Annotated in this window: 57 protein-coding genes (2 of these 57 only partly in view); 12 read left to right on the forward strand and 45 right to left on the reverse strand. The window is 56.6% G+C overall.

What is annotated here, in order from left to right:
- The 9 genes in view from BJN45_RS04140 to BJN45_RS04180 are tightly spaced (at most 54 nt apart) and all read left to right on the forward strand, a layout consistent with a single transcriptional unit that may run on beyond the window.
- Positions 1-411 carry the 3' end of a flagellar hook protein FlgE gene (locus BJN45_RS04140; protein ID WP_076092299.1) on the forward strand. 1,086 nt of this gene lie to the left of the window's left edge, so only the last 411 of its 1,497 coding nucleotides appear in the window; its start codon lies off the left edge, out of view; it ends in the stop codon at positions 409-411.
- An 18-nt stretch (positions 412-429) separates the two neighbouring features.
- Positions 430-1,173 (forward strand): flagellar basal-body rod protein FlgF, encoded by a 744-nt coding sequence (gene flgF, locus BJN45_RS04145; protein WP_076092301.1) that lies wholly within the window; start codon positions 430-432, stop codon positions 1,171-1,173.
- A 12-nt stretch (positions 1,174-1,185) separates the two neighbouring features.
- The gene (flgG, locus tag BJN45_RS04150; RefSeq protein WP_076092303.1) at positions 1,186-1,968 is read left to right on the forward strand and encodes a flagellar basal-body rod protein FlgG; all 783 of its coding nucleotides are present in this window, start codon (positions 1,186-1,188) and stop codon (positions 1,966-1,968) included.
- A gap of 9 nt (positions 1,969-1,977) precedes the next feature.
- Positions 1,978-2,634: a flagellar basal body L-ring protein FlgH gene (locus tag BJN45_RS04155; RefSeq protein WP_076092305.1), complete on the forward strand. Its 657-nt coding sequence runs from the start codon at positions 1,978-1,980 to the stop codon at positions 2,632-2,634.
- A gap of 54 nt (positions 2,635-2,688) precedes the next feature.
- Complete coding sequence (locus tag BJN45_RS04160; RefSeq protein WP_076092560.1) at positions 2,689-3,753, forward strand: flagellar basal body P-ring protein FlgI; 1,065 nt, start codon at positions 2,689-2,691, stop codon at positions 3,751-3,753.
- Between the two features lie 10 nt (positions 3,754-3,763).
- Positions 3,764-4,729 (forward strand): flagellar assembly peptidoglycan hydrolase FlgJ, encoded by a 966-nt coding sequence (gene flgJ, locus BJN45_RS04165; protein WP_076092307.1) that lies wholly within the window; start codon positions 3,764-3,766, stop codon positions 4,727-4,729.
- Positions 4,730-4,781: 52 nt separating this feature from the next.
- The gene (gene flgK, locus BJN45_RS04170; protein ID WP_076092309.1) at positions 4,782-6,818 is read left to right on the forward strand and encodes a flagellar hook-associated protein FlgK; all 2,037 of its coding nucleotides are present in this window, start codon (positions 4,782-4,784) and stop codon (positions 6,816-6,818) included.
- Between the two features lie 10 nt (positions 6,819-6,828).
- Complete coding sequence (flgL, locus tag BJN45_RS04175; protein WP_083650782.1) at positions 6,829-7,809, forward strand: flagellar hook-associated protein FlgL; 981 nt, start codon at positions 6,829-6,831, stop codon at positions 7,807-7,809.
- Entirely contained in the window at positions 7,806-8,243 is a 438-nt protein-coding gene (locus tag BJN45_RS04180) for a hypothetical protein (RefSeq protein ID WP_083650784.1), read from the forward strand. Before flgL ends, BJN45_RS04180 begins: the two co-directional genes overlap by 4 nt.
- Before the next feature lie 2 nt (positions 8,244-8,245).
- Here BJN45_RS04180 and fliR read toward each other — a convergent pair whose 3' ends face one another.
- The 13 genes from fliR to fliF all read right to left on the reverse strand — a co-directional run bounded on the left by fliR (position 8,246) and on the right by fliF (position 18,993).
- The gene (fliR, locus tag BJN45_RS04185) at positions 8,246-9,031 is read right to left on the reverse strand and encodes a flagellar biosynthetic protein FliR (RefSeq protein ID WP_076092313.1); all 786 of its coding nucleotides are present in this window, start codon (positions 9,029-9,031) and stop codon (positions 8,246-8,248) included.
- 1 nt (position 9,032) lies between these two features.
- The gene (fliQ, locus tag BJN45_RS04190) at positions 9,033-9,302 is read right to left on the reverse strand and encodes a flagellar biosynthesis protein FliQ (protein ID WP_076092315.1); all 270 of its coding nucleotides are present in this window, start codon (positions 9,300-9,302) and stop codon (positions 9,033-9,035) included.
- Positions 9,299-10,045 (reverse strand): flagellar type III secretion system pore protein FliP, encoded by a 747-nt coding sequence (gene fliP, locus BJN45_RS04195; RefSeq protein ID WP_076092317.1) that lies wholly within the window; start codon positions 10,043-10,045, stop codon positions 9,299-9,301. The genes fliQ and fliP overlap by 4 nt, the downstream gene beginning before the upstream one ends.
- The gene (gene fliO / locus BJN45_RS04200; RefSeq protein WP_076092319.1) at positions 10,035-10,454 is read right to left on the reverse strand and encodes a flagellar biosynthetic protein FliO; all 420 of its coding nucleotides are present in this window, start codon (positions 10,452-10,454) and stop codon (positions 10,035-10,037) included. The genes fliP and fliO overlap by 11 nt, the downstream gene beginning before the upstream one ends.
- A 98-nt stretch (positions 10,455-10,552) precedes the next feature.
- Entirely contained in the window at positions 10,553-10,990 is a 438-nt protein-coding gene (fliN, locus tag BJN45_RS04205) for a flagellar motor switch protein FliN (RefSeq protein ID WP_170873017.1), read from the reverse strand.
- A complete protein-coding gene (gene fliM, locus BJN45_RS04210) occupies positions 10,983-11,999 on the reverse strand; it encodes a flagellar motor switch protein FliM (protein ID WP_076092321.1) in 1,017 nt (338 codons plus the stop codon). Before fliM ends, fliN begins: the two co-directional genes overlap by 8 nt.
- A 6-nt stretch (positions 12,000-12,005) precedes the next feature.
- The gene (locus tag BJN45_RS04215) at positions 12,006-12,569 is read right to left on the reverse strand and encodes a flagellar basal body-associated FliL family protein (RefSeq protein ID WP_076092323.1); all 564 of its coding nucleotides are present in this window, start codon (positions 12,567-12,569) and stop codon (positions 12,006-12,008) included.
- 24 nt (positions 12,570-12,593) lie between these two features.
- Positions 12,594-13,619: a flagellar hook-length control protein FliK gene (locus BJN45_RS04220; protein WP_076092325.1), complete on the reverse strand. Its 1,026-nt coding sequence runs from the start codon at positions 13,617-13,619 to the stop codon at positions 12,594-12,596.
- Between the two features lie 59 nt (positions 13,620-13,678).
- A complete protein-coding gene (gene fliJ, locus BJN45_RS04225; protein WP_076092327.1) occupies positions 13,679-14,134 on the reverse strand; it encodes a flagellar export protein FliJ in 456 nt (151 codons plus the stop codon).
- A gap of 7 nt (positions 14,135-14,141) precedes the next feature.
- Entirely contained in the window at positions 14,142-15,560 is a 1,419-nt protein-coding gene (fliI, locus tag BJN45_RS04230; RefSeq protein ID WP_076092329.1) for a flagellar protein export ATPase FliI, read from the reverse strand.
- Entirely contained in the window at positions 15,545-16,249 is a 705-nt protein-coding gene (locus BJN45_RS04235) for a flagellar assembly protein FliH (protein WP_076092331.1), read from the reverse strand. Before BJN45_RS04235 ends, fliI begins: the two co-directional genes overlap by 16 nt.
- A gap of 4 nt (positions 16,250-16,253) precedes the next feature.
- Positions 16,254-17,252, reverse strand: coding sequence for a flagellar motor switch protein FliG (gene fliG, locus BJN45_RS04240; RefSeq protein WP_076092333.1), 999 nt, complete (start codon positions 17,250-17,252; stop codon positions 16,254-16,256).
- Positions 17,242-18,993 (reverse strand): flagellar basal-body MS-ring/collar protein FliF, encoded by a 1,752-nt coding sequence (gene fliF / locus BJN45_RS04245; RefSeq protein WP_076092335.1) that lies wholly within the window; start codon positions 18,991-18,993, stop codon positions 17,242-17,244. The genes fliG and fliF overlap by 11 nt, the downstream gene beginning before the upstream one ends.
- A 182-nt stretch (positions 18,994-19,175) precedes the next feature.
- Between fliF and BJN45_RS04250 the strand changes: the two genes are divergently transcribed.
- Genes BJN45_RS04250 through fliE form a run of 3 tightly spaced genes read left to right on the forward strand, consistent with a single transcriptional unit; the run spans position 19,176 to position 22,007 of the window.
- A complete protein-coding gene (locus BJN45_RS04250) occupies positions 19,176-20,273 on the forward strand; it encodes a sensor histidine kinase (protein ID WP_240494486.1) in 1,098 nt (365 codons plus the stop codon).
- Positions 20,274-20,289: 16 nt separating this feature from the next.
- Positions 20,290-21,636, forward strand: a complete 1,347-nt coding sequence (locus tag BJN45_RS04255; RefSeq protein WP_076092339.1) for a sigma-54-dependent transcriptional regulator — start codon at positions 20,290-20,292, stop codon at positions 21,634-21,636.
- 47 nt (positions 21,637-21,683) lie between these two features.
- Entirely contained in the window at positions 21,684-22,007 is a 324-nt protein-coding gene (fliE, locus tag BJN45_RS04260) for a flagellar hook-basal body complex protein FliE (protein ID WP_076092341.1), read from the forward strand.
- Between the two features lie 20 nt (positions 22,008-22,027).
- Here fliE and BJN45_RS04265 read toward each other — a convergent pair whose 3' ends face one another.
- The 32 genes from BJN45_RS04265 to fliB all read right to left on the reverse strand — a co-directional run.
- Positions 22,028-22,324 (reverse strand): hypothetical protein, encoded by a 297-nt coding sequence (locus BJN45_RS04265; protein WP_076092343.1) that lies wholly within the window; start codon positions 22,322-22,324, stop codon positions 22,028-22,030.
- Positions 22,325-22,424: 100 nt separating this feature from the next.
- Complete coding sequence (locus tag BJN45_RS04270; protein ID WP_076092345.1) at positions 22,425-23,216, reverse strand: flagellar brake protein; 792 nt, start codon at positions 23,214-23,216, stop codon at positions 22,425-22,427.
- Between the two features lie 28 nt (positions 23,217-23,244).
- Positions 23,245-23,541, reverse strand: coding sequence for an EscU/YscU/HrcU family type III secretion system export apparatus switch protein (locus BJN45_RS04275; protein ID WP_076092347.1), 297 nt, complete (start codon positions 23,539-23,541; stop codon positions 23,245-23,247).
- Positions 23,519-24,460 (reverse strand): flagellar hook-length control protein FliK, encoded by a 942-nt coding sequence (locus tag BJN45_RS04280; RefSeq protein ID WP_076092349.1) that lies wholly within the window; start codon positions 24,458-24,460, stop codon positions 23,519-23,521. The genes BJN45_RS04275 and BJN45_RS04280 overlap by 23 nt, the downstream gene beginning before the upstream one ends.
- A 155-nt stretch (positions 24,461-24,615) precedes the next feature.
- Positions 24,616-24,918: a hypothetical protein gene (locus tag BJN45_RS04285; protein ID WP_139326282.1), complete on the reverse strand. Its 303-nt coding sequence runs from the start codon at positions 24,916-24,918 to the stop codon at positions 24,616-24,618.
- A 32-nt stretch (positions 24,919-24,950) separates the two neighbouring features.
- Positions 24,951-25,349, reverse strand: a complete 399-nt coding sequence (gene fliS, locus BJN45_RS04290; protein ID WP_076092353.1) for a flagellar export chaperone FliS — start codon at positions 25,347-25,349, stop codon at positions 24,951-24,953.
- Between the two features lie 25 nt (positions 25,350-25,374).
- Entirely contained in the window at positions 25,375-26,733 is a 1,359-nt protein-coding gene (fliD, locus tag BJN45_RS04295; RefSeq protein WP_076092355.1) for a flagellar filament capping protein FliD, read from the reverse strand.
- Positions 26,734-26,758: 25 nt separating this feature from the next.
- Positions 26,759-27,142 carry a flagellar protein FlaG gene (locus tag BJN45_RS04300; protein WP_205750533.1) on the reverse strand — a complete coding sequence of 128 codons (384 nt, stop codon included), beginning with the start codon at positions 27,140-27,142 and terminating at the stop codon, positions 26,759-26,761.
- A gap of 73 nt (positions 27,143-27,215) precedes the next feature.
- A complete protein-coding gene (locus tag BJN45_RS04305) occupies positions 27,216-27,911 on the reverse strand; it encodes a flagellin (protein WP_076092357.1) in 696 nt (231 codons plus the stop codon).
- Between the two features lie 165 nt (positions 27,912-28,076).
- Positions 28,077-32,486 (reverse strand): glycosyltransferase, encoded by a 4,410-nt coding sequence (locus BJN45_RS04310; RefSeq protein WP_139326283.1) that lies wholly within the window; start codon positions 32,484-32,486, stop codon positions 28,077-28,079.
- 17 nt (positions 32,487-32,503) lie between these two features.
- Positions 32,504-33,232 carry a phosphocholine cytidylyltransferase family protein gene (locus BJN45_RS04320; RefSeq protein ID WP_076092568.1) on the reverse strand — a complete coding sequence of 243 codons (729 nt, stop codon included), beginning with the start codon at positions 33,230-33,232 and terminating at the stop codon, positions 32,504-32,506.
- A gap of 161 nt (positions 33,233-33,393) precedes the next feature.
- Positions 33,394-33,993 (reverse strand): gamma-glutamyl-gamma-aminobutyrate hydrolase family protein, encoded by a 600-nt coding sequence (locus BJN45_RS04325; protein ID WP_076092363.1) that lies wholly within the window; start codon positions 33,991-33,993, stop codon positions 33,394-33,396.
- Entirely contained in the window at positions 33,990-36,305 is a 2,316-nt protein-coding gene (locus BJN45_RS04330) for a PEP-utilizing enzyme (protein ID WP_076092366.1), read from the reverse strand. Before BJN45_RS04330 ends, BJN45_RS04325 begins: the two co-directional genes overlap by 4 nt.
- Positions 36,306-36,311: 6 nt before the next feature.
- Positions 36,312-37,094 carry a class I SAM-dependent methyltransferase gene (locus BJN45_RS17850; RefSeq protein WP_076092368.1) on the reverse strand — a complete coding sequence of 261 codons (783 nt, stop codon included), beginning with the start codon at positions 37,092-37,094 and terminating at the stop codon, positions 36,312-36,314.
- Position 37,095: 1 nt separating this feature from the next.
- Positions 37,096-37,662 carry an adenylyl-sulfate kinase gene (locus BJN45_RS04340; protein ID WP_076092370.1) on the reverse strand — a complete coding sequence of 189 codons (567 nt, stop codon included), beginning with the start codon at positions 37,660-37,662 and terminating at the stop codon, positions 37,096-37,098.
- Between the two features lie 6 nt (positions 37,663-37,668).
- Positions 37,669-39,126 (reverse strand): CDP-glycerol glycerophosphotransferase family protein, encoded by a 1,458-nt coding sequence (locus BJN45_RS17585; protein ID WP_139326284.1) that lies wholly within the window; start codon positions 39,124-39,126, stop codon positions 37,669-37,671.
- A 60-nt stretch (positions 39,127-39,186) separates the two neighbouring features.
- On the reverse strand, positions 39,187-40,119 hold the full coding sequence (locus BJN45_RS04350; RefSeq protein WP_076092374.1) for a hypothetical protein: 933 nt from the start codon (positions 40,117-40,119) through the stop codon (positions 39,187-39,189).
- Positions 40,120-40,122: 3 nt separating this feature from the next.
- Complete coding sequence (locus BJN45_RS04355) at positions 40,123-41,061, reverse strand: NAD-dependent epimerase/dehydratase family protein (protein WP_076092376.1); 939 nt, start codon at positions 41,059-41,061, stop codon at positions 40,123-40,125.
- A gap of 18 nt (positions 41,062-41,079) precedes the next feature.
- The gene (locus BJN45_RS04360) at positions 41,080-41,808 is read right to left on the reverse strand and encodes a sugar phosphate nucleotidyltransferase (protein WP_076092378.1); all 729 of its coding nucleotides are present in this window, start codon (positions 41,806-41,808) and stop codon (positions 41,080-41,082) included.
- The gene (locus BJN45_RS04365) at positions 41,808-42,962 is read right to left on the reverse strand and encodes a DegT/DnrJ/EryC1/StrS family aminotransferase (protein WP_076092570.1); all 1,155 of its coding nucleotides are present in this window, start codon (positions 42,960-42,962) and stop codon (positions 41,808-41,810) included. The genes BJN45_RS04360 and BJN45_RS04365 overlap by 1 nt, the downstream gene beginning before the upstream one ends.
- Before the next feature lie 38 nt (positions 42,963-43,000).
- The gene (locus BJN45_RS04370) at positions 43,001-44,524 is read right to left on the reverse strand and encodes a B12-binding domain-containing radical SAM protein (RefSeq protein ID WP_076092380.1); all 1,524 of its coding nucleotides are present in this window, start codon (positions 44,522-44,524) and stop codon (positions 43,001-43,003) included.
- Positions 44,524-45,516, reverse strand: coding sequence for a transketolase family protein (locus tag BJN45_RS04375; protein WP_076092382.1), 993 nt, complete (start codon positions 45,514-45,516; stop codon positions 44,524-44,526). The genes BJN45_RS04370 and BJN45_RS04375 overlap by 1 nt, the downstream gene beginning before the upstream one ends.
- Complete coding sequence (locus BJN45_RS04380) at positions 45,513-46,331, reverse strand: transketolase (protein WP_076092384.1); 819 nt, start codon at positions 46,329-46,331, stop codon at positions 45,513-45,515. The genes BJN45_RS04375 and BJN45_RS04380 overlap by 4 nt, the downstream gene beginning before the upstream one ends.
- Positions 46,328-47,287, reverse strand: coding sequence for a GDP-L-fucose synthase family protein (locus tag BJN45_RS04385; protein WP_205750534.1), 960 nt, complete (start codon positions 47,285-47,287; stop codon positions 46,328-46,330). Before BJN45_RS04385 ends, BJN45_RS04380 begins: the two co-directional genes overlap by 4 nt.
- A 6-nt stretch (positions 47,288-47,293) precedes the next feature.
- Positions 47,294-48,289 (reverse strand): kinase, encoded by a 996-nt coding sequence (locus BJN45_RS04390; RefSeq protein ID WP_076092386.1) that lies wholly within the window; start codon positions 48,287-48,289, stop codon positions 47,294-47,296.
- Positions 48,286-49,458, reverse strand: a complete 1,173-nt coding sequence (locus BJN45_RS04395) for a glycosyltransferase (RefSeq protein ID WP_076092388.1) — start codon at positions 49,456-49,458, stop codon at positions 48,286-48,288. Before BJN45_RS04395 ends, BJN45_RS04390 begins: the two co-directional genes overlap by 4 nt.
- 25 nt (positions 49,459-49,483) lie before the next feature.
- The gene (locus BJN45_RS04400; protein ID WP_076092390.1) at positions 49,484-50,575 is read right to left on the reverse strand and encodes an NAD-dependent epimerase/dehydratase family protein; all 1,092 of its coding nucleotides are present in this window, start codon (positions 50,573-50,575) and stop codon (positions 49,484-49,486) included.
- A complete protein-coding gene (locus tag BJN45_RS04405) occupies positions 50,572-51,642 on the reverse strand; it encodes a class I SAM-dependent methyltransferase (protein WP_170873018.1) in 1,071 nt (356 codons plus the stop codon). The genes BJN45_RS04400 and BJN45_RS04405 overlap by 4 nt, the downstream gene beginning before the upstream one ends.
- 103 nt (positions 51,643-51,745) lie before the next feature.
- Positions 51,746-52,714, reverse strand: coding sequence for a class I SAM-dependent methyltransferase (locus tag BJN45_RS04410; RefSeq protein ID WP_170873019.1), 969 nt, complete (start codon positions 52,712-52,714; stop codon positions 51,746-51,748).
- A gap of 44 nt (positions 52,715-52,758) precedes the next feature.
- The gene (locus tag BJN45_RS17855; protein ID WP_076092394.1) at positions 52,759-54,567 is read right to left on the reverse strand and encodes a thiamine pyrophosphate-binding protein; all 1,809 of its coding nucleotides are present in this window, start codon (positions 54,565-54,567) and stop codon (positions 52,759-52,761) included.
- 3 nt (positions 54,568-54,570) lie between these two features.
- Positions 54,571-56,058, reverse strand: a complete 1,488-nt coding sequence (locus tag BJN45_RS17860; protein WP_076092396.1) for an N-acetylneuraminate synthase family protein — start codon at positions 56,056-56,058, stop codon at positions 54,571-54,573.
- A gap of 65 nt (positions 56,059-56,123) precedes the next feature.
- A protein-coding gene (fliB, locus tag BJN45_RS04425) for a flagellin lysine-N-methylase (RefSeq protein ID WP_139326286.1) crosses the window boundary here: on the reverse strand, positions 56,124-56,994 show its 3' portion. 380 nt of this gene lie beyond the right edge of the window; the window shows 871 of its 1,251 coding nt (coding positions 381-1,251); its start codon lies beyond the right edge, outside the window; its stop codon occupies positions 56,124-56,126.

Genomic DNA, 56,994 nt, shown 5'->3' on the forward strand with positions numbered 1-56,994 from the left:
ACGCAGTTCGGTCGTCCATCCGGTACCAACCGCCTGGAACAGGATGGCTATACGGCAGGCAATCTGATTGGTCTTGCTGTTGGTAACGACGGTGTGATCCTCGGTCGCTACAGTAACGGACAAAGCTTCGCCCAGGGACAGGTTGTACTGGCCAACTTCACGAATCCAAATGGCCTGCAGTCCCTAGGTAATAATCAGTGGGCCGAAACTTCGACTTCGGGGCCGGCACTGGTTGGTGCTCCGAATACTTCAAGTCTCGGTGTACTTTCATCGTCCACGGTTGAAGAGTCGAATGTCGATCTGACATCGGAACTGGTGAATCTGATTACCAATCAGCGTAACTACCAGGCCAATGCACAGTCGATCAAGACCCAGGACCAAGTGCTTCAGACGCTGGTCAACCTGCGTTAAGTGTGACGGGATACTGACATGGACCGCCTGATCTATACCGCGATGACCGGTGCCAAGCATGTATTCATGCAGCAGGCTGGTACCGCGAACAATCTGGCAAATGCCAGCACGATCGGGTTCAAGGCACAGGAACACCGGTTCCGGGCGGTAGAGGTGCAGGGAGAGGGAATGCCGACGCGGGCATTCGTGGTTGATGCCTCAGTCGCCGATGTATTCGAGGAGGGCCCGCTGATGTTTACCGGGCGCAATCTCGATGTGGCCGTCCAGGGGCGTGGCTGGCTGGCAGTACAACTGCCGGATGGAAGTGAAGCATATACGCGTGCTGGCAGCCTGGATGTCAATGTCAATGGTGAGTTGCAAACCAAGGGCGGTCAGACGGTTCTGGGGGATGGTGGGCCGATTGCCATTCCGCCCGATAACAATGTGGAAATCGCGCCCGATGGAACGGTGTCGATCATTCCTACCTTCGGAACACCGAACAACGTCAACCCGGTTGGCCGCCTCAAGCTGGTGAATCCGCCGGAAGGTGATCTCGTCCGCGGGGCTGATGGGCTATTTCGCTTGCGTAGTGGCCAGCCGGCACCGGTTGATGAGAATGTACGCGTGGCCTCCGGGGCGCTGGAGGGCAGCAATGTCAATGTGACGGACGCCATGGTCAATCTGATCAGTCTTTCCCGTCAGTTCGAGTTGCAGATCAAGATGATGCAGACCGCAGATCAGAACGCCCAGCGCGCCGATCAGTTGCTGTCGCTTAATGGTTGATAGGAAAGAAAAATGATACGTTCCCTGTGGATTGCCCGTACCGGTCTTGATGCCCAACAGACGCAGCTGGATGTTATTTCAAACAATCTGGCAAACGTCAGTACCAATGGCTTCAAGCGTGCCCGCGCAGTGTTCGAGGATCTGCTCTATCAGAACATGCGCCAACCAGGGGCACAGACATCGCAACAGACTCAGGTGCCTACTGGCTTGCAATTGGGTACAGGGGCACGGCCGGTGGCGACGGCGCGGATATTTACCCAGGGCAATCTGCAAAAAACCGATAACCCGCTGGATGTCGCCATCAACGGCAATGGTTTTTTCCAGGTGTTGCTGCCTGATGGGACCACCGGCTATACGCGCGATGGCTCCTTCCACAAGGATAATCAAGGGCAGATCGTTACTTCCGAGGGCTACCCTTTGCAGCCCAACATCACGATTCCGGCCGACGCGCTTACGGTGTCGATCGGCAATGATGGCACGGTGACAGTAACGCAGCCGGGAAGTGCTGCGGCAACTGAAATTGGCGCCTTCCAGCTGGCCAGTTTTGTCAACAATGGTGGCCTGCTGAGTATCGGCCAGAATTTGTATCTGGAAACGGCGGCCAGTGGTGCTCCGACGCCGAATGCGCCGGGAGCCAACGGTGCCGGCATTGTCAATCAGGGCTATGTTGAGACATCGAATGTCAATGTGGCCGAGGAACTGGTAACGATGATCCAGACCCAGCGTGCCTACGAGCTGAATTCGAAGGTGATTTCGACTTCCGATGCAATGCTTGGCCGCCTGACTCAGATGTGAGGTGAAGTCATGAAAGTCTTTTGCCTGCTCGCCTGTTTTCTGCTCGCGGCGTGTACGAGTGTACCGCCAACCAATGTTCATCAGCCGATGACTGCCCGTCCCGAAGTGAGGCAAGTCGCACCGCTGGCCAACGGCGCAATTTTTCAGGCGGCAAACAGTCGCCCCTTGTTCGAAGATCGTCGGGCGCGCTTCGTCGGCGATACCATTACCATCAAGATTACCGAAAATACCTCTGCCTCCAAAAAGGCCAGCAACAAACTTGATCGTTCCGGTAGCCAGTCTGCATCGATCAGTGCCCTTACTGGTTTGCCGGTTAGCGGCCTGAGTGGTTTGCAAATGGCAGGCGAGAGTACTACCAACTTCAGCGGCAAAGGTGAGGCGGCAAACAATGCCGTTTTCAGCGGCAATTTGACGGTGACGGTGATCGACGTCTTGCCGAACGGCAATTTGCTGGTTTCCGGCGAGAAGCAGATCGCGATTGGCGAAGAGCAGGAATTCATCCGCATCTCCGGCGTCGTCAACCCGGCCTTTGTCGATTTCTCCAATACGGTTGATTCAGCGAAGATTGCCGATGCCCGCATCGAATACAAGTCTTCAGGTCAGGTGGCTGAAGGGCAGGTCATGGGCTGGCTGGCACGTTTCTTTCTTAGTGTCTTGCCATTCTAGTCACTGTTTCAGGATGGTCCAGTCATGAACGCCTTCTCTGCCACCAAGAAAATGATGTACGTGGCGCTGCTGGTCGGCTGCCTCGGGCCCCTCTTTGCTACCCCGGTCCACGCTGAGCGCATCAAGGATCTGGCCTCTCTCCAAGGGGTGCGTAACAATCAGTTGATCGGTTACGGGATTGTGGTCGGTCTCGATGGTACGGGTGACCAAACTACCCAGACGCCGTTCACGACCCAGGCAATGGGGAATATGTTGTCCCAGATGGGAATCAACCTGACGGCCGACCAGGCGACCAAGTTGCAGTTGAAGAATGTGGCGGCAGTCATGGTCACCGCAAATCTCGCACCGTTTGCCAAACCGGGTCAGGCTATTGATGTGACGGTTTCGTCCATCGGCAATGCCAAGAGCCTGCGTGGTGGAACCTTGCTGCTGACCCAGTTGAAGGGGGCGGATGGACAGGTTTACGGCATGGCGCAAGGTAACGTGATGGTTGGCGGCGCAGGTGGTGGTGCGGGCGGAGCCAGTGTTACGGTCAACCATCTTTCTGCCGGCAGAATTCCTGGTGGTGCGACAGTTGAACGCAGTGTCGCAACCGCATTGGGCCAAGGCGGGTTTGTCTATTACGAGTTGTCCGAGTCGGATTTCGGAACAGCGATGAATATGGTCGAGGCGATCAACAAGACGATGGGCGAAGGTACGGCTCAGGCCATAGATGGTCGTCGCATTGCCTTGCGGGCTCCGGACTCAGCTGATGCGCGGGTCAGTTTCCTTGGCCGGGTCGAGAATATCCAGGTGCGTGCAGCTGCTTCGCAGGCAAGGGTTGTTGTCAATCCGCGCACAGGTTCGGTGGTGATGAATCAGCGTGTTTCGTTGCAGCCATGTGCTGTGGCTCACGGCAATTTGTCGGTGGTGGTCGATGCTGGTCAGGCAGGTGGCATGGGGCCGGATGTTCAGGTCAACCAGGATAATGGGAGTCTGGTCAGTGTAAAGGCCGGGGCCAGTCTGGCCGATGTGGTCAAGGCGCTGAATTCCCTGGGGGCCAATCCAATGGATCTTCTGGCCATCCTGCAGGCCATGAAGGCGGCAGGGGCGCTGCGCGCCGAACTCGAAGTGATCTGAGGTTTTGGCGATGTCGGTCAAAATTCAGAACTCGCCTAATCGTGCGGCCTTTGATGTCCAGGCATCGCAGGATTTGCGCAGCCAGTTTCAGAAAGATCCACAGGCTGGTTTGAAGGCTGCTGCGCAGCAATTCGAGACACTCTTTCTGCAGATGGTCCTCAAGAGCATGCGTGACACGGTGCCGGCCGACGGCTTGCTCCAAAGCGACCAGACCCGTTTCTACAACAGCCTGCTTGATCAGCAGATGGCTCAGAACATGGCAAGTTCCGGTAACGGCATCGGCTTCGCCAGACTGATTGAACAACAGTTGGGGCAGCATCTTGCTGGAGAGGCTTCCGGGGAGACTGGTGGCGACATTTCGGCAATCCTTGCCGGCAAGGGCTTGCCGCTGGATCTGCCGGTAGCCAGGAATCTGCAGTATCGCGAGGTGCTGAGCAGTCTGCCGACCTCTGCTGCGTATGCTGCACAGACAGTAACCGGTCCGCAAGGAAGTACTGAGGCGCCGGCTTCGGCGCGTGATTTCGTGAATCAGGTCTGGCCGCATGCCGTCGAAGCCTCTCGGTCCACTGGTATTCCACCGCAGTTCCTGGTCGCACACTCAGCGTTGGAGAGCGGTTGGGGCAAGAGCGAAATTCGCAATCCGGACGGCTCCAGTGCCCACAATCTCTTTGGTATCAAGGCAGGCAAGAGCTGGACGGGGGCAACGGTAGATACAGTGACCACCGAGTACGTGGATGGTAAGCCTCAGCAGGTCGTCGAAAAATTTCGGGCTTATGGTTCCTACGCTGAGGCGTTCCGCGATTACGCCGGGCTTTTGCGCAATAGTCCGCGCTACAGCGGAGTCATCGGGTCGCAGGATGGCACGGAGTTTGCACGTCGACTGCAACAGGCAGGGTATGCCACCGATCCGATGTATGCCGACAAGTTGGCACGCATTATCAACGGGCCAACGCTGCGTCAGGCACTGATCGGTTGATTCGGGCCTAAACATTTCGGCTTTTCTGCCGTAAACCTCAATGAGGTGAATCATGAGTTCTGGATTAATAGGCATCGGTATTAGCGGTATCAAGGCTGCGCAGTTGGGGCTGCTTGCGACCGAGCACAATATCGTCAATGCGCACACGCCCGGCTATTCCCGCCAGAGTACGGTGCAGGCGACAAATATCTCCGTCAACACCGGTTCCGGGGCGATTGGTCAAGGCGTCAATGTCGTGACCATCAAGCGCCAATACGACAGCTATCTGACCGGACAGGTCAATACCGCACAAACCCAGGTGAGCAGTCTGTCGGCGCAGTACGCGCAGTTATCCCAGATCGACATCATGCTTGCCGACCCGGATGCAGGGCTGTCGCCTGCATTGCAGGATTTCTTCGCCGGCGTGCAGCAGGTTTCGGCAAACCCGTCTTCGCTGCCCGCCCGCCAATCGATGCTGACGGCTGCGCAGACACTGGTGACTCGTTTCGAGAACCTGGATATGCGTTTGAGCGAAATCGGCTCGCAACTTAATGGGCGAATTGTCAGCGCGGTTTCGGATATCAATGCCTATGCGAGTCAGATTGCCGATCTGAATCAGCGGATCGTGGTGGCTCAGTCCGGTTATTCCCAGCCGCCCAACGATCTGCTTGATCAGCGGGATCAGTTGGTCAACGAACTGAACAAGCTGATCAAGGTAGAGACCAGCACCAATAGCGATGGCAGTTTCAATGTCTTCATCGGAACCGGACAGCAACTGGTTGTTGGTGGAAGAACCATGGAAATTACGGCCCAGGCTTCCAATGCTGATCAGACCCGGATTGCGATCGGCATGCAGACTGCCGGTGGAAACCAGGAATTGCCTGAGTCACTGATTGTCGGTGGTGAATTGGGGGGCTTGGTCAGTTTCAGGAGCAACTCCCTTGATCCTTCGATTAATGAACTTGGTCGGGTTGCCGCTTCGCTGGCAATGACGTTCAATGCCCAATACGGGCTTGGCATGGATTTGGGTGGTCGGGTGGCCGGTGACACTGGTTTTGTCGGTGAACTGTTTTCGGTGCCTGATCCGAAAGTCTTGCCTGGTGCGATGAATGCCGGAACGGGTAGCCTTACAGCCTCCTTTCTTCCACCGACAGCGCCATCAGCACCGAAATACGAAGGTAATTTCTATACCGACTTGACCACCAGCGATTATCTGGTCACTTTTGGCGCGGCAGGGGCCTATACGGTTACACGCTTGAGCGACAAGCAGATTGTCGGGGGCGGGAGTGGTCCTAGTGCGGTAAATATTGACGGTATCTCGATCAATATTACCGCGGTTGGGGTAAGTGGTGACAGTTTCACCATCAAGCCGGTTTCCGAGGCCGCAAGAAATATTGAACTTGATACGCGTATCGTTTCCGATCCTCGTCTTGTCAACGCTGGGGCTCCGGTGCGGACAATGCCAAATATCGCCAATGGCGGTTCGATGGTGTTGTCCCAAGGGGTGGTCGGGGTTGGCTACTCGATCGCTAATATGCCGCAGACACTGACAGCCACGGCAACTCAGCTGACTGGTCTGACAACTCCGTGGCGCGCCGTTTACTCGGACGGTTCAACAATCCCGGCCGGCCCAGCCGATCCTCTGACTGCGGCGCCTCTATCTGCTGGGCCTATAGACCTAGTTAACGGCACAGCAACTTTGGCGGGGATCTGGACAGAGGGAATGACCTTCTCGGTGAATGGTCGACCTGCGGCTGGTGACGCATTCACGATAGAAAAGAATACAGGTGGTGTCCAGGACGGGCGCAATTCACTCCTTTTCGCCAAGCTTCAGACATCGAACACGATTTCAGGCGGAACGGCCACCTATCAGTCATCCTATGCCAGGCTGGTGGCTGAAAATGGTATCCGCACGCGTGAGGCCAAGGTACGGATGGAGGCACAGGATGCCGTGCTAGCCCAAGCACAGAATGCAAGGGATTCGTTGTCTGCAGTCAATATCGATGAAGAGGCAGCCAATCTGATGCGCTTCCAGCAGGCATACCAAGCCGCTGCTAAGGTACTGCAGGTCGGTAATACGTTGTTTGACACCATCCTGTCGATCAGGTGAGGAGATAGTTATGCGCGTCAGCACATCAATGATGTTTAACTCGGGCCTGAGGGGCATTACCAGTCTGCAGTCCGAGTTGTTCAAAACCCAGAACCAGCTTTCGACGGGGCGTCGGATCATGACGCCTGCCGATGACCCGATTGGGGCCTCTGAGGCGTTGGAGGTGTCGCAGTCGAAAGGCGTTAACGAACAGTTTCTCAACAATCAGGCGAATGCTAACGTCAAATTGACTTTGGCCGAAGGGATAGTAGGTAGTGTTGGGAATTCATTGATCCGTATTTCGGAACTTGCTGGTCAAGCAGCAAATCCGACGTATTCCCCCGAGCAAAGGGGGCTGATCGCTAAAGAAATAAAAATGCAATTGGACACAATTGTAGGCTTGGCAAACACCCAGGACGGAACTGGTTCGTACATTTTTTCTGGTCACAAGTCGACCACGGAGCCATTTTCGATAAATACTGCCGCTGTACCGCCAGCCGCTGGTGCTACTGTGCCTAGCTACAATTTGACGAATACTCATGTTGTTTATGCCGGAGATGCTGGTAGCCATGTCTTGCAGGTGTCTGCCTCAAAAACCATAGCGGTTTCCGAGAGTGGTATTGACGCATTTATGCAGGTCAAGGATGCCCAGGGGAATGTTACTGGTCAGAGCATGTTTGATACCATTCAGAACCTGATCAATGTCATTGATCCGTCCAGCGGAATGAGTTTTTCTGCTACTGAACTTCAGCAGGTTCGCGATCATGTGAGCAATGCCGTTGATCATGTTGCCAATGTCCGGGCGACACTCGGTGCAAGATTGAATTCAGTGGACGGTCTGACGACCACGGCAACGGACATCGACTATCTTTACGATGTCCGGCTATCCGAATTGCAGGATCTTGACTATACAGAGGCGATCTCACGCTTCATGCGCTACCAGACCCAGCTTGAGGCAACACAACTGACCTTCAAGCAGACTAGTCAACTCAGCCTCTTCAATATCCTGTGAAACGCTATCTAGCCATCGGTATTGCTGCGCTGAGTCTGGGAACGGGGGGGTGTTCCACTACAGGGGCCAATGCCTTTACCCTGGCCACCAACACCACGCTAACCTGGAATGTTGCGCTGGGGGCGGCAGCCGCCATCTATCTGATTTACGATCCCCTGGCGCCCAATTGGGAAATCGAAGAGGCGAAACTCTCCGGCGAAACTTATCGGTTGTCGATGAAAATGAAGCGTTTTCATACCGGTGGCTCTGGCGAGGCATTGCAGGTTTTGAAGCGCCGAGCCAGCCAGTTACAACAGGAAAACGGTCACGCGGGTTATCAGATCGCCGAGTACACCGAAGGGATAGATTCGCAGACACTTGGTGCGCGCCGTGTGGCGGGAGGTACGATACGCTTCATCAAGCATGAAGTTGCAGATTCGTTCGCACTAAACTGATCCTATTGACCGGCGGGTAGCGCAAATCCCAGCATCGCCCGCAGTGCATAGTCATAGAGTGCCTGCAGGGGAACAGCAAGATAGTTCAGGCTGAGTGCGACGCCAGCAAATCCTCCCATCAGAGTCAATGGAAAGCCAAGGGCGAAGAGGTTTAGTTGGGGTGCGGCCTTGGTCAGGACCCCCAGTGCCACATTGGTGATCATCAGTGCAATTAGCACCGGTAGGGCCAAGAGCAATCCTGCCGAAAATATCTTGCTGCCGAGTTCGGTCAAGTTGCGCCAGCTATTGGGTGACAAGGCTTCAGGTCCGACTGGAATGGCGTGAAAGCTCTGGGCAAGGGTCGAGACATAGAGCAGGTGCCCGTCAAGTGACAGAAACAGCAGCAACGCCAGCAAGCCGATGAATTCGGCGAGGACGGGTGTCTGAGCGCCTTCCAAAGGGTCGTAGAAGGTGGCAAAACCAAGACCCATCTGGAATCCGATGAACGTGCCGGCCATGTCGATGGCAGCAAATACGACGCGTGCGGCAAATCCCATGGCGATCCCGATCAGGATCTGTTGGCCGAGTATCCAGAGGCCGGCCAGTGATGCGGGTTGAACCGCAGGCATTGGGGGAAGCGCCGGTGCGATGGCGATGGTGATTCCCAGTCCGAGTATCAGTCGTGTCTGCCTGGGTATGCCGGCGGTACTCCAGAGCGGTGCGGTCGCAATAAGCCCGAGTATCCTTGCCAGCGGATAGGCGTAGAAAGCAATCCAGGCGTCGATTTGCGTCGTGCTGATATTCAGCATCTTAGCCGATCAATTGTGGAATGCTGCCAAAAAGTCGCTGGATATAGTCCATCATGTATTGCAGCATCCATGGGCCAAAAAGTATCAGGACCAGGAATATCCCCACCAGCTTGGGTACAAACTGCAGCGTTGCTTCGTTGAGCTGGGTAGCGGCTTGGAAAATGCTGACGATCAGGCCTACTACCAAAGCTGTCAGTAGCATGGGTGCCGCCAACATCAGGGTTGTTTCGATGGCTTGGCGGCCGATTTCCATGACAGTGCCTGGGGTCATATGTTGAAACTCTGAACAAGTGAACCAATGATCAGATGCCAGCCGTCGACCAGGACAAAAAGCATCAGCTTGAATGGCAAGGCAACCATGATTGGCGACATCATCATCATGCCCATCGACATCAGGATGCTGGCTACCACCATATCGATGATCAGGAAGGGGATGAACAGGACGAAACCGATCTGGAATGCTGTTTTGAGTTCACTGATGACGAAGGAGGGAATCAGGATGCGCAGGGGAACATCCTCCGGTTTCTCGATATTGGTGATCCGGGCGACCCCGGCGAACATCGCGATATCGGCTTCTCGTGTGTGCTTGAGCATGAACGCGCGCAGTGGCTCGATGGTTCGCTCGCCTGCCTGCATGACATTGATCCGGTTTTCCGATAGCGGAACGTAGGCTTCCGTATAAATGCGGTCGAGTGTCGGCGACATGATGAAAAAAGTCAGAAACAGCGACAAGCCGACAATGATCTGGTTGGGTGGCGCAGTTTGGGTGCCCATGGCATGACGGAGCAGCGAGAGCACGATGATGATCCGGGTGAAGCTGGTCATCATCAGCACTGCTGCCGGGATGAAAGTCATCGCCGTCAGCAGCAGCAGTGTCTGAATGGTCAGGCTGTAAGTCGTGCCACCGGCGCCGGCGGGTGTGCTGGTAAAGGCCGGCAGTGCGGCTTGGGCCAAAACCTGGGTGCTGAAGAACAGCAGTCCCGGGAGCAGTGCCTTTACTACTTTATTCCGCATTGCTGCGCCGCTCCCGGATTGTCTTGAGCCATTCGGAAAATGGCGGAGGTGTGTGGCTATCGTCTGCCTGCGTCTGATTTATATCCAGCCCCTTGGGCAGTGTGTGTAGAGTGCGGATTTGTCCGGGTACGATGCCAATGACCAGCCAGTTATCCTCGACTTCGACCAGCACGATACGCTCCTTGGGGCCGAGCGCGATGCCACTGATGACGCGCATGTTGCCCTGGCCGAACATCTTTCCACCGGAAACCTTGCGCGCTGCCCAGGTTGCACCTAACAGCAGTCCGACAATCAGCAGTAGCGCCAGTGTCGCCTGTAGATAAGTGCCGGCAGGAATCCCCGGGGCAGGGTTGTCGGCGGCCTGTAGGGAGAGTGGCAAAAGGAAGAGGAGAAGGGCGGTGCGCGGCAAGTTGATTGGCTGGAGTGTTGGCTAGGAGCGCTATCTTAAACCCAAAAGCCCTGCCTCAGCGTTCTTGCGGTCGACGCCGCCCACGAGCCATTTTTCTATCAGCGATTGATTTTCCGCATGCGCTCGGATGGCGTGATGATATCCGTCAGGCGGATACCAAACTTGTCGTTGACGACGACAACTTCGCCCTGCGCAATAAGCGTGCCGTTGACCAGCACATCCATTGGCTCGCCGGCCATGGCATCAAGCTCGACGACCGAGCCATGGGCCAGTTGCAGGAGGTTTTTGATGGTGATCTTGGTCCGGCCGAGTTCGACGGTAATCTGGACCGGGATGTCCAGAATCATGTCGAGTTCGTTCATCACGCCGCCTGCAGCCATCGCGCCGCCGAAGGAGGGGAAAATGTCGGCAGGCTGGGCCGCTGCGGCGGCCGGGGCTGCGTCGATGGGTACCTGTTCAGCCATGGCAGCAGCCCAGTCGTCTTCGCTGATCTGTTCTTCCGCTGCGTTTTCGATGTTTTCCATTTCGTCAGACATTCTTTTCTCCCATCGCGGGCTCACCGGCATTGATTTCAGGTGGCGTGGCAATGAATTTTTCCACACGCAGTGCGTACTGGCCACTTTGCTGGCCGTAGGTGCATTCCATCAGGGGGACATTATCCACCAGTGCTTCGATGCGCTGCGGGATGTTGATCGGGATGACGTCGCCTGGCTTGAGTTTCAGTATCTCACGTAGCGAAACCTTGCCTGATCCGAGTTGGGCAACGATTTCGACTTCAGCGCCCTGCAACTGCTTGCGCAGGGTTCCAATCCAGCGCTTGTCGGTGGATAACTGATCGCTTTGCATCGTGCTGTAGAGCAGGTCGCGAATCGGCTCAAGCATCGAATAGGGGAAGCAGATGTGCATGTCTGCTGTCGCACCACCGAATTCCAGGGTAAACGACGTTGAAACAACGATTTCCGAAGGCGTGGCGATGTTGGCGAACTGCGAATTCATTTCCGAGCGAATGTACTCGAAATGAATGTCGTAAACGGGTTTCCAGGATTTTGAATACTCGCCGAAAACGACGCCCAGCAACCCCTGAATGATGCGTTGTTCAGTAGCTGTGAAATCCCGACCTTCAACCCGGGTGTGGAAGCGTCCATCACCACCAAACATGTTGTCGACCACCAGGAAGACCAGGTTCGGGTCGAAGACGAACAGTGCAGTACCGCGCAGTGGCTTGGCGGCAACCAGATTCAGATTGGTCGGAACGACCAGGTTGCGGATGAATTCGCTGTATTTCTGCACGCGGATCGGGCCGACCGAAATTTCCGCGTTGCGGTGCATGTAGTTGAACAGGCCAATGCGCAGATAGCGGGCAAACCGCTCGTTGACCAGCTCGAGCGTCGGCATGCGGCCGCGGACGATGCGTTCCTGGGTGCCCAGATTGTAGGCACGAATCCCCGCATCGTCGCCGCCACCTTCCTCTGGCTCGTCAGTCTCCCCGGTGACGCCCTTGAGCAGGGCATCAACCTCGTCCTGGGAGAGAAAATCGCCGGCCATGGCTCCTTACTGGATGATGAAGGAGGTGAACAATACGGATACGACGGGACCTTCCGAGGGAACGAGTTCTCCTCGCTTGTTCTTGGTCGGCGGATTGATGCCGCCATTGATCTCGTCCATGATTTCAGTCGCCAGCTTTTCCTTGCCTTCCTTCGGCTGCAGTTCCGAGGCTTTCTTGCTCGATAGCAGCAAGGTCACGTTGTTCCGGATACGCGGCATCAGCAAGGCCAGCTGAGCCTGTGATTCGGGGGTGTCCAGTTCGAGGGAAAGTGCTACCTGCAGGTACTGATCGCCAACCTCCGGAACAAGATTCACGGTAAACGGGTCAAGATTCACAAATGTTGGCGGAAGCGCGTTGTCCTTTTTCTTGGCAGGTTTCTTGACGGTTTCCTCTGCAACTTCATCTTCGTCTAGTTCTTCATCATGGTTGCTACCCATCAACAGGAAGGCAGCGGCACCGCCTCCAACAAGCAGCAGGAGGACGAGTACGATGATGATAATCAACAGTTTCTTGCTTTTCTTCGGGGGGGCGTCTGCCCCGTCGTCGGCTGGCTTTGCATCCTTGGCCATGCTTCTCCCTTTCTAGGTTCGAGTTCAGGCAAACAGATCAACTAGACCCCTGCCCCGCTGGACAGGAAGGCCCGCAATGCCGGAATCTGCGTGCTTATCCGGTGAAAGTATAGCGTCTTCACTGGAGGAGCGGGGGGTATCGCCGAATTGCGACGATGCGGCCTGCTGCTGTTGCTGCTGAGCTTGCGAACCAACATTGGCCTGTCCAAGATTGATGCCGGCACCAGACAGCATTTCACGCAGGCGCGGCATTGCATCTTCAAGCGCCTGGCGGACTTCCTGATGGGCGGTAACAAAATGGGCCGACATCTGGTCGCCATTCAAGCTGATATTGATCTGGATTGGGCCGAGTTGCGCTGGGCTGATGTTGATCTGGGCATTTTGAACGTCTCCACGTGCCAGCCAGACGACGCGCTCACCGAGTTGTTGTGCCCAGCGCGGATCGTGCAGCGGGGTGGCGATGCTTTGCTGGTTGTCGCTACGCATCGTGTTGTTGGTACGCTCCTGCGCCGCCAGGGTATTGGCGAAGTTTGTCGGGGTCGTGGGTTGGTTCTCGCCGGCAACTTTTGCCGCTTCGCCGCTACCGAGCAGTGCTTCTGCAGCTTGGGCGCGTGGTGACAGCAGGGCAGCAATGGATACGCCCGGGTTCTGAGGCTGTTTGTCCGTTGCGCCGAGTTGTGCGCCGATTGGTGCATCGAAGCTGCGCTTGTTGTTGACGTCGGATTGTTCGGCTTTGCCAGTGGGACGGGTGGCCAGGGTGTCGAATAGTGCAATGGCACTCAGCGGCGTAGTGTCAGTTTCTTCGTCCCGTGTCTTACCAAGCAGCTCCTCTTGTGCATCTTCTACGTCTGTGCCGGGAAGAGGGAGCGGCTGTTCTCCCGAGATGCCGGGGATAGGCTGGCTGAGATCAATGAGTTGTCCGGCCAGCAATGCCGCAAAATCGCCTGCCGCCAGTTCCGATGTCGGGCCGCCCCAAGAGGTGCTGCCGGATGCTGCCGTGGTTTTGCTGCCGCCAGACAGGGGTACGGTGGGGGTGACAGTGATAGCCATCTTGTTTCCTGGGTCGAGGTTGCTTGCTTGTTGAAAAGCAAGCAGCGTGCCCGGATTTTTCAGTTGTTTCGACCCTCCGGGTCGGTAGCGTATTTTCTTGCAGAAAACTCATCGAGCAGTTTTTGCTCGCGTTTTTCCTCGCGCTGCTTTTCCTTGGCATCGTGTCGAAGTGATAGCGTATCAATGGCCTTGAGGCGAGTGTTTTGCTCTTTCCAGTGCTGTTGACCGTGCAGGGTGTTGTTTTCGGTTTGTTGAACCACCCTTGTTTGCTGCTGGATGGCTTCGTCAATACGGCCAAGAAAATCCTGATAGTTGGCCAGAACCTGGCGGGTCATGCCCTGGGCGATCGCGTCGCGTAGTTTGTCGGCGTATTCGGCGCGATATTGTTCAAGCATCTGCAGGCGGCTCTTTGCATTTTGTTCCGCGGCGATCAGTTGGCCGAGTTTGCGTGTTGCCTCGTCCGTACGGTTCTGCATCAATTCGAGCAGGGGTTGAAGCGTGAATGGCTGGCTCATGGCTTAGTTAGTTGAATAGTCCAGCGAGATGGGCGACGCTCGATGGAAAGTCGGATTTTTCATTCAGTTTTTGCTGCAGGAAGGCTTCCATGCGTGGATACATGGCGATCGATTGATCGAGTACCGGATCGGAACCCGGGGCGTAGGCACCCACAGCGATCAGATCGCGCGAGCGCTGGTAGCGGGAAAAGAGTACTTTGAAACGCCGGATGTGCTCGAGTTGCGAGTTTTCGATCAGGTTGACCATGGCCCGGCTGATCGATTGCTCAATGTCGATTGCTGGATAGTGGCCGGCATCAGCCAGCGTCCGGGTCAGCACGATGTGACCGTCCAGGATTGCGCGTGCCGAGTCGGCAATCGGGTCTTGCTGGTCGTCGCCCTCGGCAAGGACGGTATAAAAGGCGGTAATCGAGCCACCGCCATCCTGGCCGTTGCCGGCTCGCTCGACCAGTTGTGGCAGGCGGGCGAATACCGATGGTGGGTAGCCGCGGGTTGCGGGTGGTTCGCCGATGGCCAGCGCAATTTCCCGTTGTGCCATGGCGTAGCGCGTCAGCGAGTCCATGATCAGGAGTACGTGGCGTCCCTGATCGCGGAAGTGCTCGGCAATCGTCGTTGCATAGGCGGCACCCTGCAGGCGCATCAGTGGGCCTGTATCGGCCGGGGCGGCGACGACGACGGCTCGTCGCATGCCCTCTTCGCCGAGAATGTGCTCGATGAACTCTTTGACTTCGCGGCCACGCTCGCCGATCAGTCCGACAACGATGACTTCGGCTTCGGTATAGCGGGCCATCATGCCAAGCAGCACGGATTTGCCGACGCCGGAGCCGGCGAACAGTCCCATGCGTTGTCCGCGTCCTACCGTCAGCAATGAATTGATGGCGCGAATTCCGACGTCCAGTGGCTGTTCGATGGCTGCCCGGCTCATCGGGTTGATCGGACGGCTTTGCAGTGGCCGTGCCTGGCTCGCACGCAACGGTCCTTTGGCGTCGAGTGGCCGGCCAACGCCATCCAGCACACGACCCAGCACCTCGTCGCCGACGGGGACTTGCTTTGCTCGATCAATGGCGCGCCGCTTCATGTGGCCAGGCTGGTCAACCTGAGGTGGCGGGTTGGGGGCGTCGAAGGGCACCACTCGCGCGCCGGGGGCGAGTCCGAAGACTTCGTCTGAGGGCATTAGGTAGAGTTTTTCACCTGCAAAACCAACAACTTCAGCCTCGACGGGGGCGCCGCTGGTCGGGTAGATGCGGCACGTGCTGCCCAATGGCAATTTCAGACCAGATGCTTCCATGACCAGCCCGTTGATGCGGGTGAGCCGGCCACTGGGCCAGATCGCCTGGGCATTGCCGGCGGCATGCTGGCAATTTTCAAGGAATCTGTTCCAGCGTGCCTGGTGGCTGTCGTGTGTATCGTTCAGCGAATCAGCCATTGCTCTGGATCAACGCCAATGGCTTCGAGAACCCTTTTCCAGCGGGTTTCCAGACTGGCGTCTACCTCGCTGTGACCTGCTTTCAGGATACAGCCACCGGGACTGACTGTACTGTCCGGAGCCAGATGAATGCTGCCTTGCGTGCTCATTTCGGCGATCCCTTCGCGGAGGCTCTCGATATCCTCGGGGTTGGCATGCAGGGTGATGTTGCCATGGTGCAGGGGCAATGCTTGCAGGGCTTCGCGAATCACCGGCAGTAGCATTTCGCGGCGAGCCTTCAAGGTGCTGCCGATAACCAGCGAGGCAACTTCCAGTGCGAGATCGAGCGTCTGTTCGGCGACGACCTGGTCGATTTCAGCCAGAGCATCCCTGAAATTTGCGGTCAACTCTGCCATGCGGGCAATTCCCAAGTCGCGGTCTGCCTGCATCGCTGCTTCGGCAGCCTTTCGTCCTTCCTCCAGCCCGGCCTGGAATCCTTCGTTGCGTGCCTGCTCATGAATTTGCTCGATGTCTTCCGCTGTTGGCAGATTGAGCGGGCCACTGACCGGCTCGCCCTCCTGCTGCGGCTCGGCCTCTTCTGGTTCTGGTGGCTGCGGTGCTGGTTCGGGCGCCGCCGGCGCCGCATCGAACGCATTGGCCTGCCAGCGTTGGTAAGCTGCCAGTTGTTCCTTGGGGATGACACTGGACATGGCGTCAGATCATCTGCTCGCCACCGGCACCACCGAGGACGATCTGGCCTTCGTCGGCCAGGCGCCGGACGATCTTGAGGATTTCCTTCTGCTCGGCTTCGACTTCCGAGAGGCGAACGGGGCCTTTCGACTCCAGGTCTTCGCGCAACATTTCGGCGGCACGCTGCGACATGTTCTTGAAAATCTTCTCGCGCAATTCCGGCGAAGCCCCCTTCAAGGCCAGGACCAGCGAATCGGACTGCACTTCGCGCATGATCATCTGGATCGAGCGATCGTCGATTTCCATCAGGTTCTCGAAAACGAACATCTCGTCGAGAATCTTCTGGGCAAGATCGGGGTCGTATTCGCGGATGGCATCAACTACTGAGGTTTCGTTGGCCGTGCCGATGAAGTTCAGGATTTCGGCGACCGTCCGTACGCCACCCATGGCGGTGCGCTTGACACTGGTTGATCCGGACAGGATGCGCAACATGGCCTCATTCAGTTCGCGCAAGGCTGCCGGCTGGATACCCTCCAGGGTAGCGATGCGAAGTACGACGTCGTTGCGCAAACGCTCGGTGAAATGGTTGAGGATTTCGCTGGCGTGGTCGTGTTCAAGGTGCACCAGGATTGTTGCGATGATTTGTGGGTGCTCATTCTTGATAAGATCGGCGACGGTTTGCGCATCCATCCATTTGAGGCCTTCAATGCCTGAGGTCTCGCCACCTTGCAGGATGCGGGAAATCAGATTGGAGGCCTTGTCATCACCCAGTGCCTTGGTCAGCACCGAACGGATGTAATTGTCCGTGTCCACGTGAACGGCCGCGTGCTCTTCGGCGTCTTTGTGGAATTCGTCGAGGACGGCTTCAACTGCGGCACGTGGCACAGTTTTCAGTGCTGCCATCGCATGGCCGAGCTTCTGGACTTCGCGCGGACCGAGATGCTTTAGCACCTCGGCAGCGTGATCCTCACCCAGCGCGATCAGTAGCGTCGCGCTTTTTTCCAGTCCGTCGTCAGCCGGCATTGGCGCCCATCCAGTCCCTGATGATGTTGGCTACCGCCTTCGAGTCGGCCTGCGCGATATCGCGCGCCTTCTGCACCTTGGCAGCGTAATGATCAATCTTCACATGGTCCTCGCCTTCTTCGCCATCATCGCCGATTACTGCAACGTGTCCTGCAGCGCCGGCGACACCTGCCGCAGTGGCCAGCTCCTCATCCGTAGGCGGTGCCGGGAACATGGTCTTGAGCGAAGGCTGGATGACCTTGAAATACAGGAACGCGATGATGGCAGCGATCAGCAGGTATTTCACCAGTTCCTTGGCGTAGGAAATTGTTTCCGGGTCCTTCCAGACCGGTAGGCTGCTATCGGTTTTTTCGGTTCCGGCAAATGGGGCGTTCGCTACGGAAATCGAGTCACCTCGCTCCTGACTGAAGCCCATCGCCTCACGCACCAGATCGTTGATCTGCTTCATCTCAGCATCGGCCAGCGGCTTGTTGACCTCGTTGCCACTCTTGGCATCGATTTCCTTGCGGTGATTGACGACAACGGCAGCGGTCAGGCGGCGGATGGCACCCATGCCCTGCTTGGTGTGGCGAATCGTGCGGTCAACTTCGTAATTGATGGTCGAATTCTTGGCTGTGTTGATCGGTTGCCCTGCAGCATTCAACGGAGCAGTGATGCCAGCTGCGTCAATGCGTCCCTGGATGTCGCCGGGACGTGCTGGCTGGCCGGGTACGTTGCCGACGGCCGGATCGGTCAGGGGGGCCGTTGCCGGTACTGGGGGCTGATTGGTGAGCGCACCAGGTACTCCGCCGGCCGCTTGGTTGACGCTTGCTGTCTCGTTGTTTTGCTGGCTGCGAATGGTGCTCGCATCCGGGGTCGCATTCGGACGAAAAGTCTCAGCTGTCTGTTCGCTTTGCGAAAAATCGATGTCGGCAGCTATCTGGACCTTGAAATTGTCTGTGCCCAGTACAGGTTTCAGGATTTCTTCAATGCGCACGACAATGCTGTTTTCAATCTCGCGAACGTACTTTATCTGGGTTGCGTCGAGTCCCGCTTCAGTCAGCTTGTTCTTGAGCGTGGACAGCAGGGCACCGTTCTGATCGAGGATGCTTACGTTAGCCGACTGCAGTTGCGGGACGCTGGATGAAATCAGGTGGGTGATGCCGGCAACCTGGGCGCTGTCGAGGGCGCGTCCGGGATAGAGATTGAGCATCACGGATGCGGTCGGCTTCTGCTCTTCGCGTACAAACACGGAAGGTTTCGGGATAGCCAAGTGAACCCTGGCCGATTGCACCGAGCCGATCGACATGATGGTGCGCGCCAGTTCTCCTTCCAGTCCGCGCTGGTAGTTGACCTGCTCGGCAAACTGGCTGATGCCGAATTTCTGGGTTTCCATCAACTCGAAGCCGACCATGCCGCCGCGTGGCAAACCTTCAGAGGCGAGTTTCAGACGGATTTCGTGAACCCGTTCGCTCGGCACCATGATCGCTCCGCTGTCGGACATGCGATGGGGGATGTTCTGCTGTTCGAGGCTGGCAATGATATTGCCGCCATCCCGTTCGTTCAGGTTGGAGAAAAGGACCTTGAAGTCAGGTTGCTGATTCCACAGAATGGAACCAACGATGACCGCGATGATGGCAGCTATGGCAACGGCCAGTCCGATCTTTTGCTGCACGTTCAGACGATTGAAAGCCTCGCGCAGGCGTTCCACCGGGTTTTCCGGTGGTGCGGTTCCTGCTGTGGTTTCGGTTGTTGCTGCCATCAAATGCCAAGTCGTTTAGGGTGAAACAGAAGAAGAATCAAACAGGAAGCCAAATTTTCCTAGAAATATTCTACTATTACCGGCGCCGAATGCACCCTAACTTTTTAATGACAAATCCTGAGCCTATCGCTGTTGACATCGCTGCTACCGACAAGACTGCCGAGTTGCAACGCGCATTTGCGATGTTCAATCAGGTTTCGGCTGAGTTGACCCAGGCCTACGAAGCGTTGCAGGGGCGCGTTGCCTCGCTGACCGAAGAGCTGGCTGTGGCGAATGGCGAGTTGCGGCGACAGTACCGCGAGAAGGAGGCGCTTTCCGAGCGTTTGTCTTCGCTGCTTGATGCCTTGCCGGCTGGTGTGGTGCTGCTTGACTCGTCGGCCCGTGTGACGGCGGTCAATCCGGTGGCCATCGCGATGTTCGGTGAACGTGTCATCGGGGAGCATTGGGGGGACGTGGTCAGCAGGACGCTTGAACCTGCAATGACCGTTGGTGAATGGCGACAGGGAGAAGCGTGGTTGTCGATGGCCGAAAGTGTCCTGCCCTCCGGTGATGGCAAGATATTGCTTATCCACGACATTTCCTCGGCGCAGCGCATGAAGGAAGAGTTGGAGCGCAGCCACCGGCTGGCAGCCATGGGCGAGATGGCGGCTTCCCTGGCCCACCAGTTGCGTACGCCGCTGGCCGCCGCTTTGCTCTATGCAGTTAATCTCGGTCAGGCGGGGATGAGTGACGAGTCGCGGGCGAAGTTTTCCGACAAGGCAACTGCCCAGTTACGCCGCCTTGAACGCCTCATCCAGGATGTGTTGCTGTTTGCCCGGGGTGAAAGCATGGGGCGCGACATCATTCCAGCTGGCGAGTTGTTCGGTGAGGTTGTCCAGACCATGGAACCGCTGATGCGCGAACACGGGATCGAATTTGTTGCGGTCGACGGCTGTGCAGAGGCAATAATCGTCGGCAGTCGCAAGGCGCTGTTCGGTGCGCTGGTGAATCTTCTGGAAAACGCGCTGCAGGCAACGCCGGCGGGCGGCAAAATTTGCCTCTCCGGCAATTTTTCCGGCGAATTCCTTAGTCTGTCGGTGCGCGATAGTGGTCCCGGGATTGCGCCGGAGAAGCGGGATCGAATCTTCGAGCCCTTCTACACGACCAAGGGTCAGGGGACTGGTCTTGGTCTGGCGATCGCGCTCGGGGTGGCGCGTGCGCATGGCGGAACAATTGAAATTTCGACGGCAACGATTGCGGGTGCCGAGTTTGTCATGACGCTGCCGGTTGGCGAGGCGTAAAGCGAAAGTTGAAACAATGAGCGAACACAGTTTGCCAGTTCTGGTGGTCGAGGATGATCCCAGTCTGCGCGAGGCAATCGGGGATACCCTGGAACTGGCCGGTCGCGCCTACGTGTCGGTGGACGGGGGAGAAGCGGCGTTGCAGGCGCTGGAGCGCCAGGCGTTTTCCATCGTTGTCAGCGACGTGCGCATGATGCCGATGGACGGGATTGCCCTGCTCAAGGAAATCCGTGCCCGCCTGCCGCATCTGCCGGTGGTGCTGATGACAGCCTACGCCGAGGTGGAGAAAGCTGTGGATGCGATGCGCTCAGGGGCCTGCGATTTCCTGCTCAAGCCTTTCGAACCAAAGGCCTTGCTCGGTCACATCAACAAATATGAACTGGCGGCCAGCCGTGATGATGGTGGCGTGGTGGCCGAGGATGCCGCCAGCCGGGATCTGTTCGCCATGGCGCAGCGGGTTGCGCAGACGGATGCAACCGTGTTGCTGACTGGAGAATCTGGGGTTGGGAAGGAAGTGGTCGCTCGCTTCATTCATCGAAATTCGTTGCGCCGTGCCGGTCCGTTCGTCGCCATAAATTGTGCAGCGATTCCGGACAGTCTGCTTGAGGCAACCCTGTTCGGTTACGAAAAGGGCGCATTTACCGGCGCCCAGCAGGCGCAGGCCGGCAAGTTCGAGCAGGCGCAGGAAGGTACCTTGCTGCTTGATGAAGTGACGGAAATGCCGATGGGGCTTCAGGCCAAGCTGCTGCGCGTTTTGCAGGAGCGGGAAGTGGAGCGGGTTGGTGGCAAGAAGCCGGTTGCCCTGAACATCCGCATAGTCGCCACCTCCAATCGCGACATGGCTGAAGCGGTTGCCAGCGGGGGGTTTCGTGAGGATCTGTACTACCGGCTGAACGTTTTCCCGGTGGCGATACCCGCGCTGCGCCAGCGACCGCTCGATATCGTGCCGATCGCCCGGCATTTCCTTGCCGAGCATGGCGGGCGTTTCGGGCGAACTGGCATACGCCTGTCACCAGCGGCAGAGCGGGCACTTGCTTCGCACGCATGGCCCGGCAATGTGCGCGAGCTGGAGAATGTCATGCAGCGAGCCTTGATCATGGCGCCGGGTAGCAGTATCGAGCCTGAGCATCTGCACCTGGGCGGGCAGGCGGCTGTCAGACCGGTGGCGCCGCCGGCTTTCACGGTTAACGATAAAAAAGGAGATAATATGAACATGAAAGATCTGGAGCGCGAGCACATCCTGCAGACGCTTTCAGAGGTCGGTGGCTCGCGGAAGTTGGCGATCGAACGACTGGGTATTTCGGAGCGGACCTTGCGCTACAAGTTGCAGCAATACCGCGAGGAAGGGCACTATCAGGATTGATTCTGGCCCGATTGTTGCTCTGATAGGCTTGGTTGAAGGAGTGGAAAATGGACACCAACGGTATTGAACAAATGTTGAGCGTACTGCGGTCGACCGCAGCACAGGCATCCGGCAAATCGGCAGAGCCTTCTGCGGGTTCGGCTGGCGTTACCGACTTTTCGGAAGTCCTGAAGAATTCCATCGACAAGGTCAATGAGACCCAGCAATCGGCCAATCAGATGGCGGAAAAACTTGCCGCCGGCGATACCAGCCAGAACCTCCATGAAGTAATGATCGCCCTGCAGACGGCCAGCGTTTCCTTCCAGGAAATGGTTCAGGTACGCAACAAGCTGGTTACCGCCTATCAGGACATGATGAACATGCAGGTCTGACGGCCGAGGGATGGTTGCCCTCAGTCCAGATATTTCAGTGCGGCTTCCCGCTGTGCTTGGCGTAGCGCCTCTTGCTTGAGGCGGCGCTCCTCTTCCCTTCGCGCGATTTCTGCTTGCTGTGCCCGTCGTTGCTGTGCCCGTTTGGCCGAGACCACCCGGCCACGGTGAATGGTGCGGCTGGCCATTATCGCCAGTCCGAGAATCAATGTGCTGACCAGACCTTTTTCGAGCGGGTTGGTGGCAATGACGATGATCATCACAACGCCGAGGATAAGTTCAATCCAGAAATGCTGGTATTGAATGCTGCTAGCTTGCATGGTGGTGAAAAGGCTTCCGTCGAATGGCGCGGATTTTAAAGTCAGATCTCGCTCTTGCCAAGCGAGAAGGCACTTTCTCTGGCGATGCCGTTGCTTGCGCTCAGCTCAGGCCGTTTTCCTTGGCCTTGCGTTCACGCTCGAGTCGGGTGATGTACCGTTCGATCAGTGTCAGCCGTGTCCCGGGAAGATTGACAAATTCGCAACCCAGCCTGAGTTGCTGCTCCCCGCTGACCGTTTCGACCCGGGAGATTTCGCGGACCCGCAGATTGACCGACAAAATGCTCTCTCCGGGAATCTCCAGGCGGCAGTCGGCAAACAGTTCTCCGAGCGAAAATTTTTCGGCATGACCGATCGGTCCGGTCAGGCAAAGCCCGCCTCCGCTGATGTCGTAGAGCGGAAACTCGAAGGCTTCGGCCCGGCCATCAGCATGCTGGCGGGCCAGTTTGCAGCGCAATGGCGGAAGGCGCGGGGTCTCGATGCGGAAAAACTCCCGTCGTTGCAGGCGCAACATGCGCTCCGGCAAGCTGCCGGCAAGTACCGGACGGCCATCCAGCGGGAGTGATTGCAAGACTCCCAGTCGCAACTGGATCTTTACCCGGTCGACCATCGTGGAGAGTGTTGTTTGCTGCGCACTCAGTGCCTGCTGGAATTGCTCCGGTCGCCCCGGCACGTCGAGGAAAATCTGCTGGTGCGCTTCGTCGATTGCAAGCACTGTACTCAGGAAAAAATCCCGTCCGGCGTCAAGGTAGAGTGTCACAAAATTGCGCTGTTCCTGGAGTGTGCGCAGATGCCGCAGTATTTCCAGTGGATTGCTCAAGATGTACTGGCCGTAATTTTCCGGCTGATCAATTTCGAAGACCGGAACGGATGTTTCTTCAGAAGCGGTTGTCATGTGCCGTAGCTATCGCGAGCATGTTGATTCATAAGGGAGGTGGTTCCGGGGTTTCGCCCTGTTCGATCCGGTACAGCCAGGCCAAGAGTTCTGCCACTGCCATGTATAACTGTGGGGGGATGTGTTCGTCAATGTCCACCTGGGTCAGCAGCGCGACAAGCTCGGGTGATTCGTGAACGTAAACCCCGTGCTCCTTCGCCTTGGCGATGATTTGCTCAGCAACGAGTCCCTTGCCCTTGGCGACGACGCGTGGTGCAGCATCCGTCTGGCGGTAAGCAAGTGCAATAGCTTCGCGAGCCGGATCAGCTTTCGGTGCCGGGGTCATGATCAATCAGGATTTGTCGAACATTCAGTCCCGCTGCTGCCAATTGATTCTGCAGCGCCGTCACACCCTCACGCAGACGACCTTCTCCTTCGCTTGTGTTGGAGAGAATGCGGATTCCCAGTTCGCCGCCTGGCTGCAAGTGCAAACGGGCATCAATGCCGCCAAGTTGCGGGAGTGTCAGTTTCAGGCGTGTGTGCCAGCGGGCTGTAGCCTCTTCACCGACGAGATTGCGATCTTCAGGATTTTCGCCGATTTCCCACCACATTTTCTGTCCCGGCCAGATCTGGCCTTGCCAGGCAAAGTTCTGGCTGGCCAGTCCGTCAAGTTGCTGCTGGACAATGGGGGCAATGTCACGCGGAATGCCACCCTGCGGCTGGAATTGTTGCGGTGAGGCAGCCTCGCGGCTGACGACCTGCTGGTTGACGCCGCTCTTGTCGGTTTGTCCTGGACTTCCCAGGCCAGATGCTTCGGCTACCAAGCGCCCCTGGGGCTCCTGGCGCAATTGTTCGGTGGGTAGTTGTCCGGCGACCCAGCGTGCCTGATGCGCTTCGTAAAACATGCCGCTCTGTGTCAATGCCTGTTTGAGCATTGGCGCCAGCTGGGCCCCATCTCGAGGCATTGTCGCTACCAGAGCCTGATTGCCGTTCAGCGGCGCTGCCGGTGCGCGCTTGCCCTCTCCGTCAATGCCTTGCATCAGGTCGCCGATCAGCTTTCCGGCCGAACTCAGGGAGGTTGGTACTGACGGATCGCCGGACTTTGCCGGCGTATCTGCGCGGTTGGCGACAAACGCCAAGGTCAGCTTGCCGTCGGACTCGGCAACTTCCAGTTCCAGGCTGTCACCCGGTTTGGCAGAAAAAGGCAGTGCAAGGGTGACATCCCGCTGGCCAACCGTTGCGCGATAACTGCCATTCGGCAGCATGGCCTGAATTTCTGCAAAAATTCGCTGGCCAGGAACAAGATTGCTGAGTATGTCAGCAATGCGTTGTGCTGGTGCTACTGGTTGGGTCTGCTGAGCCTGGGCGCTGGATGAATCGACAAGGGTTGTGCGCAGCGTACTGGCAACATCCGGCGGAATCATGTCAAGCGGTGGTCGTCTGGCGAAGGAGCTGGCTTCTTCGCAAAGGCGTCGATCAACGGCTTGATTTGCTCAAGCCGGGCCAAGCAGGATTTGGCGTTGAGTTCCAGTTGGCGCTGTATCTCACCCAGTTGTTTGATGCGCAATGGGGTATTCATGGAGCCTTTATCGATGGTTTTCAGCCATTCCAGTCTTTCGACAAGCTCGAACCCGATATCGGGTATCGTCTCCCAGTTTCCCTTCTTGACGACATCCGTAAGTTGCGACAACAAGCGCTCAACTTGAAGCAGTCTGTCAAGCACGTCCGGTTCTTGCGGGGGGGGGCGATCTCCGCTCATTTGGAATTATTAGGCGCTTGGCGGATTTGTTTCCAAGCTTCGGATATTTCGCCAAGCAATTTTTGCACTTCCGCAACCGCTTCCGAGTCGAGGTGAATGTTGGCATGAATGAGCCGCGAGGCCATGTATCCGTAAAGCGCCCGCAGGTTTTGCGCCAACTCCCCGCCTTGCTCCACATCCAGGCTGGATGAGAGGCCGTCGAGAATAATCTCGATGGCTTTGTTCAGTGAATGGGATTTGCCTTCGTAATCTTTCTCGAGGATTTGGGCTTGTGCTTTGACTAAGGCACTCTCCGCGCCGTCAAACAGAAGAGTGATCAGGCGATGAGGGTCTGCTCCTCTAACATCTGATTCGATTCCGATTTGCTGATAGCTGGCGATAGGATTTGAAAACATAGATCGTTTCAGAGGAATGAAATTACTACGACAAGGTGCTTAGCTGCTGTGTGAGATAACTGCTGGTCGTCTGCATTGAACTGATCAGGGTATCCAGAGCAGTGAACTGTTTGCGATAACGTTGTTCAATCAACGCAACCCGCGTTTCAAGAGCTGCCTGATTATCCTTGAAGCGACTGACCGAGTTGTTCAAACCTTCGACACGGCTGGTCAGCGCGCCATTCTGGCTCATAAGGTCGTTTATTGCACTATTGAATGAAGCGCCATACTTGCTAAGCGTTTGCATGACATCATCAGCAGATCGCTCAAGCGATTGATTCAGCATGGTATCGTCGATAGATAGCTGACCGTCTTGCTGAATTGTTACGCCGAGGTCGGCAAGCGCCTGAAACTGATTTCCAGACAAGCCGTTGGGAACAGTATTGCGAACGCTGTTCAGGGTGTCCCGAATCGAACGTGCGGCGGAGTCCCCGTTGAATCCCTTGGCCGTTTTTGTCTCCAGGTCGTATGAGCTGTTGTTCTTGATATGCGTGACAATACTGTTATACGCCTCGACAAATTTTTTGACGGCATCCTTGATCTTGCTGCTGTCGTTTTCTACCGAGACGGTTACGCTGCCTTCCTTCTGTGCTGTGAAGCTGAGGCCGGGGACTGCATCTGAAAAAGTATTGGTAGCCGAGCTGACGCTGATGCCATCAATGCTGATGAGAGCGTTCCGGGCGGGCGTGGAGGCAAGGTCTGTCGATGGATCAAAAGCGGACAGCAGATTTTGCGTGCTGCCAGGGGGGACTGAGTCCGGGGCGGCGATGTCAGTAGTGAACGAAAAACTGTTGCTTGCTCCGGATTTTTCTCCGGTAAGTACCAAACGGTCTCCATCCACACCAGCGATCACCGTTGCCGTAATTCCCATCTTGGCGTTATTGATTCGCGCGCTGACTTCCGTCAGCGTGTAACTAGCTTGATCATTGAGTTCAATTGCGGGTTGAGGTACGCCATCAACGGAAAAATTCAGTGTGCCTTGACCAAAACTGGTGCCACTGTCGTAAGCATATGAAAAGCTTTTTTGTGCGCTAGCGAGTTGTTGAACCTCGACGGCATAACTGCCAGGCGTTGCGTAAGAGGCTGCGCTGGAACTCAGAATTGTCGAATCGCTGGATTTTGCAGTGATCGCGCCCAGCATGCTTGGCAGTTCCAAGGTAAGGCTTGCACTCTTCAGTGCGTCGAGTTTCGATTTCAGTTCCCCGTAAAGTGAAATCTTTGTATTCGTAGAAGATATCTTGGCCTCAAGTGTCCTGATCGGGGATCTCTCCGCCGAGATGATCGACGACAGCATGGACTGCAGGTCAACGCCCGCGCCAATGCCTAATGAACTCACTGTTGCCATGATATCTACTCCTAAAAAACTTGAATCAGGCCTTGTCCTTGACAAGTAATCCTTGCAGCTTGTCCAGCGCCTGAGCCAGTTGAATGGCTTCCTCTGATGGGAACTGACGTATTACATCTTTTGTTTGACTGTCGAGGACCTTGACGACTTGTATACCAGATTCCTGGTCAATCGAGAAGCTGATTTCGGCTTTCGTGTTTGCGACAAACTTGCTTAGTCGTTCGACCGCATTTTCAACACTGAGATCCTGTTTTTTCTGCGTTTCCTGCTTGCTCGGCTGGATGCTCTCTGATTGGTTGTTGACGCTGGCACCGTTTTTGACGGCAGTTTGTCGGGAAACTGTCTGCCCGCTTGCTTCCTGAGGGCGTTGCGATGCACCGGCGGTGTTGATCGATTCGATGTTCATCATTTGCTCCAAAACAAAATGGTGCGGTGGCAATTTTTTGCCACCGCACCGATGTGCTCGTCAGAAAGCGCGATTATTAGCGGAGCAGTGACAGTACGTTCTGCGGAACAGCGTTAGCCTGAGCGACCATCGCCGTACCAGCCTGCTGGAGAATCTGGAAGCGGGCCAAGCGTGAGGTTTCTTCAGCGAAGTCAGCATCCATGATGCGGCTTTTTGCAGCCATGGTGTTTTCGTAACTGACCCGGTAGGACTGGATCTTGAATTCCTCAGTGTTCATCGTGGCGCCTTCTGTGGCGCGCGCGCTTGCGATCGAGCTGAGTTGGGTGCTCATGTCCGCGGCACAGGAGATAGTGACCTTGGTGAAAGCAACCGTACCGTTGAACTTTGCGTTGTCCTGAATTGTATTGGCTTCGCTTACCAGTTTGGTGATTTCCGATCCGATGTAACCCTTCTGGGCGGTGGTCAGATTGGCGTTGGTTTGTTGTTTGACCAGTTCGGCGATACGCTGGGTCATGTCGCCCACCACCGACAGGGCACCGTCGGCAACCTGGGCTTTGGAGATGACGTCGGAGGAGGCCCGGATATCGGCAGCAATTCCACGGGCTTCCTTCTCCATGTCCATGCCGATGGCCAAACCTGCAGCATCGTCCTTGGCTGAATTCACGCGGAGGCCGGAGGACAGGCGCTCAAGGGCAGAGCCCAGACCAAGCGAGTTCTTGGCCAGATTGCGCTGTGCGTTGAGGGAATAGGCGTTGGTGTTGATCGTGCTCATTTTGCTTCTCCTGATAAGTGGGTACTTGAGCTGATTGCCTGTCTGGCCGGTCTTTCAACTCTTTCGTACGGTGAAAATTTGCTGACAGATTACTTAACGACCACCGGGGGCAATACTTTAGAAAAAATTTTAGCGATGCTGTTCCGTGCTTTTCTGATGCTACGACTACTCCGGTTGATGGGCTGCCAACCATTCGTCAAGATGGTTCTCTAACAAGTAATGCTGTCTGACCCATTGGCGCAAGATTATTCCCTCACGCTCACGCGCATCGGGGTCGTTGATCCTTTCGCGCAGGGCGTTGACCCAGGCATCGGTGGTGTTGGCGACACAATGGGCTGGGCTGTTCCGGTATGGGGTGATGTCGGTGCAGACCACAGGAATGCCGAGAGCCCCGTATTCCAGAAGGCGGAGATTGCTTTTGGCCTGATTGAAAGGAATCTGCTCGAGCGGTGCGACCGCAATGTCCAGGTTGAGTGAGGCCAGTTTTGCTGGATAGGCGGCTAATTGCTCAAGACCATGGAATTCAGTTATCAGGGGACGGATTTCATCCGGGCACATGCCAAAGAAAACCCAGTCGGCTTCATGACGTGTACGTTCAATCACTTCCTTGAGTAGGGTGAGGTCAGCATAATGCCCGGATCCTCCCGCCCAGCCGATCCTCGGTTTCTTGCTGGTACGCTTGCGACTGACAAGAGGGAGCCACAATGCGCTTTCCAGCCGGTTTGGAACGACAAGGATGTCCTTACTCAGTCCTGCATAAATCTCGGCCAGGAAGTCCGTGCTCACCACCAGTCGGTCGCAACGTTCGAGGGCGAATTTCAGCCTGCCCGCGCTGTTGACCGGGAAATTCTTCTGGAAATGGCTGTTCTCCGCCATGCGGGTGATCAGATCGTCCAGGGCGTAAACGGTAAACGGGCGATTTGGCAGTCTTCGCCAGTTTTCCAGTGCTGCAAGATGGTGCTCGTGGATGTAGTTTTGCACAATCACGGTATCTGCGGACAGGCGCGCCAGTTCAGCCATGCTGAGTTCGTCGCGCGGGCTGCTGCCCATCGGCCACACGCACTGTGCGACCCTGCCGGCATTCACGAGGGCCTGGAGTGGGGACGTAATCCGATAAGTGGCTTGCGCGCCGGTGATTGGCCTGGCAAAAATCCGATATGCCTGATCGGGCAGGTGGCGCCACTGCGGCAGGTAATCCGTTTCAGGGACGATTTGTTCACTGTGCAGTGACAGGTTCGGGTTCCAGAACGGGTCTGCGGGAAAAGCCGCCAGCCAGCGCTGATTGAATAGTCGTTCCCCCTGAGCCTTTGCTAGCTTCCTGTGGGTGTGGCGTTCGAAATCAGCCTCGATATCAAGAGGGGGCGTGTCACAATCGACGACCGTGGCTAATGGCTGGCAAAGCAAACGATGCCCGGCTGCCAGCTGCTTGAGGCAAAAATCAGCCCAAGCAAAATTCGGATCGGGCAGGTTTGTGTCTATGCCATCTAGTGCATCAAATGCTGCTTTGTTGAGCAGAGCGCAAGCATTCGATACTGAACTGACATCGCGGGCGACCTGGAGATAGTCAAGGTAGCCGTTGTCCTTCAGCGTCGCTTCATTGGCGTAAGGGGAAGTAAGCGTCCCTCGTAGGCCAAGAACCTGCCCAACACTTCTTATGTGTGCATCGCCAGCGCGAATGACGCGGGGGGCGACTACCGCGATGTTGCATTGGAGTGCGGTACGAACCAGTTCTTCCAGCCATTCTGGTTGAATGATGACGATATCCTCCCGGATGGCTGCCAGGAACTCTCCGGAGAAAATTCGAACTGCGCGATTGCATTGTGCTGAAAGATCATCGGCCTCTGACCGATCAACGACGGTAAGCTGGAATCGGCTTCCATCCTGTTGCTGTGCAATCCACTCGGCAAGGAATCGGTCAGATTTTTCCTCCGGAGAAAGCTGGAGCAGAATTTCAAAATCAGGGTAGCCCGTTTTCTGGGTGATGCTTTCTAGGCAGCGGCGAAGTAGATCGGGTTGGTTACTGGACAATACGGCAATCGCAACCCGGGGCGTTCTGCTGAGCGGATACCGGATGCGCCAGGATTTTTCCGTGGCGGCAAGAATCTCGCTGCCAGGGGTGTTTTTGGCGAGATGCTGGTAGAGCGCCAGTAGGCAGGCGTCGGTGTTGGTGGGAAAGGTGTCGGGATAGCTGATCAGGGCGTCAGGAATGTGTTTGATCGAAGACCAGCCAAATTTATCGGTTATTTGCAGGAGTTGAGAAAACCACGGGCTGCCGTTACTTGTGCCACGACCTTGTACGACTACCCAGCTATCCCGGTGGATGCAAATTGGCCCGGCTAGATCCATGGATCGCAGGTGCTCGATATTAAGGCCCGGTTTTAATCGCAACTCGCTACAAATACCATCCGAGGTAATTGTGTAGTCATCTACAAAAAATGCACGGATGTCCGGGGCGCGATGAATTTCATCGGCCAGTCGCAATAGATACAGTGGGTCGAGAACGGCACCGGGCGGTAGTTCTACGATCCAGTCGCATCCCTCTCGCAAGCCGAGCGAGTGGATGAGTGCATCGGCCTGTTCTGTTGTCTCAATGGTGTGCCAACCAAAAAGGGAGTTTTCCTTAACAGCATCTGGTGCAGGAAGTGTGCTGATAACGTCAAGCGACCAGTTGTCGTAAAGCTGCTGTGCGAGGCTGTCCAGTGTATCTGCAAGCTTTGGTATTTCACCTTGGTTCAGTCTGATCAGGAGGCTGAATGATGTGGTGTTGCGTGAATTTGCGGTTGCTTGATGGCTTGTCGTGCCATAGTCCCACTCAGAAGCTTTCCTTTTCTTCAGCCACTCCTGATTGCTTAGGGGAGAGGAGAGATTGATTGAAGTGTCTGTTTTCCTCGCTGAAGCTTTGCTTGCAGGTTGGCTAAGAATCTGGTCGTAGAATGCGGCCAGTGTGGATGCTTTTTTCTGCCGGTCTTCCTTGTCCAGGAGCCAGAACCCCAAGAGCATGTCCTGTGGTGCGTTGTTGCCTAGGCTCTCTTTGTTTGGGAGAGGTTGGTCCTGGGTTGTTTGAATAAACCTTTCGACTTGCCACCAGTAGTAATTAAACTGATCGGGCGTGAATGTTCGGTAAAGAGAGATTTCTGCTTTTGCGATCGCCAGTGCGTATTGAGTGCTGGCCAATTCAATCCCGGGATTCTGGAAAATGCGGGGGTCGCCGTGATTATTCCAGTATTCCGAAGGGACGATGATTACTGGGCAGCCGCAAGACAGGGCCTCCGGAATTATGCTGCTCAATTCGTAACAATAAAGTGCCTCAGCTGTTCTCAGGATGTCTGCGATATTCTCTGGTGTTAATGATTTTTCCTGACCTAGACTTATTGCTTCACCAGTTATTTCCGGGCATAAAGGAGCGCCAGACAAATAATATTTGTTTGCATAATAATAACGGCCGCTTCGAGCTTGATCGTGGCGGTTGTTTTCGTTGTTGAATATTTCGCCATCAATAGTCGGGAGGTTGAGAATTTTTCCATTCACTCCCTCTGGTAGGCACCACCTTGCGAAGTAAAATATTTCCTCTGCAGGGTTGAAGTCGGTGTCGCCGCCAAGATGCCCGGGGCGATTGAGCAGCCAGCGTGCTACCCCTGGAATGGACAGCGGATTGCCTTTGACCACCTCCGGGTAAACTACGATTGGGTGTTTGCCTGCAAGGTAGTGTTTGTGAACGATTTCGCTGGTGAGTGGTGGAGTTTGCAGGCGTTCATTGAGTTCGCTTGCATGTACGATGTAGGCCTCTTCACCGAGTTGCTTCAAGGCATGGCAGAGGTAGTGCAGGCAGCGTATTCCGGCTGATGAATGGCGGTAGTCTTGAGCCGAGATGTAGTAAGGCCGGCGGCGTGTCCCGAAGAAACTCAGCCCCTTCGATAGTGGCGTCGGCGATGCCGGTAGATCGTCCATGTGGTAGCCGAGTGCCAATTGCTCATCGCCGAGAAATATCCGGAACAGATTACTGGTCTGAACGTCGAAATACTGTCGGTAGCCACCAGGGAGTTGGGTGCTCTCGTGGAGAGCCTGCAAGCTCTGGCTATGTCGTTCGATGGCTTGGGCCAGTAGCGTTCGGTCGATCTCCAGCCCGAAATGGAGCAGCGTCTTTTCCAGCGTGCCTCGCGGGTCTGCAACGAGTTCTTCGTAACGGATGGAAACCCCTCTGCATTCTCGCTGCAAGCGGATCAGTGGCGGTACCACAATCCTGAGATTGTGTGAAATAACCATCTCGATCGCATCTTCTAGCTGGTAGCCCACTGGTACTGTTGGCTCTCCCGCTTTGATCATGGCCTGGGCGAAGAGAGGGATAATGTCACACAGATTACGGTATAGGAATATCCAGCCATTGTTACTGTCGTAGGCAGAGGATTCATTCTTCAAGTTGCCGGGGCTTTTTATTTTGTAGCATGGCTGACCTACTTCCTTTGCGAATGTTGCTTCTGTTTCGTAACTATGTTCTGCAAGAACTTCACGCAACACTGCGTTGACAAAACCCTCTCCAGAGTATGGTAGTGGGCATAAATTGATGTTTACAGACATGGTTCGGAAGCTCAATTCTATTTTTTTGGGGCTGCATACACACGGAGATCGTCAGGCGAGTCGATTTCGCCCCATTCGCCATGGCACGGGATACTAGTTATTTTGACACCCGCATCAATCAGTTGCTGCAGGGTGCCGGTCATGTGCATACGGTCCCGCTGATCGGCTGTCATGGTTTCACGAAGGGTCTTCATGGCTTGCCAGCCGGATGGTAAGACGCGTAGTAGTCCCATGTATTGCCCTTCAATTTCGAGTAGTGATTTCGGTTTGCCGCCAATTTCGATTACTTGTCGACCATCGATACCAAGACGGAAGGTTTCCGCGTCGTCGAGCGGATTGGCGAAGCGAGCTTGCCAGTGGGGAAGCCAGTTAGGGTCGTAAGTAATTGTTAGTATGGCATTGGGGGCTTCGATCAATGCGCGGACTGTTTCGGCAGTGTAGAAAATATCCGAGTAACTAACGATGCATGGCCCCTCCAATAGCCAGTCTTCAGCGTAGGCGAGCGAGGACACCATATTCGTCTCCGCCCAACACGGGTTGTGGAATCTGGTGATGTGGGGCAGAGCTAGAAGTTCACTGCGGTATCCGGTGACGAGTGCTACTTCATCGATTCCGGCTGCTTGGAGTGCTGCAAGTTGCCAGTGCAAGAGCGGCTTGCCGTGCAATTCGACAAGGCACTTTGGGGTTTTGTCAGTGAGATTTTGCATCCGGCTGCCACGTCCAGCGGCGAGTATGATTGCTTTCATGTTTTTCCGGTTTTGCTGACTTTGTTCTGAGAGTATGGTTGCGGTCCACTGTTGGATAAGCATGAAATATAGTATCCATGTGGGTTGTTATGGCGTATGGATTTTTCCTCTAGGCCATTAGCCTCAGGTATCTGGAATCACATCGTTTGTTTGCCTCGTTTTCAGTTGCTACCGAGTAGTTTCCTCAATCGGGTGATGTCATCATTCTCAAAGCTAGGTTCTCGTTCTGGATGCCACATCCATCCTTCCCAACATAGCTTCTCATGTCGAATGGCTTCGATCTCTCCATCGGTACTGCGCGCGAGAACATTGAATCCTATAGGGCATGTGGATAGCGCTAGCTTGTGATAACTGTTGACTTCTCGGACGATTTCACCATGGATGGTGTGGCGCGTCTTCACGTGCAACTTAACTGTTCGCAGTTTGACGCCTGCACGAACCCCGATCATCTGCATTCCGCGACAGATTCCAAGAACTGGTAAATGGTTGTGCTCTGCATAATCCAAAAGACCATATTCTGTGAGGTCTCGAGAGTGACAGCTACCGATATCATTGCCGCCGGATAGAATGACTGCAGCCGGTGCAACAGCAGCAAGCCAGCGGGCTAATGTGTCAGGTTTAGGAAACAAACTATTGGGAATAGGAACTGGGATGCAATCGGTATGAAGCAAAAATTCGATCAGTCTTTGATCTAAAGCATCGCGCTGTTCATTTTGGCCGGGGAATATGTCTACTCGCTGACTGACGACAACTCTTTTCATGTCAATATTTCTACCCGTCGTCCGACGCAATCTAAGTGTAGGCGATGAGAACACGACCAGCGGCGATATAAAACCTCTCCCGCACCAATCACGGCAGGTAGTCCCAACTCACCAGAACGAATTGCCATGTGTGAATTGGCTCCTCCCCAGGCAGTAATAAGACCTGCAATGGGATGGGAAAATAGCCAGTCGAACCCCGGGTCGGCATTAGGTATACAAACGATCGCTCCCTGCAGTCGCTCAAGCTCGTTGAGCCCAACTACTGGTGCGGTAACCTGCTTTTGTGTGATGAAATTCGGCTCCGTTTCTGGCCACTCGAAAGCCCATACATCCGTTGGCTTGGAGATTAATGGGGGTAAAGAAATTTTCAGCGTTTCCGCATATCGCGCCTTCCCCTGCTCGATGCTGCGAAAAAGCACATCTCGTGTATCAGCTGCCGCAACATGCAGTTCCTTAAATACAGCAATATCACAGTAAGCCAAATCTTCGCGTGTGAAGCCCCATTGCGCACCGTATTCGGTGATCAGCGCCAGTACATCCGACAGATTGTGCGTGAAATGGAACTTCGAAAACTCCCTGAGCTCAATACCCGCCTGCAAGAAGTCAAACAAACTCACTGGGTTGGGCTGCAAACCATGTGTTTCGAGAAGTTTTACCACCTCGCGCATCTGCGGCAAAGTCACAGAGAAAGGGGGAACTGGCTCTATTGCAGGTGTCTCTTGGCTCCAGTCGAAATACATTTCCGGCGCCTCGTCGTAGCGTGGAGAGAGAATGTCGTAAGTGCCCGGGCGCAAATGGCCGTACTTAGAGAGGAAAGTGCTTCGATCCAAGTTTGCTCGATCACGCACCAATTGCCCGCTGACTGTAGAAACACCACCAAGGAAAGTTTCATAGTCGGTTTGCGAGAAAACGCCCACAGCCACCAGCGACTTCAGCATCTGTACTGCAACGAAACCCACGCGAGCCAGGCCGGCAAAGGGTAAGGTGCCATAGCGTTTTGCATCTTCGAGCAACCAGTAAATCAGTTCCAGTGGATCAGCGTTGGATGCCAGCAACTTCTTCCTGCGGGTGTTCAAGATTTCCAGTTTGGCTGCATCCTCACGCCAAAGGCCATCCTTAGGATGGACAATGCGATTGGTAAGTTGCCGCAAACTGTCAGCAATCGCCCCGCGTTCCCTCACAGAGAATCCTGCCGCCGCTAAACGTTCCAGTCTCTGAGGCAAATCCAAGGTATAGCAGGAAAAAACAATTTCAAATTCAACCTTGTCGTGTAGCATCGGTTCGGCAAGTAGGCGGTCTATGTAGTGATCTACCAATCGCCCGGCCAGTCCTTCGTTCAGGTCGGCGGGAACGAAGGAGTTAAAAGACAAGCGTACATCAATGTACGGAAGACCGAAGAAGTGCGGCATTAATGGAAAACTACGCAGATTTCGGTAGCCGTAGTTGTGGCGCTGATATGCCCATATCGTATCAGTAATTAGTTCTCGATAAAGCGATAGCGCCAGCGGTTTTGGTCGAATGCCAACTATTTCTGCTGGGTTCCAGTCAGGCATTACGCCGTAAACGGTGCGCCGCCCCATCAGGAAAGGATGCGACTGCATTCCCCGTGTTATTTTGTCCTGTATGTGTTGCAGCCGTTGGGCTTGCACGGAGGGGGGGAGCGATATATGGGGCAGGGTCAGTGACCGAGCCTGTAGCAGCCACAGAGTTTCAATGTCTTTCTCGTGGGTTACAGCAAACTCACAGTCCACCGGTATATCACCGAATAAAACGAGCAGTTCTTCTAGTAAGGTCACCACCCCTACAAAAATTGCCGGTGGTGGGAGAGGTGACTGTGCCGCTTGCTGCCAGGTGCGTCCACCCATTCCGCCTGTAACGACAGTCGTATCGCTACCCTCAGCCCAATTCACCACACGATAGGGGGCGCAGGTGTTCGGGTCGTGTGAAAAAGCCACTCCGGAACGAACAACGTTTTGCAACATTGGTTGAATCAACACTTCGTCGTCAGCAACCGCTTCTCCATACGAAGCGATAACCTGTTCTATGGCTTTTTCCAACCCATCTGCGTAAATATTGGGTAGCGTCAAGAATTCGCCAGCTCTAGATGCTCCCGCTCTGTCCTCGCGCTGACAACTGGAACGCACAATCCATGGCCCAGCACCGATGTCGGGAAGTACCCTATCAATGCACCTCCCACGATCAGCCCTCCAAGTAGCAACCGTAAACGTTATCAGTGGGGCAATATGTGCCGAATCTAATTTTCCAAGCAACAGTGATAGCGTGCCGGCCTTGGTGGTGAACGTTAGAGGCATCGCCAATTAGCCCATGCGACGTGCGGACCAAGCACGAGTCAGATAGGTTGCCTCAATTACATTTAACCCGGCGATTTGCTGCTCTACAAATTTCAGGAATGCTTCAAATTTCTGTGGGCCAAGTTGCACCCTGAGATCATTTACTGAACGCCAAGCGCCGAGATAACGTTCAGTTGTCATTGCGATGACGTGACGTCCCTCAAGATAGACGACATCGTCGAAATAAGGAGAACGCCAAAGTTGTTCAGTCAATATTTCTGTAAGGCCTGATCGACCGGAAGAAACCCGTTTAATGTTCGGTTGCAACATGCCAAGATAGGCTTCTATTGTGACTAATAGTGGGTTGGTCTCAATTAAACGAGGGTTCCAGAGTGCTGTGAAACGTCCTCCCGGCCGCAATAGCCGTTGAAACTCCTTTGTTGCTTTATTAAAATCAGCCCAATGGAAGCTAGATGCCATTGATAGCCAATCACAACAAGCATCTGGCAGTCCTGTTTGTTCTGCACTACCTGCTAGCCATTGCACACCAGTGCCGATACTATCAGCTAGGCCGTTGGCTCGCATGTCATCATTGGGCTCCACGGCGATAACTGAATTTACGCCTTTGCGGTAAACCATGCGCGTCCAAATGCCGGTGCCAGCGCCAACGTCTACAAAATCGATGTCAACACTTGGCTTATTAAGCAAACCGAGTAGTGCATTGAGAATCGATGGGCAGTAATCTGGCCGATGTTGGGAGTAATCTTTGGCGAGTCCTGTGAAGTCCCCCGCCTTGAGTGTTGGCATCATCTCATTCGCCTATCTTTAATGACTTCATCAAACTATCTGCTAACTGCTGCGGTGTTTCCCAAGGGGAGAACTCCGCGACCCAGTTAGCGTTCTTTGGCTCGTCAATGAATAAATCTAAACCGGCTACATTGGAGAGTTCCCCCTCATCGAAGCGGCGGTATATTCCCTTTGGATCCCGTCGACGCAACTCCTCCAAGGGGACTTTAAGATAGACCTCAAAGTAGCCAGGTAAATTCTTACGGTTCCAATCATGTACTTCGCGAAATAGTGAAATGGTCGCGATTACCACCGTAATCCCTTGTGAAGAAATAATCCGGCACAAATTTGCATATTGCATTGCAAGCTCTAAGCGGCCTTCGCGCCCATGGTTTCGTGCATTAGTAGCAGCAGCGCCAAAGACATCGCGTAACTCATCACCATCCAGTTGAATTACTGCCTTGCCCTCAGCGCGGAGTCGGGGCACAAGCTCACTGGCAAGCGAAGACTTACCCGCACCGGAAAGGCCCGTGATCCATATAACTTTGCTGGCTTCCTCAAACAACTTCTTGCCAGATAATTGCAGGCTCATTTTTATCTACGATCGTTTTAGTCGAATTCCCATATTGCCGAGTGGTTGCTCTTTTCGCCGCTCGGAGATGGCGCTAACAATTGCTGCTGCCCCTGCTGCACTTGCATAGCCTGGTTGTACGCAGTTTTGTTGCCTGAAGTCGGAAACGCGTGAAAGGAATTTATGGTAATCACCAATCATTATTGAAATAGCCTTGGCAACTTCATTTGTTGTTTTGGCTACCAAACCTATTTTGCAGCGGTTCCGGCAATAAGTGTTATTGAGAGCCTCTTCTGGTAGAGAGTCTTCGTTTGGGCTAAAGAAGACGACGGGGCGACCGATACCTAGTGCGAAGGTATAAGCAGTGCTCGAAAAATCAGAAATTAAAATTTTTGTTCGCGAATATAAATCCCAATACATGCTGCCACATCCATCGATTTCTAGATTGGTGCAGTCAGATAGTTTTCTGCGGATATTTTCTACAACTTCTGGTAATTCGTCCTTGTACGGCTTGAATATGATTTTGTAATCAGGAAAATTTTGGCATAAATTGCGCAGCAATTCGACGCCATGGCTATTCACTACCAGAACGCTTGTCCATAGCGGATTTTCCTTGTTGCCAGTGGTGTCGTTTGGGGTTGGTGCAAAGACAATGATATTTTCTGCCGGCGTGTTCCCGTATTGCCTTATTGGGGCATCCAGTTTGCAGTATCCCGACTGAAAAACAGTAATGTTGTCGCGATACGATTTCACATCAACTAGATGTGAAATCGTATCAAGTTTCAATTTGTTTTCTGGGGCTCCTGATAGGAAGGGAAGGGAGTCATAACCGGAAAAATAGAGGGCCTTCAGTGTTAGGTCCGTGATTGCCTGTGACGGTGTTAGTATCAGGTCATAGAACGGAAGAAATGCGACGAAGGCCGAGAGATCATTGAATAGTTCGCGTAACGATGACAATGCCCGATTTTCCCGCCCCGTAGAATGTAGCAGGCGATCAATATGTCCCTCAAGATCGAAGTGCGCGAAGGAAAGATGATCGTGAAGTACATGCAGCGGCCCGTTCGGGAGACAGTCCATAACACTGGCTGTCACAATCGCGTCAATCCCGTAGATTCGTCTCGCCATGTCGTTGATGATTAGCCATTTATTCTTGTGATTGGACTCGAGGTAGCCGGCGATGGTGCCAAATAGCCATAGTACTTCGCAGCCATGGTTTTCTAGTTCCAAAGGGAGATATCCGAAATTTCCTGCGAACCCCTCATTGGGACAAAAAAAACCAATTCTCATCGAATAGCCTGTTCTTTTACCAATGCAGTGCAATTCAAACTCTTCCAGTTCAAGGGGGTGCATTGCGCCAATCGAATCAATTTGAACGTGGCCGGATTTTTCAATCAGAATCAGCTTTAGTAAATCAGTAGGATCATCAAATTTGCAGTGCATGACTTTGTCGATGATTTGGGTTACTCGGGTTGAATGTTGAATCAACTAAATTTTCCATCCGTTGCCCATCCAAAAAAATTCATCATGTGTTTCCCTTTAGACGGGTCAGGCTTGGCTGTAGGTGGCGTCGAGCAGCCGGTTCATCAGCACAGGCATCGGCATTTCGGCCATGAATCGCTCCCGGCGTATGCGGGCTTCGTTTGCCCATTGGCCATCGGCAAGTATTTGGCAGCAGCGTTCGACAAAGTTTTCCGGGGCCGCCTCGACGATGTAGGGCGAAAGATCGCATGGCACTGGCGTCTGTTCGGAAAGCAGCAGGGAGTCGTTCGACAGGTGGTAGTGGTAGCGCGAGTTCGACGGATGTTGCCAGCTATCGGTCTGCCTGATGTTCAGGCCGATCTTGGCGCGGGCGATCAGGTCTTCGCGCAGCACGAAACTCAACGGCTTGGTCGCGACGACGTTGACGCCGCGCTTGGCCAATTCGCGAATCAGGGTGTTGCGGTGATCGGTCAGCGTGCCGGTGAAAATGGCATCGATGTCTTTGTGCTGCGCCAGCTTGTGTCCTACCCGGGCGAAGCCATCAACGTAACCATGCGGCAGATAGAAGACGCTGGCGTTGCCGGTCGCTTCCTTGAATGGGGTCACCTGGCTCTCAGCCAGATGCCAGACGGCGCGCGTCATCTCCTGGGCGACCAGAAAGGTCCGGAATCGCTTGCGCCAGTATTCCGGTACATCGTAATGCGAGTTGCGAGCCGATTCGCTATCGCCGCTGTTGAAGTCGTTGAAGCTATTGCCAGTGACGAATTCGGTAGCGACGACGATGAATTCCGTGCCTGGGGTTTTCCGGGCTTCCTTCATCGCCTCGACAAAGTCGTAAGTGAAGCATTCGAGCATGATGTTCATCTTGCCGGGAATCATCCGTTCTTCCAGGTCGGCCTTGTAGCCGAGGGCCTCCAGGCTGAGCTTGATCAGCAGGAGGGTATCCATGATGTGGAAGGGATCGCGACCATGGTTGCCGTAAACGAGCTTGAAATCCATCGCTCAGACGTTGCCGTATATCGAGTTTTTGAGCATCGTGAAGCCCTTGATCAGCTCGGCAATGCCTGCATCCAGCGTGACCGAGGTGCGGAAGCCGGTCGCTTCAAGCTTGGCGTTCGAGACGATGTAGTTACGCTGGTCGGGGTCCTTGCCGACCGGTGCTTCCATGAAGACGAAGCCAGGAAGCTGCTTCTGGATGTGTTCGCAAAGCTCCATTTTCGAGACATTGGCTTCGGAGAGACCGACGTTGTAGATTTCCCCCTTCATTGTTTCGAAGTTATTGATACCGTGCTGGAAAACGCGCGAGACATCGCGGACGTGGATGTAATTGCGCTTGAAATGACCCTCGAACAGGACGATGAAGCGGTCGTGCACGGCGCGGTAAGTAAAATCATTGACCAGCAGGTCGATGCGCATGCGCGGCGACATGCCGAACACCGTGGCCAGTCGGAAACTGATGGTGTTGCGATGTTGCATCAGGTGTTTTTCGATTTCCACCTTGTCGATCGCGTACTTCGAGATTGGTCGCAAGGGCGACTCTTCGGTGCAGAAATTGTTTTCGTCGCCGCTGCCGTACGCGCTGTTGGTGGTCGGCATCAGGATGCGTTGTTCCGCCGAGACCAGTTTCAGCATCAGCTTGATCGCGTCGTGATTGATCGTCTCGGCGCCGATCGGGTCCTGGTTGCACAGCGGTGCGCCGACGTAGGCGGCGAGCGGAATAATGATATCGGCCTTGGCGAGCAGCGGCTTGATGGTGCTTTCGATCCGGACGTCACCGCGGATCACGTTGAAGTCGGGGTGATGGCAGACGTGATTGAGGCTGGCCTGCTGGAACATGAAGTTGTCGACGACGGTGACCTTGTGTCCGGCCTGGAGCAGGTCGGGAACCAGCGTCGAGCCCAGATAGCCGGCGCCGCCGGTAACGAGAATGTTGAAGCTCAAGGAAGTCTCCTGATGTTGTTAGGCATGCCGGATGGCGAGTATAGCGGCTGCCCGGGCGTAGTCCTCGGGGATGCCGATGTCGATGAAATTGCCCGGGAATTCGGCGCCGTAGAAACGGCAGCCCCGGGCGAGCAGGGTGGGGAACAGCGTGTCTTCCAGCGACAGCGCCTGGCCGGGAGAATGCCCAGTGTTGGCGAGAAGCCCCGGAGCGACCAGGTAGATGCCGCCGTTGGCCAGTCGCTCGCCACTGTTCCGCCCGCTCCGGAAGGCTTCGACGCGTCCGTCCGGCGCGATATCCATGCCCAGGTAGCGTCCGTTCTCGCTGGTACTGAAGGTGCAGAAAGTCCAGTCGGCCTGGCTGCGGCGATGGAAATCAGCCAGTTGACCGAGGTCGACCGCAAAAAAGGTGTCGCCGTTGACGACCAACACCGGGTTCGTCCCCGCCAGTTGACGGGCGGCGAGCAGCAGGCCGCCGCCGGTCCCGAGGGGAGTCGTTTCCTCGGCGTAGTCGATGCGGGCGCCGCGGTAGGTGCTGCCGAAATGGCTGCGGATCGTCTCGGCCCGGTAGCCGACAGAAAGGATGAAGCGCCGGATGCCCTGAGCGATCCAGTAGTCGAGCAGGTAGTCGAGAAAGGGGCGGCCGGCGATCGGTGCCATCGGTTTGGGCAGGTCGGGAACCGCCGCCCGCAGACGAGTGCCCAGCCCCCCTGCGAGAATGATGGCGGTATCGACGATCAGCCGGTGCATCAGGCGGCGTTCAGAATGGTGCAGATGGTGTCGATTTCCTCGTCGCGCAGGTCGGGGAAATTGCCGAGATAGAAGCCGTAGAAATGCACGTGCTCGGTTTCCGGGAAGTTCAAATGATGCCCGTCGGGAACGATGCCCCGGAGATAAGGTTGGCGGACCTGGTTGCCGCCGCCGGCGCTGCCCCGGCGAAACTCAATGCCGCCCGCGCGCATCTGCACCATGACCCGGTGGACGAGTTCGTCGTCGGGCTCGCGCAGGATCAGATTGAAGGCGTAGTTGCTCGACCCCGCGAGTTCGAAATCGGTTCGGAACTTGCCGGCGTCGATCCGGCTCAGGAAGCGCCGCAGATTTTCGGTGCGGCGCACGACGTTGGCGTCCAGACGTTTCAACTGGCTGCGCCCGAGAATGCCGCCGATCTCGGTATTGCGGACGTTGTAGGCCGGATAGGCAAAGATGAAATCAGGGTTCAGCTCGGGGTGGTCCGTCTGGTAAGCCGAGAGGATGGCCGGATCGTTGGCCTCGCGGACCATGCCGTGAGAACGCAGGATGCGGATCTGCTGGTAGAGATCGGGGTCGTTGGTACACACCATGCCGCCCTCGATCGTGCTCATGTGATGGGCGTAATAGAACGAGAAATTGGAGACCCAGCCGAAACTGCCCAGGCGCTGGCCATTGTGCGTGGCGCCGTGCGATTCGCAGACGTCTTCGATCAGCGGAATGCCGCGGCGCTCGAGTTCGGAGAGCAGTTCGTCGCTCAGGCCGTCGAAGCCCTGGGCGTGCACGAGCAGCACGGCGCGGGTTTTTTCGCCGATCCGGGCGAGAATCTGCGCGGTATCCATCGCCAGCGTGCGCGGGTTGATGTCGGCGAAGACCGGAGTGAACCCGTTTTGCAGCACGGCCGCGACATCGGAGACCCAACCCAGCGGCGGGACGATGACTTCGCCGCCCTCTGGATGGCGGATTTTGAGTGCCGCCAGCGTCAGTAGATTGGCCGAAGCGCCGGAATTGACGAAGACGCTGTACTTGACCCCCAGCCAGCGGGACCATTCTTCTTCGAAGGCGCGCACGTTGGCGCCGTGAGTGAGCATCGGATCGTCCTGCTTCAGGTGCTCGATCACCGCATCGAGATCCTGGCGCAGAATGTTGTTACGCATCAGCGGAAATTTCATCAGTTCTCACTAAATCCACGGCCTCAGTCGCCGAGGATTTTCCTTTTCAGTTTGAGGCTGGCCATATGTTCGACATTGCACCGCTCGTCGCCGCCGAAACGGCGTTCGACCAGGTCGAGATAGGCCGGGTTGGTAAAGTAGGTGTGCCATGCCCGGTCCCGGAAAGCAAGTACTTCGGCCGACGACAGGTGCTTGGTCGGCAAAGGCTGGCATTCGTAGGACAGGAAGGCATAACCTTCGTAGGAATCCGGCAGGGCCCAGCCGTTCCGCTTGGCCTGGTAGTACATCGGACTGCCGGGCAGGGCCTGGCAGGGGTACATATTGGCCATTTCGGTATTCAGTTCAAGGGCCAGGTCCAGCGTTTCCTGCATGGTTTCCAGCGTATCGTCCGGGAAACCGAAGATGAAGTTGCTGATCACGTTGATGTCGGCGTCGCGCACGGTCTGGCAGATTTCGCGGATATTGACGTCGCGGAACGAGCCCTTGGACACTTCCTGGCGAACGCTCTGATTGCCGGCTTCGACGCCGAGTGCCAGCCAGTTGACGCCGGCCCGCTTGAACAGGGCCAACTGGTCCTCGCGCACGGTGTCGACGCGGGCGTAGGTCCACAAGTTGAAGTCGAAGCCGTGGTCGATCACCTGCTGCAGTACCGGCGCGTAGTATTTCCGGTTGAGGAAGAACATCTCGTCGCTGATGCGCAGCGTGCGGACGCCGAGTCCGGCCAGTTTCTGCATTTCCCGGGCGACCCACTGCGGGCTCCAGTAGCGCATGCCGCGCGAATGCGAGGCGTCGATGCCATCGTCGTTATTGCTACGGTTGACGATGTTGATCATGCAAAAATCGCAACCGAAGGAGCAGCCGAGCGAGGTGTATATCGCCGCGAAGGGCGTCCGCTGAGCATGATCGAAACCGGCGTGCCAGAAATGGGCGCGGTAGAGATCGAGCGGCTTTTTCCGATAGGGCAGCAGGTCCCAGGCGTAGCCGGGCAGGTCGATGTCCATCCGCGCTTGCGGCACGATGTCCTGTGGCGGGTTGAGGGTCGGTAGCTGGTGCCTCTTGTGGCCGATCCCCTTGGTCGTTCCGAGGTCGCTGCCCAGATTGCCGGCCAGTAGCTGGTGCAGGGCATAAACTCCCTCGTTCAGAAGGACGATGTCGATGCAATCGTGGCCGAGCACGTCCATGGGCAGGGCGCTGACATGAGAGCCGACGCAGCAGACCGGTGCGTGGCCGCCATCCGCCTTGATCGCGCGGGCCAACGCCAGCGCACCGATCATGCTGGTCGTGCCGGAATTCGGGTTTTGGCCATAGACGACCATCACGATCAGTCGGGGCGCGGTCTCGCCGATGCGGCTCACGGCCTGTTCGAGGGTCAGCTTCTCGGCGTCGCAGTCGAGGATCGCTACCCCGAAACCTTTGGCCCGGCAGGATTCGGCCAGCAGCAGCGACCAGGTCGGCGGTTCGACCGCCGAGTAGACCTGGGCCAGCCCCTGGTAGGCCTTGGCCGACGAATCGGGGTTGATGAACAGAACGTCGAGTTGTCTTGCCATTAGCGGCTACCCATGCGGTTTGTTTCACCTTCGGAGAGTTCGGCAAGGAAGCGGGTCACGCGCTCGGTGACGGCGTTTTCTCCGATCGAGACCTGTTCGTGCAGTTCGCTGCGCGAGCCGAGTTCGAAGCGATAGCCGCCCTCGACCCCGATGTTCAGCAGGCGGGGCGGCAGCCGCCGACCGGCGCAGAAGTCGAACAGCATGGCATCGAGCCCGCCGCGTCCGCGGAAGCCTTCCTCCAGGCTGACGACGCCAGCGTAGGCGGCAAGTGTCTCGGCCAGGCGCTGCTGGTCAAAACCGCTGAGGTCGAACAGGTCGATGACGCCGACCTGTTCTCCGGCCGTGGCCAGACGTTCGGCGACTTTGAGCGCGGTGTGCACCATGTAGCCGGTGGCGACAAGGCATAGCCTGTCGCCCGTGCGATGGCACTGGAAGCCGGACTCCATATCCGGCGGCGCTTCAGCGTACAGGGCTGGCAGTACCTGGGCATCGAGGCGCAGGTATTTCGGGCCGCCGAGCATCAGGCAGCGCTCGAAGAGCGCGGCGGCGGTAATGTGGTCGGCTGGCGAATAGACCGCCATATTGGGCATCGCGCGCATCAGCGTCAGGTCTTCGTAGCACTGGTGGGTCGGGCCGGACACCACATAGCTGTAGCCGGCGCCGACGCCGATCAGGTTGACGTTGAGCGGGCGGACTTGCGAGAGCAGCGCCAGGCTGACCCGGATCTGCTCGTAGCAACGCATCGTGATGAAGGGCGCGATGGCGTAGGCAAAAACCGTATAGCCCTCGAGGGCGAGGCCGGCCGAGATGTTGATCAGATTTTGCTCGGCAATGCCGACGTTAATGAAGCGCTCCGGAAAGCGCTCGCGGATGGTGTCCAGCACCGGCGAGCCGAAATCGGCGCAGACAAAGAACAGCTTCGGGTCATCGGCCATCGCCTCGCAGATCCGCCGCAGCAGGGCGTCGCGCATGGCCTGGGGGCGGTCGGTCATGGTGCCTCCCCGAGCAACTGGTCGAGCGTTTCCACCTTGGGATTCATGATGTGGCACAGCGGGGCATCCTCCAGTCCGGGCACGCCACGCCCCTTGAGCGTATTGGCGATCAGTGCCTTCGGGGCGCCGTTCCGTTTGCCCTGCATGGCACGGAGCGCAGCGTGGACGGCGTCGACGTCGTGACCATCGACTTCCGCGCAGGACCAGCCGAAGGCGCCAAGGCGATCGGCGAGCCGACCGTGGGAAACAATGTCGTCGGTGTGGCCGAGCATGCTGATCCGGTTGTTGTCGACGATCAGGTTGAGGTTGTCGAGGCGATGCTGGCTGGCAAACATTGCGGCTTCCCAGTTGGCGCCTTCATGCAGTTCGCCGTCGCCAGCGACGACGAAGATGTCGCGGTCGCTGCCTTTGCGCTTGAGTCCTAGCGCGATTCCGGTGGCGACGCCGAGACCATGCCCAAGCGAGCCATTGACCGTTTCATAGCCGGGGATCACCGGGTCCGGGATGCCGCCGAGAAAGCTGCCAGTTTCGCAGACGTGCTCGAGTTCTTCTCGGGCAAAGAAACCAAGGTCGGCGAGGATCGGGTACATGCAGATCGAACCGTGGCCCTTGCTGATGATGCAGCGGTCGCGGGTTTCGGCGAGAGGCTGGGCTGGATCGAAACGCAAGATCCCGCCGTAGTAAAGAGAGACGAAAATTTCGATGGGCGACAGCGACGAGGCGAGCCGGGTTTCCGGCGCCCGGCGGTGGATGCGCAGGGTTTCGAGCCAGACCCAGCGCGCCTTGGCTGTCAGGTCGATTGTCGATGCATTCATGCTTGTCCTTCCTGCGCGCAGGTTTTTCGGTACCAGTCGATGGTTTCGCGTAGCCCTTGGTCGAGCGAGGTCGATGCCTGCCAGCCCCAGTCTCGCAGGCGGCTACTGTCGAGCAACTTCTGCGGAGCACCGTCTGGTTTGCCGGAATCCCAAATGATTTGGCCAGCATAGCCGACGAGGTCGGCGATTTTTTCGGCCAGTTGGGCGATCGAATAGTCGATGCCACTGCCCAGGTTGACCGGCAGTTCCAGTGTGGACAGGTCTTGGCTCAGTAGTTGCACGCAGGCATCGGCGATGTCGTCGGCGAAAACGAATTCCCGGCGCGGCCGGCCCGACCCCCACAGCGTGACACTGGGCGCTCCTTGCTGCGCGGCCTCGACGAAGCGCCGGATCAGCGAGGCCAGGACATGGCCGGACCCGAGATCGAAATTGTCGTGAGGGCCGTAAGCGCTGTTCGGGATCAGCGGGACGAAGCGTTGTTCGCCGTCTTGCTGGTTGCAGGCCAGGCAAAGCTGGACGCCAGCCAGCTTGGCGATCGCATAGGCCAGGCTGGTCGGTTCCGGCTGGCCCGTGAGCAGCGCGCTTTCCGCCATCGGCTGTTGGCATTCGCGCGGATACATGCAGGATGAACCAAGCAGGATCAGGCGACGGACGCCGTGGCGCCTCGCCGCCTGCACAACATTGAGCTGGATTGCCAGGTTGCTGGTGATGAAATCGGCCGGAAATTGCTGGTTTTCGATGATGCCTCCGACCCTGCCGGCGGCGAGGACCACGTATTCCGGCCGGGTGGTGGCGAAAAAGGCATCGGTCGCCCGGCCGTCGGTCAGGTCCAGATCGCTCCGGTCGCGGGTGATCAGGTGGCGATGGTCTGCCGCGGTCAGGCGGCGGATGAGGGCCGAGCCGATCAGACCACGGTGTCCGGCGATGTAAATAGGGCTTTCGGCATGCATGGTCATCGCGCTTCAGAGTCCGTTCGGCTGGTAGAGCACGACGCGGCTGCCCGAATTCTCGAACTTGAACGGCACGTGCACCAGCCCGTGCAACCGTTCGCGGACCCGTGCCTGGTATTCCGGCCGGACAAACAGCAGCAGGAAACCGCCGCCGCCCGCGCCGATGATCTTGCCACCGGTTGCTCCGGCCTCCCGGGCAGCGCTGTAGAGGGCATCGATTTCCGGCGTCGACACCCGATCCGACAAGCTGCGCTTGAGCTGCCAGCTGCGGTCGAGCAGTTCGCCAAAGGCGGTGATCGGGGTCTGCCGGTCCTGCAGGACGGCGATCGCTTCATCGACCATGGCGTGCATGGCTTTCAGTTCAACTACCCGGTTCTTCAGGTTGTCGATCTTGGCCTTGGCAACTTCCGAGGCAATCCGCGAAACGCCGGTGAAGAACAGCATCAGGTGGCCCTGCAGATCGGCCAGGCGGTCCGGTGCGGTAATCACCGGGGCAACGTCGAAACTGTCGTTCTGGCGGAATTCGATGCGGTTCAGGCCGCCAAAAGCGGCAGATATCTGGTCCTGGGAGCCGACATTTTCCCGAATGACCTTTTGTTCGACATAAATGGCCTGGCTGGCCAGTTCATCCTTCGACACGTACTGGCCGCGCAGGGCGCAGATCGCATGCAGCAGCCCGACCGTAAACGACGAGCTGGAGCCAAGCCCGGAACGGGCCGGCAGGTCGCCGTCATGGTGAATTTCCAGTCCATCTTCGACCTTCAGGCAGTCGAGCACGGCACGCACCGCCGGATGCTGGATTTCGGCAATCTCGCGGACGTTTTCTATATGTGAATAGACAATCCGGTGCTTGTGTTCGAAAAACGGCGGCAGGTGCCGGCAGGTGATGTAGCAGTATTTGTCGATGGTAGTGGCGAGCACCAGGCCGCCGTGTTCGAGATACCAGGCCGGGTAATCGGTACCGCCACCGAAAAAGGAAATCCGGAAGGGCGTGCGGGTGATGATCATGGGGTGACGTTGGCCTCAAAAATCGGGGTTTCGCCAGTGTCGATCCAGCAGCCGTATTGGCGGCAGCGAATGCGGCTGGTGTGGCGCTGGCGCAGCCCGGTTCGGGCCTGCCGGACCAGTTGGTTACGAAAGTCGGGCTGCGCGCGCAGCGTGGTGATTTTCCCCGCCAGGTTTTCGACGCTGTCGAACAGCAGTACGTCTGCACCATCCGCAAACAGGCGGGCGCATTCCGGGCGGTCCGGTGGCAGCCAACTGATGCTGGGTACGGCGGCAGCCATCGCCTCGATCACCCGGCCTGAAAACGCCTTGACCAGAGTCGGCAGGTTGACGCAGGCCATGCCCAGGCGAAGACCTTCGAGAAACAGCGCAAAGAGGTCGGCGCGCAGGCGATGCAGTTCGTCGGCGAAGCCGGCCAGTGTCGCGGCATCGATTTCGCCGGCCAGCAAGCTTTGCCGCATTTCGCCATGCAGCGCTTCGAAGCGCACCAGTGTTTCGCTGCTGCGTTCCGGCAGTTGGAAGTGCGGGCGGTTCATCAGGCCTTCCAGGCGCGGGTCACTGAGAAAGCGGTTGCGCAGCAGGGTGTGCGCCTTCGGGTAGTTGTAGGCCGGGCCGGTGAAGTAGGCGGCGCCGATGAAGGCGGCGATATCGCTGGCCGGCGGGGCATCCTCGCGGATGAAACTCTCCGGTACCATGAAAACATTCCATAGCGTCGGAATGCCGAAAACTTGTTGAATTTCGGCGACGTCGGCTTCGTCGGCGGCGATTGCGTGGGTGCAATGGGGCAGGCAAGTGAAGGCGTCGTCGCGGCGCTTGGCGAGGAAGGGCAGGGCCTCGAGTTCTTCATCGCTGTGGTTGAGTGATTCGAGCACGACCCCCACCCGAACCGGTGCGACCTGTTTCAACCAGGTCCAGAAGCGCTCGTCGAAGGCGGCGTGATTGCACCAGATCCAGGCTTCATCAAAGGTCCGGCCGGCGAGCAGGGTTTCGGCGTGGCCGATGAAACTATCGGCGGCGTCCGGTGCCCGGCCATGGATGGCCGGCAACAGGGTGCAGCGGTGACCATTCTCGCGAAAGCCGTCGATGAAAGCGTACGAACCCGTGTACGACCAGGAGCGTGCTTGCTCCCAGTTGTCGAATTCGAGCATGATCAGAAGAATGTCTTTGGCCATAGGGAATCGATTGGTGGTGGGTCAATTACGGCAGATTCTTCGGTGTATTTAATTTCGTGCCGTTTGCCGCCTGCTGCTCAAGTTGTTGCGCTACTGCCATGCTGTGAATGGCGTTCTCCAGCGGAGTCCAGCAGTTTACCCGCAGTTGCTGTTCAATGCGTCGGATATCCGGAACGTAACGTTGTCGGGGGGCGGCATTGCCCTGGCGGTTCAGTACTTCGATGCGCGATGTCGGTGAAAGCGTGTCGCGGACCAGATTTGCCACCTCGAGCAGCGATAGCGGATCCGGCGAGCCGATGTTATAGGCTTGCCCGGCCTGGCCGCGACCCAGCAGGGCGAGCAGCCAGACGGCGAGGTCGGCGGCATGCAGATAGCTGCGCACGACCCGCCCGTCGCCGTTGATGCGCAGACTGTCGTGAGCCAGCGCATCGGCGATGAACTGGCTGATCGCCAGGTGCCCGGGCAGGCCGAAGCCGACGAAACTGAAGCAGCGGGCGATCACCACTTCGATATTCTTGTTGGTGGCGGCGTCCCGGGCGTCGCTTTCCATTGCCCGCTTGCCGCGTCCGTAGTAGTCCTCGGGCGCCAGCGCGAGAGTTTGGCCGGGGAAATCTTCCGCCATGTGTGGCAGGGTTTCCGGTTGCTCGCCGTAGATCGCCCCCGAACTGATCAGTAGTAGCCGTCCGGCGCTGGCAGCCGCTGCATGCTCTATGACGTGATGCGTGCCGACGACAATGTCGTCGAACAATTGCGGCGACTTTGCAGACAGCGGCGAGGTGTCGGCGGCGGCGTGAATGAAGCAGTCGAAACTCCCCTCCGGCCAGCGGTAGCTTTTGATATCGCCGCGTACCCATTCCAGCCAAGGTCGGGCGCGGAACTCCGGGTGTTTTGCGAGAAAGACATCGGGGTTGCGCGAGAGCAGCGTCAGCCGGATTCCTGCACCGCGTTCGTTCAGCCAGTGGCAGGCGAGCAGCAGCCAGAAGCCGATGAAGCCGCTGCCACCGGTGACGAAAACTCGCTGGCCGGTCAGTTCCGGGAGCGGGAAGGCTGTAAGTATTCGATCGAAATCCTGTAGCAGGTGGGTGAAAAGCGCTTCCCGGTGAGGGTTTGCTGTCATTCGTCGAGGTCGTACAGAAGAATGGTCGGGTGGCTGCCGGCTAATTCCCGGGCAATGGCGCCCTGGGCGTTGAAGGAGGAAATCAGGACGGTGCAGGCGGGGAGGGTGATGAGGAAGTTGCTGGGTTGGATCATGAAATTGCCGAGTTTTTTTCCACGCAAATTTGGGTTGTTGTCGACGACGGCAAGAATTTTCGCGGTGAGGCCCAATTGCTCCAGTCTCGGCAGAAGGCGGGCGGTATGGCTGCCGGCCCCAAAGATTGCAAAGGGGGCGCCGCAGTCAACGATCTTTTGCAGGCCTTTTTCCAGTGTGCTCTCGGAGTAGTTCAAATAGTCGTCCAGTCCGTCCATCGCAGGGGCGGGCGCGATCACGGCTTGGGGGTGGCGGGAGAAGAGTCCGAACAGGCTGTCGGTGCAACCCTGAAGTTCGCAGAGTGTCAATGTTTGAGGAGAGAAGCCAAAGTTCGCCATTAGTTCGGTCAGTGTTTCGATACTGAAATACTGGATGTGTTCAAGCGAAAATTCGCCATAGGCTTCCGCTGGTGGCGAGAGAAAACGCTCGAGCGCCGGAACTTCGATGAAGACCATGGCGTGCTCCGGCAATTCTTGCAGCAGATTGCTGAAGTCATCGCTCAGGCAGGGTAGGTGTTCGGCAACACCGGTCAGGCAAAGCAGGTCGGTTTCGGCCAACGGTAATTGATCACTTGCGTCGCGCAGCGAACCGGTGCGGATATGTTCGAGGCCGAGCAGATTTTTGGCAGTGATAGCCGAGGCGGGGGCTGGGTCAATTCCGTGTAGCCGGGTGAACCCAACTATCTTGAAGGCGTTGAGCAGAGCGCCGAAGCCACAGCCGATGTCGCTGATCTGTGCATCGGGTGAGAGATGTGGCAGGCAGAGTTCGAGCGTTTTCGCAATCCGCGCCTGGTCGACCGGACGAAGGCTCAGCTGGTTCAGGGGGTGATCGTACTTTGATAGGGTGCGATAGTATTTTTCGTAGGTTTCAGGGAGTGGCAGTTCATAGGCGTAGCAGAAACCGCACTGCATGCATTGGCCGATGCGATAGCTCATGTCCAGTCCGTCGAGCGGAGCCATGCGGTTGTCGAATACCAGTCGGGGAGCGTTGTTACCGCAGGTCGGGCATGGGCGACGCCAAGGGTAAGCTGGCTGGGAGTCAGCCATAAATCTGCTCCAGACGGAACATGCTCGAAGGTGACACCCCCTGTGCCAGCAGATTTTTCTGGATTTCCTCGGCGTGTCGCGTACTGGCAATCAGGATCGGCAGTCCGGCGAGAGCCGCCGGATCGTAGGCTGCTACCCGGTGCCGTCCAAAGATTTTTCCCTGTTGCTCGCTGGCGCTGTCGCAGATGGCGATTACCGGTAACTGTGCAAGCAATGGCTTCAGGTAATTGCAAAAATCGCCGCCGACACCATAAATAACAAAGGGGCCGTTCAGAAGAGTGGCGAAGCGGGAGAGTAATTCGGTCAGGCGTTGTTCCGGTGTTGTTTCAAGTCGGGCGAAGACGCGCAGGCTGTCGTTATAGACCGCCGATTCGAAGTGGCCCGTACTGGCCTCAATGATGCTCAATCCGGCACGGAAGAGCAGGAGTGTGAGCGAGGCAAGCGAGAACTGGTGCAGATGTTCGGGGTGCCGGTCATGGCTGAGCAGCCGATTGCCCGAGCGATGCGGGACTTCGATGATCAGGTAGGCATCGGGTCGGCAGAGGCTGCGCCAGTGACTGATTTCCGCTGCGATATCGGCAATATGTTCAAGGACGTGAAAGGCCAGCAGCAGGTCGAAGGGCGCGAGATCCGGTACCCCGGCCACGCTGCGCTCGACGCGGTCTAGTCGGTGCGCGGCGAGCGCGGCATCGGGGGATGGCTCGATCCCGATATAGTCGACTGCCGAGTGCTGTTTGATCCGGGCGCCTAAAGCGCCGTCGGCGCAACCGATTTCAAGAATGCGCAGGCCCGGTCGCAGATACCGGGCGATGCCGTTGAGCCGGTCGGCGTACTTTTTCTCCAGATCAGGGCATTGATCGTTGCGTCCGGCGCAAGCTGCATAGTAGCCGGCGGGCAAGCGTGCGCTTTGCCAGACGTGGGCGCAGGTCTGGCAGCGGAACGCATGGCTGTCATCGGCCAACTTCTGAGCATCGCCAGCGTTGCAGCAGGGGCAGCTCCGCTCCATCAGCGTTGTGCAGCGAATGAGGCGGTGGTCAGCGGGATCTGCATTTCCTCTGCCAGGGTGGCCAGTGGTAGTAGCGGCGACATGTCTTCGAGCGGCATTGACAGCATCGAGCCGTCTGCTTGTGGTAGTGCCGCGCATTTTGGGGCGAGGGTTTCGTTGGGCGTCAGTTGGACGTCGACGAGCATTGCCTGCGGCCGGGCGGTGACTTCGTTGAGGACAGGCGCCAGTTCGGCGGCGTCGGTAATGCGCCGGAAGGGCAGGCCGTAGGTGGTGGCGAGTTGTTCCAGATCAGGCAACAGCAGCCCGGCTTCCGGTCCGGTGCCAACGTAGCGCTCGGCGAAATAGTTGCGCTGGGTGTTACGGATCGATGCGTAGCCGCCGTTGTTCATGATGATCAGGCAGATCGGCAGGTTCTGGGCGCGTAGCGTGGCGAGTTCCTGCAGGTTGAGTTGCAAACTGCCGTCGCTCTCGATGGCAACCATCGGTTTGCGGTCATTGGCCAGACAGGCGCCGATGGCAGCCGGCAGTCCGTAGCCCATGGAGCCCAGGCCGGAGGTCAGGAATACACGCTGGCCGGGTTTGTTGCGAAAGACGGTGTAGAAGACCTCGACGGCCAGCCCGGAACTGCCTGTGGCAATCAGGGTGTCGGGTGGAACGGCGTCGGCGAGTACCGAGACGAAGTGGTAGTGATTGATGGGGCCGCAGACCGGGAAGGGCTTCCCGTCGTTTACCGGGTAGCGGTGTTTCCAGTCGGCAATCCGGGTCAGCCAGGCATCGCGGGCTTTTGGCGGCGGTGCCGGCAGGATTTCCAGTGCGCCAAGGAGGTCGGCGGCATCGGCGGTAATACCCAAGGCGATATCCATGTCGAGTTTTGCGATTTCATTGCAGTCAACGTCGATCACGACCTTTTTTGCCGCCCGGGCGAATCCGCGCGGGTTGTAGGCAGTGATGATGTTGTCCAGGCGGCAGCCGATGGAAATGAGCAGGTCGCAGTTCTGTACGGCGAAATTGCCGGGGCGCAGCGCGACAACGCCCGGCCGGCCCGCGCATAGCGGATGATCGGCGGGGATGATGTCGAGGGCGTTCCAGGTGGTGACCATCGGGACTTGCAGGCGTTCAGCTGTGTCAAGCAGGGCTTTTGCCCCGCCAGCCAGGCGGACGCCGTGGCCGGCCAGAATCAGCGGTCGCTCGGCGGCTGCCAGCAGGGTGAGCACTTCGCTGGCTGCCAGCTTGAGGTCGGTGCCGGGTGTTGCTTCCGGTGGCGTGAATTTTGGCAAATTTTCCGGGTTGACCGTAGCAGCCTGTACGTCGAGCGGCACGTCGAGCCAGACCGGGCCGGCGCGGCCGTTTTTCATTTCGTACAGTGCGCGCTCAAGTTGGTAGCGGATCTGTTGCGGATCGTCGACGGTTACCGCGTATTTGGTGATGTGGCTGACCATCGGCACGATGTCGACTTCCTGCACGCCGCCCTGGCGGAGCGGGCGCGTGCCGAGCAAGTCCGGGCGCTTGACCTGGCCCGAGATGATCAGCATCGGAATCGACTCGATCCAGGCACCGGCGACCGGTGTGATGACGTTGGTGGCACCAGGGCCGGTCGTCACCATGCAGACGCCGAAGGTCTCGCGGACGCGGCCATGGGCTTCGGCGGCAATGCCGCAGGCTTGTTCGTGGTGGCAGGGGACCGGGTTCAGGCGTTTTTCAGAAACCAGCGCGTCGTTGAGAAACATTGCCCCGCCACCCGGCAGCAGGAAAACATCGGTGGCGCCGGCCTCGGCCAGGTGCTGCATTAGATAATCGGCTGCGCGCATCGCTTACATCCAGTGGGTGAGTAGTGTCTTGCGACGGCTGTTGGCCTGGATTGAGGCGTCGGTATAGAAGGAGTCATCGTGGTAGTGGGTTGAGGAAATTTCCTCGAAGACCACACCTTCCTGGGTGTGAAACTTGTGGCGGACGCCGCGCTGCACGGTGATGACGTCGCCGCGCTCTGCCTCAATCGGTTGGCCGTCGAGCCAGATGGTGATCTTGCCGTGCAGGATGACGAAGGTTTCTTCCTTCTGCTTGTGGTACTGCTCGGGGTGGGTCTGGCCCGGCAGCATGGCGAGCAATTTCTTGCAGTATTCGCGGTTGACCACAGTCATCATGATCAGGCCGTATTCGGCGAAGCGTTCCATGCCGTAGTGATGTGAAATTTCTAGGTCGGATTTTCCGGGTACAACGATATTGCCTTCTTTCAGCAGATGGCAGACTGCGGTTACGGCAGCCCGTACCTCGGCCCTTTCGTTGCTGACATCGACTTCCGCGGCAAGCAGGGGGCTTCCGGCTTCAAGTGGCTGGCGGGCGACAAAGCGGTTGTATTTCGACCATTGGTTGGCGCTGATCTGGCCGGGGACGGGGGGGAAAGCGAAACAGACGGCGTCGTTGCTGATTGTTTCGCCAGCTGCGATGTCGCGGGTCAGGAAGACGGCGCGGCGCAGGCTTTCCAGGCTGTCGCTTTCGTTTTTTGTGGCCGGGGGCCAGGCTTCGCTGCCACACATGCTTTGGGCCATTGCAGCAGCGTTCAGCCAGGCGCGCACTTGCTGCGGATTGGCCGAATAGGCGTTGAGTGCGTATTGCCCGGTGGGCAAGCCGACATGTTTTTCAAATACCGTGGCGCCTTTGGCTAGCGCCAGCATCACGGGTTCGTTGCGGTCTGGCGCCTCGTGCGTCGAGAAACCGATACGTACGTCAGGATAGCGTTGCAGCAGGGCATCGATGCGGGAAATATGCAGGTTGGCGTCGGGTGTCGGATATTCGGCGACGCAGTGCATCAGCGTCAGGTTCTTGCTTCGGTGCAGGAAGAAACTGGTGACGTTGTCGACGTCTTCCTGTGTCGCGCCTGCGGTTGACGCGATGATCGGTTTGTCGCTTTGCGCGATGCGCTCAAGCAGTGGCCAGTCGGTCAGTGAGCAACTGGCAATCTTGATCATCTCGATGCCCTGGGCTTCGATCAGGTCGACCGATTTTTCGTCAAATGGCGTGCACACGGTTTTGAAACCACATTCGCACATGGTGTCGATCAGTGTCTGGAACTGCGCTTGCGACAAGCGCGTTTCCTCGAAACGCTTGACGTATTTGACGTCGTCGCGACCCTTGAAGCTCGGGTGGATGAAGCTGTCGAGGTCGCGGTACTGCAGCTTGAAGGCGAAATCAAAATCGAAACCTTCACAGGCTTCACGAATGGCGCGGATGATGGCAACGCCATGGGCCGTGTCGCCCATGTGGTTGTTGGCCATCTCGAAGATGAAAAGGGGTTTGCTCATGGTGTGGGTGTTAGAAGCCGGGCTGGCTGAATTTTCCAAGCATTTGGCATTGTTTTGACTCGGCGTCATTCTGATTTCACTTCAGCTTCTGGGTCGAGAATGAGCAGGAATATTTTACGAAATTCGGCATATCCATTGTTTTTGAGTATTGAGACCACTCTGTTTGGATAGGGGGCATTGTGCTCGCTGAGCTTGCAATAGCTTTGAATCACACAAATTGCCATTTCCTCGGTCATTTGACCGTGGTGGGCGGTTAGTCCGAGGAGGCAGGTTTTTACAATCAGATAGTGACAAACCAGTTTCGTATATTGCTGCAATAACGGTTCATTTTTGAACGGAAACAAGCTGTGGAAGACTGTGTGCACCAGATAGTTTTCAAGTATTTGACCGTTGTCGGACAGGAAAGGGATGAGTTGCTCCCGTGCAACATGTTTGATCCTTCTTGCCATCTCTTCAGATGTCGGAGGTGTATCTGTTTGTCCCAGGATCCCTTGCGCAGCTTCGGAGATGCATTTTGAAAAGCGATAATTTGTGCCTTCCGGGTTGGTGTTCATGATCTCTGCAAAAATTTTCAGTCGGAGTGCATCGTCAGAAGGTAATTGACGCAATTCTTGCTTGATCTTGTCGCTTTGCAGTAAAAGTTGACAAAATTCCTGAGTTATTTGAGGGAGTTGCTCAATCGTTTGTGAGTTGAGGGGATTGACTTGATTGTCGATCGCTTCGAGGAAGATACCAACCAGCAGCAGCCGGATATCCAGGCTCACTTCCCTGTGTTGTAGCGTGAAAATAATTACGGCGCGTATGTCGTTCAGTATTATTAAGCGATCAGGAGACTCCGTCTCGACTATTGGCAGTTCTTTGTCGCTACTGATCTGGTCTTCATGAAAACACATTTTTTCCTGATCCAAAAGGATGCGTCGAGCAGCTTCTGGACAG

Origin of the sequence: Azonexus hydrophilus, from assembly GCF_001956855.1 — a bacterium.
GTDB lineage: Bacteria > Pseudomonadota > Gammaproteobacteria > Burkholderiales > Rhodocyclaceae > Azonexus > Azonexus hydrophilus_A.

Coding starts and splice junctions, on each gene's coding strand:
- flgF (WP_076092301.1), top strand. CDS start 430: ATGGACCGCCTGATCTATACCGCGATGACCGGTGCCAAGCATGTATTC.
- flgG (WP_076092303.1), top strand. CDS start 1,186: ATGATACGTTCCCTGTGGATTGCCCGTACCGGTCTTGATGCCCAACAG.
- BJN45_RS04155 (WP_076092305.1), top strand. CDS start 1,978: ATGAAAGTCTTTTGCCTGCTCGCCTGTTTTCTGCTCGCGGCGTGTACG.
- BJN45_RS04160 (WP_076092560.1), top strand. CDS start 2,689: ATGTACGTGGCGCTGCTGGTCGGCTGCCTCGGGCCCCTCTTTGCTACC.
- flgJ (WP_076092307.1), top strand. CDS start 3,764: ATGTCGGTCAAAATTCAGAACTCGCCTAATCGTGCGGCCTTTGATGTC.
- flgK (WP_076092309.1), top strand. CDS start 4,782: ATGAGTTCTGGATTAATAGGCATCGGTATTAGCGGTATCAAGGCTGCG.
- flgL (WP_083650782.1), top strand. CDS start 6,829: ATGCGCGTCAGCACATCAATGATGTTTAACTCGGGCCTGAGGGGCATT.
- fliR (WP_076092313.1), bottom strand. CDS start 9,031: ATGCTGAATATCAGCACGACGCAAATCGACGCCTGGATTGCTTTCTAC.
- fliQ (WP_076092315.1), bottom strand. CDS start 9,302: ATGACCCCAGGCACTGTCATGGAAATCGGCCGCCAAGCCATCGAAACA.
- fliP (WP_076092317.1), bottom strand. CDS start 10,045: ATGCGGAATAAAGTAGTAAAGGCACTGCTCCCGGGACTGCTGTTCTTC.
- fliN (WP_170873017.1), bottom strand. CDS start 10,990: ATGTCTGACGAAATGGAAAACATCGAAAACGCAGCGGAAGAACAGATC.
- fliM (WP_076092321.1), bottom strand. CDS start 11,999: ATGGCCGGCGATTTTCTCTCCCAGGACGAGGTTGATGCCCTGCTCAAG.
- BJN45_RS04215 (WP_076092323.1), bottom strand. CDS start 12,569: ATGGCCAAGGATGCAAAGCCAGCCGACGACGGGGCAGACGCCCCCCCG.
- BJN45_RS04220 (WP_076092325.1), bottom strand. CDS start 13,619: ATGGCTATCACTGTCACCCCCACCGTACCCCTGTCTGGCGGCAGCAAA.
- fliJ (WP_076092327.1), bottom strand. CDS start 14,134: ATGAGCCAGCCATTCACGCTTCAACCCCTGCTCGAATTGATGCAGAAC.
- fliI (WP_076092329.1), bottom strand. CDS start 15,560: ATGGCTGATTCGCTGAACGATACACACGACAGCCACCAGGCACGCTGG.
- BJN45_RS04235 (WP_076092331.1), bottom strand. CDS start 16,249: ATGTCCAGTGTCATCCCCAAGGAACAACTGGCAGCTTACCAACGCTGG.
- fliG (WP_076092333.1), bottom strand. CDS start 17,252: ATGCCGGCTGACGACGGACTGGAAAAAAGCGCGACGCTACTGATCGCG.
- fliF (WP_076092335.1), bottom strand. CDS start 18,993: ATGGCAGCAACAACCGAAACCACAGCAGGAACCGCACCACCGGAAAAC.
- BJN45_RS04250 (WP_240494486.1), top strand. CDS start 19,176: ATGTTCAATCAGGTTTCGGCTGAGTTGACCCAGGCCTACGAAGCGTTG.
- BJN45_RS04255 (WP_076092339.1), top strand. CDS start 20,290: ATGAGCGAACACAGTTTGCCAGTTCTGGTGGTCGAGGATGATCCCAGT.
- fliE (WP_076092341.1), top strand. CDS start 21,684: ATGGACACCAACGGTATTGAACAAATGTTGAGCGTACTGCGGTCGACC.
- BJN45_RS04265 (WP_076092343.1), bottom strand. CDS start 22,324: ATGCAAGCTAGCAGCATTCAATACCAGCATTTCTGGATTGAACTTATC.
- BJN45_RS04270 (WP_076092345.1), bottom strand. CDS start 23,216: ATGACAACCGCTTCTGAAGAAACATCCGTTCCGGTCTTCGAAATTGAT.
- BJN45_RS04275 (WP_076092347.1), bottom strand. CDS start 23,541: ATGACCCCGGCACCGAAAGCTGATCCGGCTCGCGAAGCTATTGCACTT.
- BJN45_RS04280 (WP_076092349.1), bottom strand. CDS start 24,460: ATGCTGCCGAATGGCAGTTATCGCGCAACGGTTGGCCAGCGGGATGTC.
- fliS (WP_076092353.1), bottom strand. CDS start 25,349: ATGTTTTCAAATCCTATCGCCAGCTATCAGCAAATCGGAATCGAATCA.
- fliD (WP_076092355.1), bottom strand. CDS start 26,733: ATGGCAACAGTGAGTTCATTAGGCATTGGCGCGGGCGTTGACCTGCAG.
- BJN45_RS04300 (WP_205750533.1), bottom strand. CDS start 27,142: ATGATGAACATCGAATCGATCAACACCGCCGGTGCATCGCAACGCCCT.
- BJN45_RS04305 (WP_076092357.1), bottom strand. CDS start 27,911: ATGAGCACGATCAACACCAACGCCTATTCCCTCAACGCACAGCGCAAT.
- BJN45_RS04310 (WP_139326283.1), bottom strand. CDS start 32,486: ATGTCTGTAAACATCAATTTATGCCCACTACCATACTCTGGAGAGGGT.
- BJN45_RS04320 (WP_076092568.1), bottom strand. CDS start 33,232: ATGAAAGCAATCATACTCGCCGCTGGACGTGGCAGCCGGATGCAAAAT.
- BJN45_RS04325 (WP_076092363.1), bottom strand. CDS start 33,993: ATGAAAAGAGTTGTCGTCAGTCAGCGAGTAGACATATTCCCCGGCCAA.
- BJN45_RS04330 (WP_076092366.1), bottom strand. CDS start 36,305: ATGCCTCTAACGTTCACCACCAAGGCCGGCACGCTATCACTGTTGCTT.
- BJN45_RS17850 (WP_076092368.1), bottom strand. CDS start 37,094: ATGATGCCAACACTCAAGGCGGGGGACTTCACAGGACTCGCCAAAGAT.
- BJN45_RS04340 (WP_076092370.1), bottom strand. CDS start 37,662: ATGAGCCTGCAATTATCTGGCAAGAAGTTGTTTGAGGAAGCCAGCAAA.
- BJN45_RS04350 (WP_076092374.1), bottom strand. CDS start 40,119: ATGGATTTCAAGCTCGTTTACGGCAACCATGGTCGCGATCCCTTCCAC.
- BJN45_RS04360 (WP_076092378.1), bottom strand. CDS start 41,808: ATGCACCGGCTGATCGTCGATACCGCCATCATTCTCGCAGGGGGGCTG.
- BJN45_RS04365 (WP_076092570.1), bottom strand. CDS start 42,962: ATGCGTAACAACATTCTGCGCCAGGATCTCGATGCGGTGATCGAGCAC.
- BJN45_RS04370 (WP_076092380.1), bottom strand. CDS start 44,524: ATGGCAAGACAACTCGACGTTCTGTTCATCAACCCCGATTCGTCGGCC.
- BJN45_RS04375 (WP_076092382.1), bottom strand. CDS start 45,516: ATGACCGACCGCCCCCAGGCCATGCGCGACGCCCTGCTGCGGCGGATC.
- BJN45_RS04380 (WP_076092384.1), bottom strand. CDS start 46,331: ATGAATGCATCGACAATCGACCTGACAGCCAAGGCGCGCTGGGTCTGG.
- BJN45_RS04385 (WP_205750534.1), bottom strand. CDS start 47,287: ATGACCATGCATGCCGAAAGCCCTATTTACATCGCCGGACACCGTGGT.
- BJN45_RS04390 (WP_076092386.1), bottom strand. CDS start 48,289: ATGATCATCACCCGCACGCCCTTCCGGATTTCCTTTTTCGGTGGCGGT.
- BJN45_RS04395 (WP_076092388.1), bottom strand. CDS start 49,458: ATGGCCAAAGACATTCTTCTGATCATGCTCGAATTCGACAACTGGGAG.
- BJN45_RS04400 (WP_076092390.1), bottom strand. CDS start 50,575: ATGACAGCAAACCCTCACCGGGAAGCGCTTTTCACCCACCTGCTACAG.
- BJN45_RS04405 (WP_170873018.1), bottom strand. CDS start 51,642: ATGAGCTATCGCATCGGCCAATGCATGCAGTGCGGTTTCTGCTACGCC.
- BJN45_RS17855 (WP_076092394.1), bottom strand. CDS start 54,567: ATGCGCGCAGCCGATTATCTAATGCAGCACCTGGCCGAGGCCGGCGCC.
- BJN45_RS17860 (WP_076092396.1), bottom strand. CDS start 56,058: ATGAGCAAACCCCTTTTCATCTTCGAGATGGCCAACAACCACATGGGC.